This is a genomic window from Bacillus sp. JJ1532 (genome assembly GCF_036965085.1).
Lineage (GTDB): Bacteria > Bacillota > Bacilli > Bacillales > Cytobacillaceae > Cytobacillus.
Map to the genome: position 1 here is coordinate 1 of NZ_JBALOW010000071.1, position 57,671 is coordinate 57,671.

The following is a 57,671-nucleotide window of genomic DNA, read 5'->3' on the forward strand; positions in this document are numbered from 1 at the left end:
GTCCCGTCCGGACCGCCATTTACATGCTTAAACAAGAACGAAACTAGGTTTCGTCTTTTTTTATTTTGCACAGCATATTTTGCTAGCAGATTTAAAATCATGTACACTATATATGAAAGATACCCTTAGGATGCATCCTAAGGTTTTTTTGATAATAATCAGTTGAGTTAGTTATTCCAATTTAAGAAAAATAATGGTGATCAATTATTATGAGTATATATGAGTTTATTTCGAAACATCCTGATGATACGATGGAATTTTCAAAACGTCTGGCCACCCTTCTGCAGCCCGGAGATGTCATCGCTCTTGAAGGCGATCTTGGCGCAGGGAAAACCACGTTTACGAAAGGATTGGCCATTGGGTTAGAAATTAATAGAAATGTTAACAGTCCTACATTTACCATTATTAAGGAATATCAAGGCAGGCTTCCGTTATATCATATGGATGTTTACCGAGTAGAAGATTCCTTTGAAGATCTAGGATTTGATGAATACTTTGAAGGGGATGGGGTGACAGTTGTTGAATGGGCTCATTTAATAGAAAGTCAGTTGCCTGCTGAATTGTTGACCATCTCTCTTTTTCTAGGTGAGAATGGTTCCAGAAGATTTGTATTAGAACCAAAGGGTAAAAGATACGAGGAGTTATGTAAGGAGATATTAGGATGAAAGTGCTTTCTATTGATACATCTAATTATACGTTAGGTGTTGCGATATTGGATGGGGATCAAGTAAAAGGCGAATATATCACAAATCTAAAAAAGAATCACTCCATACGAGTCATGCCAGCTATTGAAGCTTTAATGCATGATTGTGATATAAAGCCAGCTGACCTTTCAAAAATTGTTGTAGCCAAAGGGCCAGGCTCTTACACAGGTGTTAGAATTGGCGTTACCATTGCGAAAACATTAGCTTGGACACTTAACATCCCATTAGTGGGAATTTCAAGCCTAGAAGTTTCTGCTGCATCAGCTGGACGTTATTTCGAGGGTGCTATATCTCCACTATTCGATGCAAGAAGAGGACAAATCTATACAGGTCTCTACCAATTTGTTGACGGAAACATACATACCTTACAAAAAGATCAGCTTTTATTATCAACAGAATGGGCAGCAAAGCTTAAGGAACAGGAACGGAGAATTCTATTTATTGGAAATGATTTGCCGTTGCATCAGCCTATTTTGAAGGATCTTCTTGGAGGCCAGGCTGTTTTTGCAGAAATCACGGAGCAAAATCCCCGGCCGTCAGAGCTTGCTTTGCTAGGAAGAGATAAAAAAGGGGAGGATATACATTCCTTCGTTCCTAACTATATCCGTTTGGCAGAAGCGGAAACGAATTGGCTAAATGCTAACAAAGAGAAAAAGTAATGATGAGGAAGAACATAATGACGAATTCTTTCACTTTTCGTTTTTTAAGTGAAAAAGATGTTAATGAGGTGTTGAAAATTGAACATGCCTCATTTACATTGCCGTGGACGGAAGAAGCTTTTAAAAACGAATTTAAACAAAACAAATTTGCCGTATATATCGGATTAGAAGATGAAGGAAGATTAATTGGCTACTGCGGGGTTTGGGTAATCGTTGATGAGGCGCATATTACAAATGTAGCCGTCTTGCCTGAATACCGAGGGCTGAAGCTTGGAGAAGCATTAATGAAGAAGATCATGGAGATATCCTCAGAAATGGGCGCTCGAACGATGACACTTGAAGTCCGTGTGACCAATTCTATTGCCCAGTCTTTGTACCGAAAGCTAGGCTTTCAGGATGGAGGCATTCGAAAAAGTTATTATACTGATAATCGAGAAGATGCATTAGTAATGTGGGTGAATTTATAATGAATAAAGATCAATATATTATGGGTATTGAAACAAGCTGTGATGAAACATCGGTAGCGATTGTCAAAAACGGCAGGGAAATTGCCTCAAATATTGTGGCATCACAGATAGAAAGTCATAAAAGGTTCGGAGGCGTTGTACCTGAAATTGCTTCGAGGCACCATGTGGAACAGATAACCATTGTTCTTGAGGAAGCATTAAAACAGGCAGAACTAAGCTTCGATGATTTGGATGCAATTGCAGTCACAGAAGGTCCAGGCCTTGTCGGTGCATTGTTAGTGGGCGTAAACGCTGCAAAAGCGCTTGCCTTTGCTCATAATATCCCATTAGTGGGTGTGCATCATATTGCAGGCCATATTTATGCGAACCGCCTTGTTACAGAGCTAGAATTTCCGTTACTCTCCCTTGTTGTTTCTGGCGGACATACAGAGCTGGTTTTTATGAAAGCAAATGGACACTTTGAGGTCATTGGTGAAACAAGGGATGATGCTGCTGGAGAGGCGTATGATAAAGTAGCTAGAACCTTGAATCTTCCTTATCCGGGTGGACCTCATATTGACCGGTTAGCACATGTTGGGGAAGCCACCATTAACTTACCGAGAGCGTGGCTGGAGGAAGGGTCTTATGATTTTAGTTTTAGCGGATTAAAATCTGCAGTTATCAACACTGTCCACAATGCTGAACAGCGTGGGGAAAAGATTTCCCCAGAAGATCTGGCGGCAAGCTTTCAGGCAAGTGTGATTGATGTCCTTGTTACTAAAACGCTAAAAGCTGTAGAAGAATATAAGGTAAAACAAGTATTATTAGCAGGTGGGGTTGCGGCCAATAAGGGTTTGCGCTCAGTGTTACAGAAGGAATTTGACAAGCTGCCTGGGATTGAATTGGTCATCCCGCCACTACATTTATGTACGGATAATGCAGCAATGATCGCAGCTGCCGGGAGTATCCTATTTGAAAAAGGTGTGCGATCAACTATGGCATTAAATGCGAACCCAGGTCTTGAAATTACTATCCACAACTAATTCGAATATAAGAAAAACGTCCCAGTTACTACTTGGACGTTTTTTGTGGATAAAATGGCAATTGTTTAAATTTTATGTGTATAATGTGGATAAAAAGCCAATTAAATGTGGATAATGTGGAAAAGTCTGTGGAATCCCATTACTTCAGTTGTTTTTATGTGAATAATTTTGTGGATAAAAAAATACCAGGAGTGAATAAACTCCTGGGTCAAATTTCAGCAAAAAAAATTATTCTGTTATTCTGCTAGTACAGTCCACTCTTCAACTAATTCTTCTAATTTGGTCTTTGCCTCGTTATTTTCTTTCGTTATTTCCAAGACCCTTTCATGATCTTGATATATTTCGGGCTCACACAGAAGCTGTTCGAATTCAGCAATTTGCGCCTCCAATCCCCCGATAAGCTTTTCAACTTCTTCTAATCTTCTCTGTTTTTGTCTTTCTAACTTTTTTGCTTCCTTATCCATCTGATAGCTGCTTTTATCTTGATTTACGTGAGTAGGGAAGGAGGACTTTTCTGCAAGGTCCAAAGCTTTTAACTCTTCCTGTTCTTGCTTCTTCTCAACATAATAATCGTAATCGCCAAGAAACTCAGTTGCTCCATTTTCGTTAAGCTCAAGAACCTTTGTAGTAATTCGATTAATAAAATAGCGATCATGAGAAACAAACAGAATTGTTCCAGGATAATCGATTAAAGCATTTTCTAATATCTCTTTACTATCTAAGTCGAGATGGTTTGTTGGCTCATCCAGTATTAAGAAATTGGCTTTTTGCATCATTAATTTTGCCAATGCTAGACGAGCCTTCTCTCCTCCGCTTAATGTCGAGACGGTTTTTAGTACATCATCACCCGAAAAGAGGAAGTTTCCTAACACAGTTCGGATTTCCTTTTCTGGTGTAAGTGGATATTCATCCCAAAGTTCATTAAGTACACGTTTGTTCGAGGTGAGCTCAGCCTGTTCCTGATCATAATAGCCAATGGCTACGTTGGATCCGTAGTGTATACTTCCTGCAAGTGAAGGAAGCTTCTCAATGATCGTTTTTAAAAGCGTGGATTTGCCAATTCCATTTGGTCCTACAAGGGCTATACTTTCTCCACGAGTAATTCGAAAGGAGATATTTTTCGAAATCAATTCATCATTGTATCCTACCGCAACAGATTCCACCTTTAGCACTTCATTGCCTGTTTGCCTTTCAATTTGAAAACCGAAATTAGCAGACTTCTCATCCCCTAAAGGACGGTCCATTAATTCCATTCTCTCCAGTTGTTTTCTGCGGCTCTGTGCCCTTTTGGTTGTGGAGGCCCGAGCCAGATTGCGCTGAATAAAGTCTTGCAGTTTAGCTACTTCTTCCTGCTGCTTTTCAAATTGCTTCAAGTCACGTTCATAGTTTGCCGCTTTTTTGTCAAGATAAGAGCTGTAGTTACCGATATATTTTTTGATTTGATTTCTTGATAATTCATAGACTTGGGAGACGACTTTATCTAAAAAATATCGATCATGGGAAACGATTAAAATGGCCCCGTCATACGTTAGCAAATATTGCTCTAGCCAAGATAAAGTATCAATGTCTAGATGGTTGGTAGGCTCGTCCAAAATTAAAATATCAGGCTTCTTTAACAGCAGTTTTCCTAGAGCAAGCCTCGTTTTTTGTCCCCCGCTCAAAGTGGATATTTTCGTATCATAGCTAAAGGATTGAAAGTTCAGTCCATGAAGAACGGAGCGAATGTCTGATTCGTACTGATAACCGCCTTGTTCTTTAAATTGAACTTGCCGATCATCGTATTCTTTTAAGATGCGTTCATATTTTTCGGGATTAGCCATTGCTTGCGGATCAGACATTTCACCCTCGAGCTTCCGCAATTCCTTTTCAAGCGTTTGCAGATGCTCGAATACAGTTAACATTTCATCCCAAATGGATCTTTCTGACTCGAGTCCGGTATTTTGGGCAAGGTAGCCGATTTCCACTTCCTTAGGCTTAATAATGTCACCGGAATCATAGGACATTTGGCCAGCTATCATTTTTAAAAGCGTGGACTTGCCAGCCCCGTTACGCCCCACAAGGGCAATTCTATCTCTAGTTTGTACTTCAAGCTTTATATTCGATAATATAACTTCAGCACCAAAGTTCTTTATTAATTGATTGACTTGTAATAAAATCATTTTTGTTCACCTCAAGCTTTATAGAATAAGTGTAACTCATTCATATTTGTTGGGCAATGTGTGTGAGGACGGACTTGAATTATTGTAAAGTGTTTTACACATTTGGCTAAAAATAGTGTATGATTTTGTTGTGAGGTGTTATTAATGTCTGATTTTACCCATTTTAATCAAGAGGGCAGAGCAAAGATGGTCGATATTAGTGAGAAATCTGTGACGGTCCGAACTGCGATTGCTCACTCAAGTATTACAGTTAATAAAGAAATATATGAAAAAATCACTTCGAATACAATGAAAAAAGGAGATGTCCTCGCCGTAGCACAAGTTGCGGGTGTGATGGCATGCAAGAAAACATGGGAAATTATTCCGATGTGTCATCCTATTCCTTTAACGGGAGTAGATATTTCCTACTCATGGAGTGTCGATCAAGAAGAATATACACTGCTCATTGCAGCTACGGTCAAAACAAAGGGTCATACTGGAGTTGAAATGGAAGCGTTAACAGCCGCATCTGTATGTGCCTTAACAGTTTATGATATGTGTAAGGCTGTTGATAAAGGGATGGTCATTGGCAAAACTTATTTAGTAGAAAAAACTGGCGGAAAAAATGGGGATTTTAAAAGGGATTCCTTGTTATAATGTATTGTGTATATAAAGAAGTAAAGCTGCTAACTGATAAAGCATTTGTCATTTGAACAAACGTAAAGGTTTCTACGAGAGGAGATAAGATAATGGCGAATGAGTCATTAAAAATTCCACAAGCAACGGCCAAACGGCTTCCTTTATATTATCGATTCTTAAAAAATTTGCATGCTTCTGGGAAACAAAGAGTCTCTTCTGCAGAATTAAGTGATGCGGTAAAAGTTGATTCTGCTACAATTCGGCGGGATTTTTCCTACTTTGGCGCTTTAGGGAAAAAAGGGTATGGCTATAATGTAAATTATTTGCTTACTTTTTTTCGGAAAACGTTAGATCAGGATGAATTAACGAAGGTAGCTCTTATTGGGGTTGGTAATTTAGGCACTGCCTTTTTAAACTATAATTTCCTCAAAAACAATAATACGAAAATTGAAGTAGCCTTTGATGTAGACGAAGGAAAAGTTGGCACATACATTGGGGATGTACCGATATTCCATATGAGTGATCTAGAAAAAGTAATCGAGGACGAACAAATTCAGGTTGTGATTTTAACAGTTCCTGCTCTTGCAGCCCAACCGATTGCTGACCGAATTGTTCAAGGCAGTGTAAAAGGAATTTTGAATTTTACTCCTGCACGTTTATCTGTGCCGTCCTCCATCAGAATTCATCATATCGATTTAGCTGTGGAGCTGCAGTCGCTTATCTACTTTCTTAAGCATTATCCACAAGAGGAAGAATAAGCTAAACAAAGAAAATGAGCATTTGTATAGTGCTCATTTTCTTTGTTTGTTATTGACGATTTTGAAATGAAAGGCAACCATCCGCAGGCCAGTACCTAAGTCAAGGGTTGCAATAATAATAAGAAAGTAAGTAAATATTCCCCAGCCATCGTTTCTTTGAATGCTTTGGATCGCGATATAGGTAAAGAGGATCCCAAGAATAATATAAATGATGCCTGATAACAATGGTGTCCTTCTCATAAAAACCCTCCAATAAAGCTTTGCATTTTTTCCACTTCTTTTATCCAGTTTTCAATATTTTCTCTGTTAAATTGGATAATGACGACAAGTGTATTCATGGCCACATGCGCAAAAATCGGCACTAGAATTCGCTTTGTTTTGACATATAGGAAAGCAAAAGTAAAGCCCATCGCTGAGTACAACAGAATATGTTCAAACTCAAAGTGAGCTAGAGCAAAAATAACAGAACTTATTAAGGCAGAAAGAAAAAAGTTTAGCCGCTTATGAAGCGTTCCGAAAATAACCTTTCGGAAGACAATTTCCTCTAGGATTGGCCCAATAATTGAGCTGATCACAACGACTATGGGTGAAGCTTGAATAAGCCTAATAATTTGCTGTGTGTTTTCCGATCCCATTTCAATTCCGATTAAATTTTCTATATTGGCGGCAATAGATTGCGCAAATAATGCAAGGAATACTCCGCCAATGGCCCAGGCTATGGAAGTACCTGCAGAAGTTGAATTTCTCATAGAAAGGCTTTCCTTCATTTCTTTTCGAAGGATTGCCAACGAAATAATTAATGTGATCGTAAAGCTAATGACAATCCAGGATGTGACAGCGGTTGTTTGCATGTCGGCCATGCTTTTGCCGGATAGTGTTCCCCAAAACGCAATGAACGGGACCCCGATTAAGCTCGATAATTGCATCCCTGTATAAGCAATAAGAATATACCAATACTCTTTTTTCAATATTTTATCTCCTTATCCATTGTGTATATCAATCCTCATTTTACCCGTAAAAAGGTCCAAGTTTCAAATTGTAGACATAAAAAGATGGTTTGCTGCTTGGATATTAAGGATAAACTAGCATTTGGCAATGACTGTAAAAATAATGTAGCCCATATTAAATATTTTTTACAAAAAAATTGAGCTTCACTCTTGCAAATATGCAATAGATTCATTAATATAATAATTGTGTTAGCACTCAGCAGATGAGAGTGCTAATAAATAAAATTTACATATTTATTGAGGAGGTTGTTTCACTTGTTAAAGCCACTAGGTGATCGAATTATTATCGAGCTTGTTGAAACTGAAGAAAAAACTGCAAGCGGCATCGTTTTGCCGGACACTGCAAAAGAAAAGCCTCAAGAAGGCAATGTAGTTGCTGTTGGAACTGGACGCGTTCTTGAGAACGGTGAGCGTGTAGCTCTTGAAGTTGCTCAAGGCGACCGTATTATCTTCTCAAAATATGCTGGTACTGAAGTGAAGTACGAAGGCAAAGAATATTTAATTTTACGCGAAAACGACATTCTTGCTGTTATTGGCTAATCTAGCCATACAGCTTTACAATTTTATTTGATTTGAACTGCCTATTTAACTATTTCGAGGAGGTTATTTATTATGGCAAAAGAGATTAAATTTAGTGAAGATGCACGCCGCGCAATGCTACGCGGAGTAGATGCTCTTGCAGATGCAGTAAAAGTAACTCTTGGACCAAAAGGACGTAATGTGGTTCTTGAGAAAAAATTCGGTTCTCCGTTAATTACAAATGACGGTGTAACAATCGCGAAAGAAATCGAATTAGAAGATGCTTTCGAAAACATGGGTGCAAAGCTTGTTGCTGAAGTTGCAAGTAAAACAAATGATGTAGCTGGTGACGGTACGACAACTGCAACGGTTCTTGCTCAAGCAATGATCCGCGAAGGTCTTAAAAACGTAACAGCTGGTGCAAACCCAATGGGTATCCGTAAAGGAATCGAAAAAGCGGTTGCGACTGCTGTAGAAGAATTACAAGCAATCGCTAAGCCAATCGAAGGCAAAGAGTCTATTGCACAAGTTGCTGCTATTTCTTCTGATGATAAAGAGGTTGGTGCTCTTATCGCTGAAGCTATGGAGCGCGTTGGCAACGATGGAGTTATCACAATCGAAGAATCAAAAGGCTTCACAACTGAGCTTGATGTCGTAGAAGGTATGCAATTCGACCGTGGATACGCTTCTCCATACATGGTAACAGACTCAGACAAAATGGAAGCAATTCTTGATAATCCATATATCTTAATCACTGATAAAAAAATCACTAGCATTCAAGAAATCCTTCCAGTTCTTGAGCAAGTGGTTCAACAAGGCAAGCCATTATTGCTTGTTGCTGAAGATGTTGAAGGGGAAGCACTTGCTACATTAGTAGTGAACAAGCTTCGTGGAACATTCAATGCAGTAGCGGTTAAAGCTCCTGGCTTTGGTGATCGCCGTAAAGCAATGCTTGAAGACATCGCGATTCTAACTGGTGGTGAAGTCATCACTGAAGAATTAGGCCGAGACTTGAAATCTGCAACAATCGAATCTTTAGGACGCGCTTCTAAAGTAGTTGTAACGAAAGAAAACACAACGATCGTTGAAGGTGCAGGAGAAAGCGCACAAATCGCTTCTCGTGTAAACCAAATCCGTGTTCAATTAGAAGAAACTACTTCTGAATTCGATAAAGAAAAATTACAAGAGCGCTTAGCTAAATTAGCAGGTGGTGTGGCAGTTGTTAAAGTAGGTGCTGCTACAGAAACTGAATTGAAAGAGCGCAAGCTTCGCATTGAAGATGCTCTAAACGCAACTCGTGCAGCTGTTGAAGAAGGCATCGTATCTGGTGGTGGAGTAGCTCTACTTAATGTTTACAACAAAGTAGCTGCTCTACAAGAAGAAGGCGATATCCAAACTGGTATCAACATCGTATTACGTGCGATGGAAGAGCCTGTACGCACTATCGCTCAAAACGCTGGCCTAGAAGGTTCAGTTATCGTTGACCGCTTAAAGCGCGAAGAAGTGGGAATCGGCTTCAATGCTGCGACTGGCGAGTGGGTTAACATGATCGAAGCTGGTATCGTAGATCCTAAGAAAGTAACTCGTTCTGCTCTTCAAAACGCTGGTTCCGTAGCAGCTATGCTTCTAACTACTGAAGCTGTTATCGCTGACAAACCAGAACCTAACGCACCTGCAATGCCTGATATGGGCGGCATGGGCGGTATGGGTGGAATGATGTAATAAGTGCCTCCAACCCTTTATATATAGGGATTTGTTACCCTAATAACTACCGAAAGGTAACATTGGGAACAAAAGGTTAACAAATAGAGGTTTTCCATTAAGTTCTTAAACTTTCTGGAAGCCTCTTTTTTCATGTCTTTAGTTACGTGCAAGTAAACGCTTTTCGTCGTGTCCTCATCTCGGATCCAAACCAACATCAATGATGTAAGACCATTTTGCTAAGACCAATTGAGGACAGGTTCATTAAAACTAGAAAAGCAGTCAAAAGGAGTTTGTACTCTGGCATATTCCAGAAAACAAACTCCTTTTCTTCATAAAAGTTTTTTTAGATGCTATGTGAACTATTTTTATACTTTTTCACTTGTCTCAATAGAATCTAAAAGGAAACGAGCGTATCTAATGGGTGTTGCATACGTTTCCTTCCATACATCATGCATACCAGCATCTTTGAAGGAATATCTTTGATCTCGACCGTTGCACTCAATAAACATCGGAAATCCTTCATTGGTAATGCCAATATCCAATCCAACATCAGCAAGGTTAACGTAATAGCTGCTTAAATCTTTCACTACTTTAAGAGATAGTTGCTCGATACTTTTAAATACTTCTTTTGCCTCAAGATAAGGAAAATTGTCTAATATTTCCGCGAAATCTTTACATTCTCCACCTTTTGCAACATTCGTGACATATCCTCCGGATTTTGCCACTTTCGCAACTATTCCAGTTACTTTCCACTGTCCACATTCGTTTCGTTGTACGGAAACCCTTAAATCAAAAGGATTTCCCTTGTAGGTAGCCAATCGGATTCTTTGTTGAATGATATATCCACGGGACAGTTTTTTTGTAATAATATCCGGTAATTCATTAGAAAATACGATTTCCTTCAATCCTTTTCCTATCTGCTGATCATATTGAACCTTCCAAGTTTGCTTTTCGCCTTTGCTAATGCTTATTATTCCACTTCCAAGCCCCCCGCTGTTGGGTTTAATGATAATTTCTTTATACTTTTTTATCATTCTGTCAAAGTTTTCTCGATTAGCAGGGACAGTTTCAGGTAGATGTGAAAACAAGTCATCATTTTTCATCAGTAATAAATAGACTTGCCATTTTCTAATCTTACTAAATTCATTAAAAATCCAGTAACCCATTTGTGTAAGGTCTTTAATTTTTTTCTTTGCAGATATGGTAGAAGTTACCGCCCTGTTATGAATAACCTTCGGAATTTGTATTTCTTTTTTAACTAAAAACCCTTTCTTATTTCTAACTTGTGCAATCGTTTTTCGGGATTCAACATTAACATCATCCAAACGAAAAAAACATATGCTCATTTCTAATGAATTGGCCGCTTCTTCATAAAAAGAAAACTTCTCATAGAGTTCTTTTCCTGCTATTAACTTATTATACATGAAATTATCTATTAGAATACCAACTCTAGGATCATCCACATGATTACCTCCCAGTTTGTAAAAAGATTAATTTTCCATGTAAGCATTCGATTTTTTAATTTCTTTCCATCTTGGTTTTAATCGGATTCCATCACTCTACAAAGTTGTCACTTTCTTAAATACTTGTAAGTATTGACCCGCTGTTCGTTCCCAAGAGAATTCTTTTGCCCTTTCAAATCCATTTTTGGATAACCTTTCACTTAATGAATTTGATTCAAGCAATGAGAGAATAGAATGAAATAGCTCCTCCTTAGGATTATCAAGGGAGATGATGATTCCAGTTTCTGCGTGCTCTACTACCTCTGGAATACCTCCATTATTTGTAGTGACTACAGGTTTCATGGAAGCCATTGCCTCTAAATTAACCAATAAAAAGGGTTCATTCCAAATAGAGGGGGTAATTACAATATCCGCAAGTTGATAAATGTAAGGCATTTCGATCGGTTTCACAAAATCTGTGAACACAACATGATTATTTATTTGTTCTGCCATTGTTCTAATCTTTTTCATATATGACGTATCTTTGTTATTCCCATATTTGGGACTTCCTGCGATTAGCAACTTGAGACGAGGGATTTTTTCAATCAGTGCTGGCATTACTTCCAGAATCAAATGAACGCCTTTTTTTTCCATTACTCTTCCAGCAAACAGTAAAGTAGGATCTTCACTCGATAACCGATATTTCTCTCTCAATCGGCGAATATTTTCTAAATCCATTCTTGCTGTTTCATATGGAGTCGTGTCAATCCCTAAATGAATCCCGTACGATTTCCCTTTAAAAGCTGGATACTTTTCCGTAAAATAATTTTCCAATGCTTTACTATTAGTTATCAGGGCATCAACATTCCGGGAAACTTCAGTCATCTCCTCTTTGCGAATGTTAGGGGGCAAAGAAAAAACATCTGAATGCATATTTAATACAATTGGGATCTTTGGACATGCATGTTTTATTTGCATAACATAAGAAGGACGATTTTCGATGATAATCACACTTGGTTTTTCTTCTTGAATATGTTTGATTACTTGCTGCAAATAAACACCCGGGCTGTAAAAGTGGAACCGTTTGTAGAGGAGATTTCCCTCTAATGTAGATTCCGGAAATTGACGGCATTTTTTTGTATATACAATGACCTGATTATTCCTTTCCAGTTGTTCTGCTACCTGGTGAATGACATGTTCTACTGATGTCCCAATAACAGGAGGAACAGAATACAATCCCGGACTGATGACAGCAATCTTCATAATAACAATCCCTCCTTTTCTTAATCAGGCTTCACTTATCCAACATCTGGTCTAATCATTATTTAAGCTGCTCAGTTCTCTTAAATGTATCTAAACTTTACTCCTTAATAACAATATGCTTAATTCAAAAAATAGTACTAGGGGTTGTCCCTATTTTTATTCAAAAAAAAGGTACATGCTAAGTACTTTCAATTTTGTACGTAACGAACATTCTTTTTTTGAAAGGATGGGAAGGCAGATCTTGATAAGGAGTGGAGTTTTTTACCAAAAAAGAAAGATATAAAATAAGTAACGATTACTTGTCTTTTGAATACTTTACATATAAAAGGTCAAGAAAGGTGGAACTTAATTTGGTAAGAAAGGCCATTATCCCAGCAGCAGGATACGGTACTCGGAGTCTGCCTATTACGAAAGTAATCCCAAAAGAGATGCTTCCGATTGGATTAAAACCAGCTATACATTATATCGTTGAGGAGGCAGTAAATTCTGGAATTGAGCAATTATTAATTATTACATCAAAGTCAAAAGATATGATCATAGACTATTTTGATAACTCCTTAGAATTAGAGACTATATTAATAAAAAGCAATAAGTCGCATCTCTTAAAACATTTGGAATTGCCGAAAATAGAAATTTTATATAAAAGACAGCCTGATATAAATGGACTTGGGGCTGCTATTCGATTAGGAAAGGATTTTGTTGGAGATGAACCGTTTGCTGTTCTTTTACCAGACGATTTAGTTTTTTCGGGACAAGCTCCTGCCTTAAAAGAATTAATAGATATTCATAAGGAAACAAACTGCAGTGTTTTAGGGCTAAAAAAAGTAAATCAAAATCAATTAAAAGATTACGGAGTTATACAAGGTATTGCTGACACGAAAGTGGTCGAAATTCAAAACATAGTAGAAAAACCAAAAACAAGTTTATCTTCAGACATGGCTGTGATAGGCAGATATGTTTTCACCCCGGAAATCTTCCAGTTTTTATTGAAAATAAACAAGGGGGTAAATGGCGAAATACAGCTTACAGATGCTATTAAAGAATTGTTAACTATTCAATCTGTCTATGGGACCATCATATCCGGTGACCGCTATGATATTGGAAAATTGGAAGAATATGTAGAATTAATGAATGTTGTATTTAAGGAAAATTATTAATTGTAGAATCCTTAAGCTTTTTTCAAGTTCTTCGAGTGTTACTGAAAATGTTTTTTAGTATGTTTCTGTTATTTTTATGAATGTCCTGGGAATGGATTACGGTTATTCATTAAAGAATGCAATCATTTTGTTGAAAAACTATCTTAAACAACGAAACAAATCTTAACCAAATGAATAGTTTAAAAGGGTGGACAAGCTTTTGATTATTTTTGTCTAAAAGGGGGCGAAAGAATGAAGGAAACGAATAAAGACCATGGAATTTCAATTGTTGCTTGTACAAATAAGATAAGATATATGGACAATATTTTCTCTAATTACGAAAATCAAATATTACAGGAAAAAGAGTTAATTATTGTTCTCAACAATGATTCCCTAGATATAAATGAATGGAAGAAAAAGGCGGAAGGATATGATCATGTCCGGGTGTACCAACTTCCAGAAGAAACAACCCTGGGAAGTTGTTTGAACTTCGGCAGAAATCAAGCGAAATTAAAATATGTGGCAAAGTGGGACGATGATGATTATTATGGGAGTGCTTACCTATATGAAGCCTTAAAGTCATTTGAGCATACAAAGGCTGATATTGTTGGGAAAAGGACCGGTTTCATGTATTTCCCAAAAGCTAAGGAATTACGATTACGATTCCCGGGCCACGAATCAAAACGGGTTAGAATAGTATTCGGGGGAACCATTATTGCCAAAAAAATAGTAATGGAGGAAGTCCCTTTTTTAGATGTATCATTGGGGGAAGATGCGACTTTTCTGAAAAATGCAAGGGCTAAGGGATATCGTATCTTTTCGACCAGTCGATATAATTATACTTACTTCAGATGGGGTTCCAGTGAGCATACGTGGAAGCCTACAAGCAAGTATTTAAAAAGTACTTCACGACACATTAGATTTATTGATGATTTTAGGAGTATCGTCGATAAAGAAATTCTTGAATAAGTAAGCCACTAGAGGACAGGTTCATTAAAACTTGAAAAGCAGTCAAAAGGAGTTTGTACTCTGGTATATTGTAGAAAACAAACTCCTTTTTTCTTCATAAACAATTGGTTCAGTAAGTCATATACCATTACCTATTATTCTGCTTACATTTACAGAAAAATTACCTATTAATCCTTTTTCTATAATGGATTGTCTTAGATCCTTGCTAATAATGAAAGGGAGGGTGGAAGGAAATGAAGGTACCATTAGTTGCTTCAACAGAAGAAACAATAGAGAAAATTAATAAAGATAAATGTTCTGTTAGCAGATATGGAGATGGTGAATTTTTATAATGAATGGTAAAAGTATTGGATTCCAATCTTACAGTGACCAACTAAGTAATAGATTAAAGGATATAATAATAAGTCAACAAAAAGATCATATAGTGTGTATACCTAACGTATTTAATGAACCAAGTTGGTTTAATGAAAGAGCCAAAACTTTTTGGGCTAATTATATAAGAATCTATATATATGAAAGAACGTAAAAAATATGGTCTTAAAGGCGCTGGTCGTGCACCACAGTTCTCAAAGCGCTAATTATCAACGTTTCAAAGGCTCTCAACTGATTTGGTTGGGGGTCTTTTTTATACTAAAAATAAGGTTTGGCTAAATTATTCCTCAGTTAGATGATCTTGGGGTGAAACGTCTAATTTGTATATATCCGCTTCGACTAAAATCCAATCTAAAAAATAACAATACCATATGAGATCATTCGATAAAAAGAAAAAATTCTTGAAAAGAAGGTAAAAAAACTAAGTGACGTCGAAATAGAGAGTACAGGGCAAAAGCGGCTAGTAAAAAGGGCGGCATACGTAAAACAACATTCATTACTTATGAACGTGATTTGTGACAAATAAGAGATAGAAAAGCCAGAAAGGATGAGTTCATTGAATAAGAATATCATTCGCTCGATAACAATCATATCAGTATTTTTTTGCCTCCTATGGCTGATTGGGCTTGGCTGGGTGGCATATGAATATTATGCAGGAAAACCAGAAAAGGGTCCCCAGTCGACTACCGTATCTCAGAAAGCAGAAATCAAAAAAGGTTTAACTATTATAGCTTTAGGTGATTCATTAACAAGGGGATCCGGAGATGAATCTGGAAAAGGCTATGTCGGTGTTTTAATTGACGAAATCAAGGAAAAAACAAATGGACCAGTTCAGCTTACAAACCTAGGCATCAGTGGTCAACGCTCGGATCAGCTTAGACAGCAGGTACAGCAAACTGAAATAAGAAGGCAAATCCAAAAAGCCGATATGGTGCTCGTGACCATTGGCGGAAATGATTTGTTCCGAGGTGGTCAAGGTTTAATGGATTTTCAGGCTGGAGACATTTCGGCCATCGAGAAAAAATATCTTGAAAACTTAAAAGTTATTTTTCAGGAGATTCGTCAGTCGAACAGTGACGCCAATGTGTTTTTTATTGGACTGTATAATCCGTTCATTGATTTAGACCAAGGTAAAGATATGTCAAAGATTGTCCGCCATTGGAATTATGAAAGTGCAGAAGTGAGTGCTGCTTTTCCAAAAATCGTGTTCGTTCCAACATTTGATTTATTTGAATTAAAGGTTAATGATTATTTGTATTCAGACAAGTTTCACCCAAATACAAAAGGGTACCGTTTAATTGCTGAACGAGTAGCCTCACTGCTCAGCTGGTAAGGAGTGGGATTGATGGAGAAAATTACGTTATCGGTAGATCGTTTGAAAAAAGTGATTGGGAAAAGAGAAATCATCAAAGGTATAACGTTTGAGTTGAAAGAAGGGGAAGTTTTTGGGTTTTTAGGGCCAAATGGTGCTGGCAAAACAACAACCATTCGGATGCTGGTGGGGTTAATCAAACCAACATCTGGTTCGATTAGAATTTGCGGATTTAATATCGAGGACCAATTCACGGAAGCACTAAAAAATCTGGGTTGTATTGTAGAAAACCCTGAATTATATCCTTATTTATCGGGCTACGACAACTTGATTCATTTTTCCCGGATGCTTGAAGGGATCAGGGAGGAACGGATCAAAGAAGTGACTGAACTTGTGGGTTTATCTGAAAGAATTCATGATAAGGTTAAAACGTATTCTCTGGGCATGAGGCAGCGGCTCGGTATTGCACAGGCACTTTTAGGAAAACCAAAAGTGCTGATTCTCGATGAACCAACGAATGGGCTTGATCCCGCAGGAATCCGTGAAATGCGGAAATTTATCCGCTTTCTGGCTGTAGAAGAGGGGATTAGTGTTCTTGTCTCTAGCCATTTATTAAGTGAAATTCAATTATTATGTGATAGGGTGGCCATTATTTCAAAAGGAACGATCATTCGGATTGATACTGTTCATAATCTTTTATCGAATCGGGAGAGGATGGTCTGGAAATTTCATCCGCTTGAAAAAGGCAAGGAAATATTACGTGCGTTAACCACGATCGAGGAAAATGATGATGGTACCATATTGACTGAGTTTAATGAAAACAAAACATCTGAGTGGAATAAACAGCTAGTTGAAGCGGGTGTCTATATAACAGAAATGAGCAGGAAATTACCTGTCCTGGAAGATTTGTTCCTCGAACTAACAGGGGGTGACACGATTGAATAAATTGGTACAAAATGAAATGATGAAGCTGATTGCCAAAAAGCGGCTCGTCGTAATTGCGGTCATTATTGGCGTTCTTGTTGTTTTATTTACATTTGCACAATATAAACAAGCGCAAACCCAAATAGAAAAAATAGGAACAAGTGATTGGAGAACGATCTTACAACAGCAAATCATTGATACGCAGAACCGCTTAAGCAGCAGCAGAATGACACCAGAATGGAAGAAACAGCTGCAAATATCGCTTCAGCAGCAACAATATTATCTAGACAATGATATTAACCCCTCTGAGCCTGGTGCTCCAACATTTATAAGGATATTTTTAGAAAACTCAATTGATTTATTTATTCCATTAATGGTCATGGTGATTGCAAGTGACTTAGTATCCTCTGAGCACAGTATAGGCTCTATCAAGCTTTTGTTGACGAGACCGGTTAAGCGATGGAAAGTGCTCCTGAGTAAATATATCACTCTTTGTTTGGCCATTTCACTAATCATTGCGATAGCTGGAATACTTTCCTATTTGATTTCGGGGCTGATTTTTGGCTACAAAGGCTGGGGAGCACCAATCTTGACTGGCTTTAATGTGACCGAATCGGGACTAAACACTTCTGAAGTAAAGGTTCTCGATTTATGGCAGTTTTTGTTAATGGATTTTGGACTCGTGTGGTTTGTTTCCATTGTAGTTGGGACCTTATCCTTTATGCTTTCAGTATTAATTCGAAGCACCGCTGCTGGTATGGGAATCATGCTTGCCGCTCTCATTTCAGGGGCAATCTTAAGTAATATGGTCTCATCGTGGGAGTCGGCTAAATACTTTTTCATGGTGAATTTGCGGTTAACCGATTATATGAAAGGATTGGCACCGCCGATAGATGGAATGAACCTATCTTTTTCAATGATGGTTCTTATAGTCTGGTGGGCATTTGCCTTATTGGTTTCCTTTTTTGTTTTTACTAAAAAAGATGTTTATTAATGGAGCTTTCGCTAAAGAAAGAAACAGGTTGAAATTTGAGATAACAGTATTTGTCTCCATTGGAAAGTGAAAAAACAATGGTGGCAGGATGGTGTAAAAAACATACTGCCACCAAATATAAAATAGGCTAGATCGAACATGGTTTATAGGTCTGAAACGTTTATTTCCAGTACAGTCAGCACCAGACAAGGCGTTCTGTGTGGCAGCCGTTATGAATCCAGCTATCATTAGTTCGAGTCCCCTCTTTAATAGAGGTGGCTTTTGATTAAAGTGTTTGTCCTCCTGTTTGTCCTCCTGACATTTTATTTTTATTAGAAAATATTAAAAGTAAAATGAGAAAACAGTGATAAAATGCGGCTTTTTTAAAAGTATTTCTTCTTATTAAATTACGAAATGAATGGGCGGAATGATGTAATAACGCCTCACCAGAAAAAAAGAAGCTTCTCATAAGTCATTAGACTTTTGAGAGGCCTTTTTTATTGGAAAATTTCCTTTTGACATGTATGTCTCTATGTCTGTTGAATATGACTGTAAGATAAGATTACTCAGAAAGTCCCGAGCACCCGTCTTAATGGAAAATTAAAGCTTAGTTATTATGCTAATAAAGTATTTTGGGAAAATTGGGACACGTTCTATTGCCCCACTATATTAATAAGGCTGCGGAGAATAGACTCTCACGCGGCTTTTTGTTTTTTTATTATATTTCCTGATCGATTGCAACAAGGATTGTGGTTATCAATACTTTTTATTTTTAGCTAATAATTCGCACTACTCACTCAATTTCCGAACATTAATGATTTATTTTAAAAAAGTATTCGTGTTTTTATTGACTGTTGGAATTTCAGGTGTTACTATGATTTAGTATAAATTTAATGCTATTCTCGTATAATATTGGGGATGTGGCCCAAAAGTTTCTACCAAGCTACCATGAATAGCTTGACTACGAGGTTGTGTATATAAATATGGAGATAAACTCCATTATCTACCTTCCTAAAGTCAAGCACCGGTGTAACTCGGTGCTTTTTATTTTTACACAAACGGCAATTCAATATGATTAACTTAGGAGGATTATTTCAATGACAAAAAGCACAAAGAAAATTGTAATGATATTATTTATAGCTTTAATGACTGCAGTAATGGCAGCATGCGGAAATGACTCAGCTAATGACAATGAAGCTAAGTCTGGAAAAGGTGAAGAAGGGTTAAAAATTGCCATTGTAACAAGCCCATCAGGCGTTGATGATGCCAGCTTTAATGAAGATAACTATAAAGGTATTTTGAGCTTTATTGAAAAGCATCCAACAGCAACAGTAAAGGCTGTTAGAGAAGAAAGTGGCGATCCTGCAGCGTCTATACAAGCTGTTGCTGATATTGTGGCAGATTATGATGTTATTATCACACCTGGGTTTCAATTTGCTGGAGTTTCTAGTATTGCTGTAGAAAATCCTGATAAAATTTTTATTTTAAATGACTCAGAGCCTGCACCTGTAGGGGATCAAAAAGAATTCGATAATGTATATGCGATGAATTTCGCTGAACAAGAAAGTGGCTTTTTTGCAGGAATGGCTGCAGCACTTGAAACAAAATCGAATAAAGTAGCGGTTGTAAATGGGATAGCTTATCCTTCAAATGTAAATTATCAATTTGGCTTTGAATCTGGTGTAAATTATGTAAATACAGTATATGGAAAAAATGTTGAAATGGTTGAATTATCAGGTTATGCTGGGACGGATGTAACTGGTGCTGATGTGGGTGGTAACTACGCAGGATCTTTTGCAGATGAAGCAACTGGTAAAGTTATTGGAAATGCGTTAATGAAACAAGGTGCAGATATCATCTTTGTTGCTGCAGGTGGTACTGGTAATGGGGTATTCACAGCAGTTAAGGAAGCTAAAGGCGATGTTAAAGTAGTTGGTGTGGATGTTGACCAATTTGATGAAGGTGTAAACGGTTCTGAAAATATCGTATTAACATCTGCGGTAAAGTTCATGGCTATGAATATTGAAAAGGTATTAAATTCTGTTGCTGACGGAAGCTTTAAAGGTGGAAATGTCGTTCTTTATGCAGATACAGATTCAACTGGTTTTATAAAAGAAGAAGGCCGTCATCAATTATCAGAGGATGCACTTAGTAAAATGAATGAAGCTTACAAGTTAGTTCAAGAAGGTAAAATTGTACCTGCATCTAATTTTAATGGCCATACTCCAGAAAAGTTTCCAGGGTTATAACATTAAAATAGAAAAAAGTAATGAAATGAACCATTAGAAGTTTATCATTTCCTAATTTAAGTAAAACTAGGGAATGATGAACTTCTTTTAAATTATTTTTCCTGATAAAGGAGACGAAAGATGTCTGATTATATTGTAGAAATGAAACATATAACCAAACGATTTCCTGGAATAGTAGCGAATGATGATGTATCCATTGGTATTAAAAAAGGAGAAATTTTTGCCTTGCTTGGAGAAAATGGTGCAGGTAAATCAACTCTGATGAGTATTTTGAGTGGAATGTATGAACCGGATGAAGGAGAAATTTATATTCGGGGAGATAAAGTACAAATTAGTTCACCGAACCATGCGGCAAAGCTTAACATTGGAATGGTCCATCAGCATTTTAAGTTAGTCCCTGATTATACGATTACAGAGAATATCATATTAGGTGTAGAGCCTATGAAAAAATTCGCAGGTCTCTTTCCATACGTAGATATTCGAAATGCCAATCGTAAAATTGAAGAACTGTCTAAAAAATTTGGTTTAGAAGTGGACCCTACGAAAAGGATAGCTGATCTTACTGTTTCGATGCAGCAACGGGTAGAAATTTTGAAGGTGCTTTATCGTGAAGCAGAAATCCTTATTTTTGATGAACCGACTGCAGTCTTAACGCCACAAGAAATTGATTACTTGCTCGGTATAATCGAAGGCCTGCGAAACGGTGGAAAAACAATCATATTAATTACACATAAGCTAGAAGAAATTAAGAAAGTGGCCGATCGATGTGCTGTATTGAACAAAGGTAAATTAATTGATGTGTTGGATGTAAAGACAACATCGGTTAATCTTATGGCTCAATTAATGGTAGGTAGAGAGGTTAGTTTTGAATCTGAAAAAGTACCAGCTCAGTTTAAAGAGGAAGTATTGAAGGTAGAACATCTAACTGTTAAAAATGAAGATGGATTTGAAGTAGTGAAAGATGTATCCTTTACCATCCGCAGCGGCGAAATATTTGCAATTGCTGGAGTCGCAGATAATGGTCAAGTTGAAATAGCGGATGCCATTGCTGGATTAACAAAGGTTAGCGGTGGGAAAATACTCCTCGAGGGTAAGGACATTACGAGTGAAAGTATAAGAAACAGAACAGAAACGGGAATATCTTATATACCTGAAGATAGACAAAGCTTTGGACTATTTTTGGATTTTGATTTATCAACTAATTTAGCATTAAAGCAGTACTATAGGGAGCCCTTTTCTAGTAAGGGAATCTTAAATAAAGAGGAATTTGAGCAATTTGGCAGTCATTTGATTGATAAATATGATATTAGAAGTGGACAAGGTATTAAGACGCAAGTTCGTTCGATGAGTGGCGGTAATCAGCAAAAAGCCATTATTGCTCGCGAAATCGAGTTACAATCGCCGCTTATGATTTTCGTTCAGCCAACACGGGGAGTAGATATTGGGGCGATTGAAAATATTCATAAAATGATGATTCAAGAACGAGATAAAGGAAAAGCGATCTTACTTATTTCATTAGAATTAGATGAAATTATGAATGTAGCGGATACCATTGGAGTTATATATAATGGCCAACTTCAAAAAAATGCTAGCAGTGAATCCTTAACAACGAATGAAGTCGGCGAATATATGATGGGGGCAAAGCATGAGTAAAGATAAAAGGAAAAAAAACTTAAGTGATAGTCTTATTCGACCAATAAGAAATGAGAAATGGCAGCCTATCACCATTCCATTAATATCCATAATCATAAGTTTTATAGCTGCGGCTGTTGTTATCCTATTAATTGGCAAAAATCCCTTACAGGCATTTTATAACTTATTCCAAGGGGCAGGAATCTTGCCTAAGCCTTCTTATGCTGGCTATAAGAGCATGTTAACTGACTTTTTGATTTTGCTAAATGCCATGACCCCACTTGTGTTTGCAAGCTTGGCAGTTGCTGTTGCTTTTAAAGCGGGTCTATTTAATATTGGGGTTTCCGGTCAAATGCTCGTCTCTGGTTTTATAGCGACGATTATAGTTGGTTATAGTGGTTTAGATGCCATAATCGCAAAGCCGCTTGTTTTGATAATCGGATTTGTCGCTGGAGGATTAATAGGAGGATTAGTAGGGTGGTTAAAATATAAATTTAACATTAATGAAGTCGTATCTACGATTATGTTAAATTATACTGCCCAATATGTCATCAGCTTTTTTATTCAGATGTACTATATAGATCCTGTTTCAAGACAATCTAAATATATTTCAGAAGCAGCAAGATTAACTTTAGTAAATGTAGAAATAGCCAACTTGAAAATGGATATTCCATTGGGCTTTATATTAGCCATCATTACCGCTATTTTAGTAAAGTTTGTCATGGACAAAACAGTAGTTGGTTTTGAACTTAAAGCGGTAGGTTCCAACCGTAATGCAGCAAAATACTCAGGAATTAATGTTGGAAGAAATACAGTCTTAGCCATGGTTATATCAGGAGGCTTGGCTGGTCTTGCAGGTGTCACTTATTATTTAGGTTATTTTTCTTCCATACAGCCAAAAGTATTATCAAGTATCGGTTTTGATTCAATTGCTGTATCACTATTAGGAAACTCCCATCCAATTGGTGTTATTTTTTCATCATTTTTAGTATCAATTATCGATCAAGGAAGCACGTATATGAGTTCACAGTCTGGAATTAGACAAGAAATTTCTTCTGTTATCATTGGGTTAATCCTATTGATTAGTGCATGTGGTGAATACATGAAATATAAAGTCAGACGCCTGAAGGAAAAAGAAGTGGATCGAAAGGAGCGTGAATCCTAATGGATACAATAATTATTGATGGATTATCCTTTGCTCTGCCTCTTTTTATTTTGGCAATAGGCGGAATATATAGTGAAAAGAGCGGTATTATCAATTTAGCACTTGAGGGCTTTCAAGGTTTTGGAGCATTCATCGGAGCGCTGTCAGCTATTTTAATCGCAAATGCTACCGGTACAGATATTCAAGGTCTATTTTATGTGGCGTTACTATTTGCGATGATTGGCGGGATGACTTTTTCCATTATTCATGCTGTGCTATGTATTAAGTTTAAAGCCAATCAAGTGATCAGTGGTGTCGTGATAAATATTTTAGCGTTAGCATTAACGACTTTCTTAACGACACAAATAAATGCACTTGTATTTGGAGCGGCTTCGGACAAGTTTCGATTAGGTGTATCGGAGCGGTTTACGATTGAAGGTTTAGGCAATATCCCAGTGATTGGTGCGGTCTTTACGAATATGTATCCGTTCGAAGTGATTATCGTAGTGATTGCTATTTTTGCTTGGTATCTTTTATATAAAACTAAATTTGGCATGCGCCTAAGAGCGAGCGGGGAAAATCCTCAATCAGTTGATGCAGCAGGTGTAAATGTATCGAAAATTAGGTTTTCTGCGGTTCTAATATCGGGTCTATTATCAGGTCTAGGCGGCATTTGTTTTGCCTATTCCATTTCAGCTAACTTTTCTTCAAATATTTATATGGGATATGGATTCTTAGCCATTGCTGCATTAATTTTTGGTAATTGGAGGATTCTCCCTACTTTAGCTGCTTGTCTATTATTTGGTTTTGCAAAATCTGGTGGAGCATATATTGCTCAGTCAATGGCATTACCAAGTAGTTTCACCGATTTATTCATGATTTTACCGTATGTATTAACGTTATTGTTATTAATCTTTTTCTCTAAATCAAATCGCGCTCCGAGAGCATTAGGTGAAATTTATGATAAAGGAAAGAGATAGATAAATTTTCTAAGCATTTCAGAGAAGGTCTTTCAGAAGTTTACTGAACTGGTGGGAGGCCTTTTTCTTATATATTGGCAGTCAAATGTGCATAAATGTTCATTGTTTTGTTGTACTAATGTCCGTATGCCCTACATGTTGAATCTCTTTGGTATGAACAGATCTGTTGTAAAACAAGGATCGTTTTCTCTTCAGGAAAGAAGAAATGGCAGCAAGTTAAGTATTTATTAAACAAATAAAAGAAAAAGTATTATCTGAGGCTTTTCATAAGTTGCACAACTGTTCAAAATAGAAATTACTACTTTCTAAAATAGAGGAGGTAGTCTTTTCTATTGGTTGAAATTTGCTTATTAAGTTTTATTAACTGATGGATGTTATTAAAAAATGGAAACCTATCAAAAAAAGTTAGATAGGTTTCCATAAAAAATGATATTAATAGAAAGTTAATTATTATCTTTTATATCTTTTCCGTTATTGCCTAGAGAAGGCAGACCAGAAATATAACCTACATTACCTGGATTTTGAGAACCTGCCATTAAATAAGTAAAACCATTTAAGTTATCAATTGCTTGGATACCTGTTACTTCTCCGCCATCAGGAGCGGAAAGAATACGTGACAATTTCTTAGTATCAACATCATATGCCCAGCCAAAGTTGTTGACATGATTGCCGCTATCTTCAGCAATAAATAAAGTTCTCATTTTTTCAGAGTATACAATGTTATCAGGGTTAGCAATTTTATCAACGTTTGCTTTGTTGCCATCGGCATCTTTTACAAGAAGGTCTTCTCCCATTATCAGACCAGCCATTTCATTTGCTACATATTTACTGTTAATTTTATTTCCATCTCGGTCTTTTTGATTTTCAGCTAAATTCATTTCATAGATTCCACCAGCGTTGATTTTAGGGACTTGGATATCATCAGTAGGATCATTAGGGTTAGCTAACATTCCACCGCTTATTGTAGACATGGTCATATATATTTTATTATCTGCCTTATTCATTTCGACTGTTTCCATTTTGTTGAATTCAGCGGTTGCTCCTTGGATGGCCCCATAACGGCGGGATTCTAGGAAGGCTGCTGCTTTTTCCATTCCAGATTTAACCTTTAACCACTCATCTCTGCCACCTGCTTTTGTTCTTGTGAATCCATTTGCTTTTGCGTATTCCGCATCTGTAGTCGTCTCAAACATATCGCTGAATTTAGTGCTTTGTGCTAATTCTTTAATTTCTTGATCAGTAGCCTGTCCTAATTTAATCCATTCTAACTTCGCAGACCCGCCATTTTCTTCACCTGTTTGAATCCATTTAGCCGCATATAAAGTGCCTGCCGATAAATCTTTTGCTTTATCAGCAATATACATAAATGCCATCGTGTAGCTGCCATCATCCCCAAAATAAACAGTACGATTATCTGGTGCTACCTTTACATTTTCAATGGAAAGCCGTCCCATGCTATAGTGTTTTACCGCAGTTGCTTTTCCTTTATTATCAATTGAGATTTCCGGAACATAGCCATAAAGATAAGGATTACCGATGGCTGTTGGATCCTGATAGTAATTACGTGCAAACTGAGTAACGGAAGATTTTTCAGGATTTGCCTCATGTGCTCTTGCGTCAGGCTCATATTCTTCACTTCCTAAATGTGTATTCCAAGGAGATAAAGAACCTGCACAAGGAGTCCAAATTCCGCCATCAGAAGAAAAATCAATTGGAATCATATCAGTTACTGTTAATTCTCCTGTTTCCTTATTTTGTTCGATTGTATTTAACATCATTGTTTCCGGCATGTTTCCCACTTGATTCGAAGGGATACTTTCATAATGATTCACCATATATATTTTTCCATTTACCTTTAAAAGTGTGTTGCTATCTGGAGATGAAGAAATATAAGGTGTTCCATCAGCCTTTGTTATCATATTTCCATTTACATCATATGTTGCACCTGCGATTTTTCCGTTAATTTCATCGCCAGGTGTAAACAAGGATTTGTACTCTAGCGGCAGGGTTTCTTGAGTACCATTTTTGTATGTAACCTTAACAGATGCCTCACTGTACATTTTGGAACGTTCTTCATTCGTGTCAGGTGCAGCCATTCCAATAAACTCTACTTTTTCAACTGGGATGTTTTTATTAGAATCTGCTAATACATTCGCAGCTGTAGGAAATAAAACTGCTAAACTTAATAATGGAGCGACATATTTTGCTTTTTTCATTTTCAATCCTCCGATTTTTGTTTAATCTCTTAATTTCTCTTAAAGTATAAGTAGGGTGTGTAAATTGAAGGTTATGAAAATGTAAATGTTCTAGATATCTAAAAAAAATGAGTAATTGGCTCTAAATATTGTATGAATAATTGGTATGTTTTTAATGGTTTTTATAAGAAGCAAAGTGAAATTAGGACTAATGCAATAGGGGATGGCAAGACTTTTGAAAAAACACAATGAATTTTATGTTAATTTATTGTAAAGTGAAACGGATATGAGTTCTTAAAAGGGAGCAATCCGCGTATCGTTGCGCTATCCGACATCGGATTGCTAATATCGTTACCCGATACGGACAAGTTCCTAGACGCTAAAAATAAAGGCCTTGTGAATTTTGACAGAAATGGATCTCATGATCATTAAAGAAAATCGTAAAATTCATCCTATTAAAAAGGCTGCGGAGAATATTTTCTCACGCAGCTTTTGATATTGCTTTTATTATTTTTCTCCACCGATTTCAACAAGGATTTTGGCTTGTGACAGGTCACTAGACAAAGTATGGAATCCTTCTTCGACGATATCAACTAGCTTAATTTTCTTCGTCATGATTGGCTTAACATTGTTATTGTCATCACCTAAAATTTCAATTGATTTTTTAAATGTTTCATGTTCATAGCCAAGTGAAGAAGATAATTTTACCCCGGATGTCATTAATGTGATGGGGTTAAATTCAAAATCACGCGCATGGATGGCTACAACAACAACATTTCCTTTAGGTTTTGTAGATTTGATTGCTGAATCAAATGTCGGTTTCACACCTGCAACCTCAAGTGATGCATCTACACCATTTGGATATCTTTCTTTAATAAAGGCAACAGCATCATTTTCTTTCGTATTTAATACTTCAGTAGCTCCAACCTCTTTTGCCTTTGCTAAACGCTCATCAGACAAATCAAATGCTAAAATATCCTTGGCACCTGCTGCTTTGGCTGCAACGATTGTGAATAAACCGATTGGACCAGCACCAAATACAGCTACTGAGTCACCTTCTTTCACTTCTGCTTCCTTCACCGCTTGAGCAGCTACAGAAAGTGGTTCTACTAATGCAGCTTTTTCCAAGGATAAGCTATCTGGAATTGGAACTACATTTTCTTCATTTGCTACAAAAAATTCAGCGAAGGAACCATCAGTATGAAGTCCCGCAGAATAAAACTGATAGTATCTATCTATTTCTGGTGAATGGTTGCCTGAAGTAACGACAGGATTCACAACAACACGATCACCTTTTTTGAACTTTTCTACGCTTTTACCTACTTCTTCAACAACACCTGAAAATTCATGCCCTAATACGAGTGGTGCCTTTTCTCCTGTTAGAGGATTTGGCTTGTCAACCTGAACAAGTATAGGTCCAATTTCATATTCATGTAAATCTGTTCCACAAATACCAGACCAGCTGACTTTGATTTTTACATCATTGTCTCTAACTGGCTTGACATCTCTTTCCTCTACACGAACATCTTTATTTCCATACCAAACGGCTGCTTTCATTTTTTCTGCCAATTTAAATCCCTCCTAGTATCAGTAAGCCCTTTCACAAAATCATAAAAAAGGCTTGTCTCTCATATTTACTGTATCATTTAGAGGAGAAAAGCCGATAAACACAAATCATTTCAATGATGTTTAAACAACAGTTATAATAGAATTGTTGATTATTTGTAAGGAGGATGTTCATGAAGCGGGATAGAAGAGTGCAGCGGACAAGGACAGCCTTGCAAAATGCTTACCTCCAACTGATGAAAAATTATGAAGAACATGAAATTACCGTATCCATGATTACAGATGAGGCTGACATTAATCGGGCGACATTTTATACACATTTTTCAAATAAGGAGGATTTTCTAGAGGAAATGCTTTTCGAGCTCTTAGCTGGCTTTGAAAATGCGATATTGCGTGCTTTTAGTCATCAAAACAAAATTAACGTTGACAAGCTCACCCCAACTACAGAAGTGATTTTTCAATATTTTGAAGACCATAAGCAAGCATTCTACGCTTTATCTATGAGTCACAGGGACTTTGAGAAGCGGCTAGAAAAATTATTCCATCAAATATTTACAGAAAAAATCTATATAGAGACGAAATCACCGCAAGACAATCTAAATTATGATATTTTTATCCATTATCAAACAAAGGCAACACTTAGCCTATTCCACTATTGGATAAAATCAAATTTCAGCTACAGCAAGGAATACATGATGGACCAGCTAACACTGCTATCTAATACACAAATAACAAGCTTAGAATTAAGAAGATGAGTTCGGATTCTTCAAAAAGGGTGTAGATCAGCTCTTTTTGCTTCGTATCGCTGGGCGATATAACTTGCAAATAAATCTAAAAACCTTCATATTTAATAGGAAAGGAGGTCCGATATGCGACGTGATATACAACCGAATGAACGAGCTTTCTCAACTAAGGAAGTGGCAGAAGAAGTTGGGATAGCAACACCCACTGTTCGAAAGTATGGCCAAATCTTAGAGCGGAATGGATATGAGTTTTTGAAAGATGGCGATCGACGTATATTTGTTCAATCTGACATTGGAGTGCTTATAGCGCTACGCGATACGGACAAGCCGCTAGACGATACAGCTAAAAACCTTGTGAATCAACAAAAAGAAAGATTAGAAGGATCGCATGAAACAGAGATTGCGATAACCGATACATATGAAAATTTACCTCATGACCCCAATCAATTAAAAGAGGTCTTAACGTTTTTAGTCAATGAACTCGCAGCTACACGTGAAATGAATATTCAACTGACGAACGATATGTCAGATCTTAAAACAAAGGTTTCCCGACTTCAGCAAGATCATCATGTTATTAGTTCTAGCATTGGAAATTCAGCTCAAAAAACTAATTCTAAAATTGAAAAATTAACCGAACAACAAAATATCCATTACGAAACATTGCTGCAACAAGAAAAACAAAAAAGTGAACTCTTGCAAAAAGAAATACAAAATATGCGGGATGAACAGAAAAAAGAATGGAGTTCACAAAATGACTTTAATAAACGTTTAGAAGAAGCGATACAAAAGCCTAAAGAAAAATGGGGAGGGCTTTTCTCCATATTCCGAAAATAAGGTGACTGTTTAAGATTTTTAAGCGTAATTGTGTAATGAAGTGGGAATGAAACACCCATAGTTCAAAAGTAGTTGCCACATTTTAGAGTGAAATGGTTATGAGTTCTAAAAAGAGAGCAATCCGCGTTTCTTTGTTCAATCCGACATCGGAGTACTTATAGCGTTACCCGATATGGACAAGTCCCTAGACGATACAGCTAAAGTCCTTATGAATCAACAAAAAGAATGATTAGAATGAACCAATGAACTCTCAGCCACTTGTGAATTGATATCCAGCTGATAAACGATATGTGTAAGTTTAAAACAAAGGTTTCCCGGCTCCAACAGTTCAGCATGTCCTTAATATTGTTCCTCAAGAAAAGAGTTGGTCAGTTCTTTTTTTGATTCGTATCGCTGGGCGATATGCTCTTTTAATAAAACCCCAGAACCATCATCTTAAAGAAAAGGGAATCTCATATGTGTCATAATATACAACGAATGAACGAGCATTTTCTTCCATGGAAGGGATTGCAACACCCACTATTCAAAAGTATGGCCACATTTTAGAGTGGAAAGGATATAAGTTCTTAAAAGAGAGCAAACCGCGTATTTTTGTTCAATCAGAAAAAGGATAGTAATTTAATGATTCATGCACTTGCTTCATACACAAACATTGATTCCGTGCTAGCGAAATGCAAAAAGACGTTTGTGGTTCAGTGAAGACCACAAACATCTTTTAAAAGCTTATATTCCTATTTCCAACATTTTCGCTGTTACCTTCTCGACCCTGCCATCTATATCCAAACCATCAAATTTTGGCAGTTTCATTTCGCTTACGATATTTCCGTCACGCATAAACATAATACGTTCCGTCCTTGCTGCAACCTTTGCATCATGGGTCACAAGCATAACTGCAGTACCATCTGAGTTAATCTCGGATAAAATATCCATAATCTCCTGAGCAGACTTCGAGTTGAGCGCCCCTGTAGGCTCATCTCCAAAGATGATTTTCGGATTGTTCATAAGTGCTCGACATATTCCCGCACGCTGAAGCTGTCCTCCCGAAACCTGGGTAATATCACGCTTTTCAAGCTCTGAAATACCTACTCTTTCCATAAGGTTTCTTGCCTTTTTCAAAATTTTTACGGTGTTCTTTCTATTGCCCTTTATTGACGGAAGGATGATATTGTCAAGAATGTTTAGGTTTTTTAGCATAGTCGGCTGCTGAAAAATAAATCCCATTTCTGTTCGGCGCATATCTGAAAGCTGCTTCTCCCCGATTGCCGATAAATCTTTGTTGTCAAAAACAACTTTTCCGCTATTAATACCATCCATCCCACTGAGTGCAAACATTAGTGTCGATTTTCCAGAGCCAGAAGGTCCCATAACCGAAACGAACTCGCCCTCGTTTATTTCTACAGACACTCCGTCGAGAACATTTCGCTGCTCAATTCCCTCTCCGAAGGATTTAACTATATAATCACCAATAATAATCTTATTCATATCCTTACTCCTTTATATTTTCGGATATTTTTATTTGCCCTGCTCGTGTTGTGCCAATCACTGTTGCAATAAGCACCACGCATATCATCATCAATGGACTTATCAGATACGCAGATAGCGGATTGACTGCAAAGTTAAACGTTGATGCTCCAAACGAGGAGATTACTGCACCCGCAAGCATTTCTCCGACTGTATTTGCCAGAAGTGTGCCAAGAACAATTCCGACAATCAAAACGAAAACCGAACGGGAAACATATTGCACCTTAATATCAGAGTTTGTAAAACCGAACGCCTTCATAACGGCAATGGAATATCTATCCTTGGCAACAAGCATTTTCATGAACAACAATGTAACCAGTACCGCTATGACCAGTGCAACCGCAATTGCTGCGTAGGAAGCCGTTTTGACGGAACTTATTGTCGAGCCGAGGGTCTGCAAAACAAATTCATCGATATCTGAAGTCTTTGCAAAATCAAATTCTTCCGAGTATCCTACAACCTTACTGTCAACGAGGGATTTATCTGAAAGTTCAACACAGACAATGGTCCACATGACATTCGCCGAATTGTCGGTGAATATTGCCTTTGCGGTTTTGCCACCATTGGTAACATCGGAATAAATTCCACTTACCGTGAAATCTCGCTCCTTTCCTTCCATTACCAGCGTAATGACATCACCGACCTTTTTGCTCATCTCATCAGCATTTATAGTCGATAGTGAGATTTCGTTTTCTGTAGTAGGCGCTCTGCCCTCAGAATACTCTATAGGAAATGCCGAATGGTCACCGTGTTCAACTTTTATGTTTTCCTCTGACCCATTACTCGTTTTTACTTTAAAAATCTTTGTTGTCAGAACAGCATATTTTGAAACGTCCCTGTCGTTTTCAATCGTCTTTACAATTTCACCGGTTTTATCAAGGTTATTGGTCTGAATGCGCAGATCGTAGTTCCCAATCCCCATATATTGAATGAAGCTTTTTGAGGAAATCGTGTTGTATAGGTTCTGTGGAACAATAATAATAAAGGCTGAAATCACCAGTACCACAAGCATTGTGGCGTAAAGTCTTTTTCTTGCGAGAACATCCTTAATTCCGAGAAAAATATTCGTGCTAAACAGTCTGTTTCTAATTAAGGTAAAACGCTTAGCATCAGCTTTCTTTTCCTGTGAAGTACCAAAACGTATAGCCTCCGCAGCGGAAATTTTTCGAAAGCGTTTCAAAACTAAGTTTACATAAGTAACAATTGCAAGAAATACAAGCAATATGCCAATGATTCCTAAAACTAAGGCAAAAGAAGAATTTTCGCTTTCGCCCATATAAAGACGTATATTTTCAAGAAGCATACCTTGGATCATAAGCGAAAGAATAAACCCAAGAATACTACCTGCCGCTGCAATAGCTGCATATTTCGCAAGATAAATCTTCTTTATGTCGGAAAGACGAAGCCCTATTGCTTTCATAACACCAATTTCACGGTAGTCGTCTTCAATTTTCGCAAGGAGGGTAAAGCGTATGCTCATAAATGCAATTGCAACGACAAGTGCGCTTACAAGAAAAATAACTGCAATCATCATCCCGTCTGAAATGGCGTTCATCGTTTTGAAAAGCATAAAGGTAACCGTTGGTCCGTTTGCTTCAAGACCTGCGGAAGCGTAAGCTGTTTCAAATTCGCCGAGGCCTGAGTAATCCTTTAATCTAAACTCAATCAAATACTCAATACTTCCAAGGTCTTTTATTTCCGCGAAATCCTTGCTGCTTACAAGAAATCGCTTCGATGCGGAGAGTGATGAATTCATGGTCGAATCACGGAGAAATCCCGTAACAGTAAATTCCTTCCCACTTATTACGGCCTTGTCACCGACCTTTGTAGTATTGTCCTTCATATAGGCCACTGGAACATAAATCTCGCCGTCAGATACGTTGATGATGTTGCCATTAAGATCAAGAAGATAATCGAATTTTTCGTTCTGTATGCTGAAGCCGTTATCCTGAACACTATTCGTAAGCGAATTATCGCCTAAAATAATCTGCGAGCCGTCAATGCCTAGAAACTCAACTACCTGGTATTCTTTGACGTTGTTATTTTGCTCAGCAAAGGATGTAAGCCGATTCAAATCGATTTCACCCGAATGCATCTGCATAAAATGTGGCGTTTCAGCCTTTTTCATAAGTGTATCCAGCGCTCCCGTCAGATTGATAACGAGAATCGCTGCGAGTGAAACAAGCATAGCTGCTGCAGCGACAAATATCATGGTAGTCAGTGTTATTGCTTTGCTCTTTAACATGTCGTTGCGAATTATTCTGTTATACATAAGTCACCTCTGTTTTATGCTTTTTTCCTATTATCAATAATGGAATTCTGAGGCCTATTCTTCGCCGTCAAACATCTGGATAACTTCCATTAAACTTCCATTTTCAGTTCCGAGAAGTCTTTCTGAATTGAAAATAAACGCATGAATCCGTGAAGCACGCTCCTCGGCAGTCATTTCAACCATATCATCATCAAAAACGGTATTCATATAGGTCACAACCATTTCCATACACTCGTATGGGTACGGTGTTTGGAACATCCCCTGTTCAATGCCATCTTGGATTATTTCCGTCATAATTGGCGTAATACCGTTAATAATGACCTTTTGTATTTTCTGATGCATAAGAGCATTCTGTGGCTTATGAATGTGCTCCATTATTTCCTTATTGCTTCCACCCCTTAGGTTCATGGACAATACAACGAGAACGATACGCTCGATTATAGGGATTCGTTTGTCCTTGGAAATTTCCTTTGCTACGCCTAAAAGATGGTTATTATAGCGTTCAATCAACGCATCCATAAGATCCTCTTTCGACTTAAAATGATAGTAAAGCGTTCCACGCGCAATTCCAACCTTATCGAGAATATCCTTTGTCGTTGTCCCGTCAAATCCTTTTTGACCGAAAAGCTCATCTGCAGCATCCAGTATTTCGTTCCTGCGCTCCTCAGCCTTTTTGACAACTCTCATTTTCACACCCCTCGTTATCGACCGACTGCCTGTCGATACTAGAATAGCATTCTATTTAAAATAGTAGTGTAAAAAAATTGTAAAATTATATCAATTTTGGAGAAACCAAGAGATGCAGATACCATACATTCCTAATATAAAGAGTTTTTAAATAATTGTACTTAAACGCCCTCAGTATAATAACGACATTCTCCCGAATACTCGCTTATCCGCAGGATTTCATACAACTTAATAATTAGTAGTGAACTAAATGAAGGGGAGGACTGATACGATATATGCAAGTGAAGGCATAATGAAATAAGGGAGTATAATAAAACTCCATGATTTACTTTATGATATACATTCTCCACGACACCTCTGGAGGCTTTCCCTCATATGTCTTAATGGGGCTACTTGCCCTTTCATTCCTTCGTCATGCCTATCCAAGAGGTGGAGGCCAGTTTTGCTATCGGGGGCTTTAACACAATACGGAATAAAAATAAAGAGCCTAAATTATGCAAGTTTTTTTACACTACTTGCGTAATTTGACTCTTTTTATATTCATAAAAACTACTGTCATTTATAGCTTTTTATTGCCTAATACATTACGACTATGTGAACGGATAGGAAAGAACATCCTAAAGGTTGGCATGATGTAATAACGCCTTACCAAAAAAGAAGCTTCTCATAAGTCATTAGACTTTTAAGAAGGTTTGTTTCGTATCGCTGGGCGATATAACTTGCAAGTAAATCTAAAAACCTTCATATTTAATAGAAAAGGAGGTCCGATATGCGACGTGATATACAACCTAATGAACGAGCGTTCTCTTCAAAGGAAGTGGAAGAAGAAGTTGGGATTGCTGCTCCCGCTGTTCGAAAGTATTGCCAAATCTTATAGCGAAATGGATATGAGTTTTTGAAAGATGGCGATTGACGTATCTTTGTTCAATCTGACATTGGAGTGCTTATAGCGCTACGCGATACGGACAAGTTCCTAGACGATACAGCTAAAGTCCTTATGAATCAACAAAAAATGATTAGAATGAACCAATAAACTCTCAGTCACTTGTGAAGTGATATCCAGCTGATTAGCGATATGTGTAAGTTTAAAATAAAGGTTTCCCAGCTCCAACAGTTCATCATGTCCTTAATAGTGTTCCTCAAGAAAGGAACTGGTCAGTTCTTTTTTTGATTCGTATCGCTGGGCGATATACTCTTTCGAAAAAATCCTCAGAACCTTCATCTTGTAGAAAAGGGAATTTCATATGTGACATAATATACATCGAATGAACGAGCATTTTATTCCATGACACCCACTATTCAAAAGTATGGCCACATTTTTGAGTGGAAAGGATATAAGTTCTTAAAAGAGAGCAAACCGCGTATCTTTGTTCGATCAGACAACGGATCGCTTATAGCGTTACCCGATTCGAACAAGTCCCTAAGACGATACAACCAAAGACTTCGTGAATCAACAAAAAGAAAGATTAGAAGCAACCAATGAAATAGAGATTGCGATATCTCATACTTTTGAAAATTTCCCCCTCGACCTAATCAATTAAAAGAAATCAATATATTTCAAATTTCAACAAATTTCCGGGGAAATATCGACAATTTATGAGTTTAAATAGGCAGACTGACAAAAAAGTCGATATGCTGATAGGATAAACGAGTAGAAAGGATGTTTCATAGGATGAGATTAAGTATATTGGATCAAGCCCCCATTACAAGCGGGAATACGGCTACCGATGCTTTGAAAAAGGCGGAAGAATTGGCTGTTTTAGGAGATGGATTAGGCTATTATCGAATGTGGATGGCAGAACATCATGCGACCACAACTTTTGCAAGTTCAGCTCCTGAAGTGTCGGCAGCACATTTGGCTGCAAAAACCAAAAATATTCGTATCGGAACCGGGGGAGTGATGTTGATGCATTATTCCCCATTGAAACTAGCTGAGGTGTTTAAAACGTTAAGTGCATTTTCACCTGGCCGCATTGATTTTGGTATTGGTCGAGCTCCTGGAGGGGATAACTATTCCATTTATGCTTTATCTGAAGGGCGCCAACCAATGGTAAATAATATGTATGAAAAATTTGATACAGCACTGCAGTTGATTAACGATGAAGTACCCGAAGATGACTTATATAATAAAACAATCGCAACACCTTCCCAAGTTATTTTGCCAGAAGCTTGGCTGTTGGGGTCGACTGGCAATAGCGCTGTTCAAGCTGGACGTAGAGGTGTAGGCTATTCCTTTGCACAGTTTTTCAATGGCGAAATGACGAAAGAGATTTTAGATACATACAAAAGGAATTTTCAACCTTCAGCTTTTATGGAGAAACCGCAAATCAATGTTTCTTATATGGTGACAACAGCTGAAACAAAAGAAGAAGCTGAATTTGAAGCAAAGCCTCAAGATATTTGGCGATTACAGTTTATGAGGGGCAGGATCGGGTCAGTTTTAACACCAGAAGAAGCCCGTGATTATCCATTGACGGAAATGGATCACATGATCATTAAAGAAAATCGTAAAATTCATTTAGTGGGCGCAGTAAATGAAATCGCAACATTGTTACAAGAAGAGCAATCTCACTATGGATTTGATGAAGCGATGATTTGTAGCATTCCTCATTCACAAGAGAAGCGTCTAGATGTTTATCGATTATTGGCACGGGAGTTGTTTTAAAAATTCTCTCGTCCACAAGGAACGTGAAGGGTGATTGAAAAAGTTCTGACCCCAAATACGGTATTGCTATATGGGGTCAGGCACCCATTTCCATTTTACCAAGAGAATCTATTACTTTTTCTCAACCAGCTAATGACTCCATAAATAATTAGCAGTAACACCCCTATCTCGATAGCATGGTCGGCCAAATTAAGAATTCCACCAGAGCGAATGATAAAATCTGTCACCTGCCCGAATAAAAATCTATCAATGCCATTTCCAATGGCTCCTCCGACTAGGAATCCAAAACTACTATCGATGAGAGCACCATTAAATTCTCCAGTTCTGCGAAAATATAAAACACCTATCACGAACAACACAGCGACAACTCCGAAGAGCCGTGCATAGCCTTGAAATAAACCTCCTGCCATCCCACTATTTTCGATATGTGTGAATTGTATTCCCCACAATGTAAATCTTTCATTAATGTCAATGTAAATACGAATTAGATATTTAGAAAGCTGGTCCATCACAATAACGAGGATTGCAATTACATAAAATAGCATATATTGTCCTACTTTCCTGCAGAATTATTTGCATTCTAGTCATCATTATAATTGAAAGCTTTTTTCTATCCTATTAAGACGCTCTTATTCGTATGTTCAATAGTCTCTATCAAATCGATGGGTATAAAAAGCAATAGAGGATAAAGCATTGTGTATAAGCTTCTTTTTCAATTCTTGTGTTACAATGGTGATATCATTCATATTAGGGGATTTATGAAAGTGAAGGGATCGGAAAAAAATGTCCACTGTTCTTACATATTTTGTTACCCTTATTGCCATTGTGATTTCAATATTTGTTACACTTTATATCAAGTCTGAACTAGAGCGGATGTTCGGGGAAGAAAAAGATGTGTTCGCTTTTCATATATGTAATGTGATTATTATCTTAATGGCTGCTTTTGTAGTAAATGCTGTAATGACTATTTATTTCAGTGGGAATGGATTCAATTGGATGCTGCAGATAGTCATTCTCCTATTCATGATCTTACCCATTTATATTTTGGGGCACCTTGCATTTGAAAAATATAAATTTGTATATCGAAAATACAATACTGCTGAAAACGGAAAAGTGATTGTACTTAATGAAAAGTACATAAAAAAGAAAAAACCATTTTCAAAACTGAAAAATTATAATGCCATTTCAAAAGAAAATAATTCAAAGGAACATAAAAACAAGAGGTTTTCCAGGAGTTGAGTAAACTTACGGGAAGCCTTTTCTTTATTTCTGAAGAATAATAATGATAGAGGAGGAATTTTAGAAGGGTTAAAGAAATAATCGTGATAAAAAGTCAATCCAGAGATTAGCAGTATGGTTATGTCTTATACCGAAATGCTATACGAATTGTAAAATATTTTAAAGCCGCCTCTTTAATTTCAGTGCTTTTCAAAAAAAACACCTCGAATTTTTTAAGAACCTTCCTCAGTTGTATTAGCAAATTAAGTAAGTCTAATCAAGCGAAAAATTTCATAAATTTTAACTTATAAAAGTAGGTAATCTTATCGACCAGATTCTATGTTGAAATGGAGGATTAATATGATTGTTGATTGCCATTTTCATGTGGATGAAACAATGCTGACTTTAGAAAAAATGATAGAGGGTATGGATAAAAATGATGTAACTAAAACAGCACTAATTGCTCCCATGAACGAAACAATGTTCGAATTGGATAGCACTTTTCAACGAATTTTACAACGCTTAGTCCGGTATCTAATATTAAATGCGCCTCAAATTGGGCTCGAAATTTATGATGGTCTAGTAAAAGGTGGCTATTTGAAACTTTACGGCAAGTCATACAAGATTTTTACCAAGCCGAGCAATGATATTGTTGCTGCTGCAATTGATAGATTTCCAGACCGGTTTCTAGGCTGGGTAGCAGTGAATCCAATGATTCCTGAATCAATGGAAGAAGTAGAATTATATCTTAATAAACCTAGTTTTATTGGAGTGAAAGCACATCCGTTCATGCATGAATATAGTATTAAGGCACTTGATCCAGTTGCGGCTATGTGTGAATCAAAAGGCATACCTATGATTATTCATCTATCTTCAGAACCAGAATCCTATAAATATTTACCTGAAAATTACCCTAAACTTAAATTAATTTATGCCCACGCCGGTCTTCCATTTTGGAAAAAACTATGGAAATACATTAAGGATCAACCGAATGTATTTGTTGACACATCAAGTGATTATCTTAATCCATCTATTGTAAAGAAGGCAGTGGAATCTTTAGGATATCGTAAAGTTCTTTTTGGTTGCGATGGACCATATGGAATGGAAAAGTTTAATAAATATGACTATTCGGCAAAGAAAAGTTGGATTGATTTGCTTCAAATTCCTGATAACCAAAAGGAATATATACTTGGCAATAACTTTTTAGGATTGATTGACTAAATCAAAACTCTATCAACCAATTCAATAAAAAATTATTTAAAGAATAATATAAATTTACCATTATGATGTAATGTGCTTATTACCTTGAACAAAAAGCCGTCCAAATGGGCGGCTTTTTTTCCCTTATTGGATTATCGAAGGACGAAAGTATGTGGAATGGAGTTAAAAGAAGTGCTATCTGCTGGTGCTCACTTGGTTTATATTGGAATTAGATTAAGGTCCTAATGATGATTCGGATAAGACAAAGGCAAACGCAAAGGGGGGCTAATTAGTTGTGAAACGCATTATGGTGATTGGTGTTTCTTCCGGGGTAGGTAAATCAACCTTTGCACGTAGGTTAGGGGAAGTACTGGATATTAATGTTTATCATTTAGATGCCTTCTTTTGGAAACCTAATTGGGTACAAGCTTCGATAGAGGAATTTTCGGAGGCTCAGCAGGAAATCGTCAATCAAGATCAGTGGATAATAGAAGGAAACTACACGCCGACCTTTGGCGTTCGTACGGAACGAGCAGATACAATCATTTACTTAGAACTTCCACTGCATATCTGTTTGTACCGTGTTTTGAAAAGATGGATAAAGAACATAGGAAGGACCCGTCCGGATATGGGAAAGGAATGCAAGGAAAAAATAGATTGGGATTTTATCAAATTTATATTGACCACTTATAGTCCACGAAAGAAAAAAATGGTTGAGCGAATTCAGGAATTTCAAGCCAGAGATTCTAAAACGGTTATTATGTTGAAAAATAAACAGGAAATCAAATCATTTTTCGAGAACTTTAGTAGATAAATGGGTTAAAATCAATAATATAAAAAATGAATAAGAAAAGTGATCATCTATCATTCGTAGAAAACTCTTGTACATAATATGAATATTCTAAAGAAAGGGTGGATTAAATGAAAATTACATTAGCACAGGCGATTAATTTACTTTCTAGTCTGCATAGAAAGGTCAATGAATTGCAAGGTGAGTTTTTCACTGTTCACGTAATTGAGGTTCCAAAAGGAGAGACTTACACTCCATTTGAACGATCAGTGGAAGATGTTTTGAAAGAATTATCTGAGGTTCAGTCCGATTTACTGGAATTGAAAGAAATCGTCCAACAAGCTAATTTAAGTAATTTGGTTGAATGGGATGGCTGTTCCATTTCAATGATTCGTGCGATTGAAACTGCAAAGCAGCTGCGGGAACGTCTTAATCTTTTCAAAACCCTTGCGACAACTAAAAAGCGCGAATACACCGTTCATCGCCATTCAGGTGCCATAATGGAACAAATTGCTTTATTTGATCCAGCTGAATTCAAAAAACAATCTGATAAACTATCACGCCAAGTGGAATTGCTGTCTAGCAAAATTGATAGAGTTAATTATACTATTGAAATCGATGTTCCACTTGCAAGTAAATATTTAGAGGCGTAAGTAGCTTTGAGGGTATTGTGCCAATACCTTCATGGGTGCTTATGCACCAAATGAGTTGGGAAGTGTTAGCGACCCATTACTTTGTGGGTAACAAAGTATTTAAACATTTTACAACTGGTGAAGCGAACGGAACCGACTTACGCTTTACGTTCTAACGCCTAACGATTCACGAACGGATCATCTCATTAGTAACAATAGACTGCTGCGTTCCCAATCTCATTTATCCTATACAATCTTGGGAATATTAATCGTTTCTAAGGAAGTGTAAGTCTTGTCAAATTTATTAAAGAATGACAAAAGCTTAAAAGCAGACTGTGAAAATTGCTTTGCATTATGCTGTGTGGCTTTGCCTTATGCAAAGTGTGCAGATTTTGCAAATAATAAAGATGGGGGTACTCCTTGTCCCAATCTACAATCAGATTATCGTTGTAGCATTCATAGCAATCTAAGAGAAAATGGGTTTCGAGGCTGCACTGTTTATGAATGTTTTGGTGCTGGGCAAAAGGTTTCTCAGGTGACATATGGCGGAAATGAATGGCGGGGCAAGCCGGCTCTAGCTAAAGAAATGTTTGACGTATTTCCGATCATGCAGCAGCTTCATGAAATGCTTTATTACTTATATGAAGCAATTCGTTTAGAAGAAACAAGATCCATCTACGATGAATTACAAACAGCCATTGAAAAAACCGAAAACCTTACCTATCTAAATTCGAAGTCTATTTTAGACATAGATGTAACAGCTCATCGAGCACTTATTAATGAGCTGCTTCTGCGTACAAGTGAACTAGTTCGTGCAAAAGCTTCAAAAAATCCAAAGCCAAATAAATGGATCAGAGGAAAAGATCTTATTGGTGCAAAGCTAAAAGGTGCCAATCTGAGAGGATCTAATTTACGGGGGGCTTTGCTCATAGCCGCTGACCTCCGACAAGCAGATTTGAGATGGACCGATTTTATCGGCGCCGACTTAAGAGATGCTGATTTAAGCGGTGCTAATGTGACAGGAAGCCTATTTCTCACTCAAGCACAGGTGAATTCGGCTAATGGTGATAGGCACACAAAATTACCTCCTTCCTTAAAGTTTCCCGATCATTGGCTAAAATAACCTAAACTAACATCTTTGTTTAAACAGAGGTGTTTTTTATTACTCTATTTTTTATCCCTTTAAAGCCCAAAAGATTTTTTCAATTTTCTGTTGTTTATAAGTAGAAAGACATGGTATTATCGAAATATTAACAATTATTAATACTTGAAATCGGTGTTTAATAAGATCAAGTAGAGTAGAGGAGAGGAATGGCATGAAAAAAATTTGGATGACCCTAGTATGCTGTACGTTGCTCGTGCTTGCGGCTTGTGGGTCTAACAGCAGTGGGGGCAGCAGTAGCAACAGTAACAGCGATAGTAGCAGCTCGGATGGCGGCGGCAGTAAAGAAGCAGAGAAAACAGTTAAAGTTGGAATTATTCAGCTAGTAGAACATCCGTCACTAGATGCAGCTCGAGAAGGTTTTGTAGCGGCAATTAAGGATGCTGGGTATGAGGAAGGAAAAAATCTGAAGCTTGATTATCAGAATGCCCAAGGTGATATGAATAATAATATGTCTATCGCACAAAACCTTGTGGCTGATCAAAACGATGTCATTCTAGCAATTGCAACTGCTAGTGCACAAGCAGTTGTCCAATCTACTAACGAGATCCCAATTCTCTTTACAGCGATTACAGATCCTGTTGGCGCGAAACTAGTTGAAAGCTTTGAAAATCCAGGCGGAAATGTATCGGGTACATCCGATACACATCCAGACGCCATCAAAAATACAATCAATGCTATTAAAAAATTCATCCCTGATGCTAAAAAAGTTGGGATTATCTACAACTCAGGTGAACCAAACTCAGTCGTTAACGTAGAAAACGCAAAGAAGGTTATTGCAGAAATAGGACTAGAAGCTGTGGAAACATCTGTATCTACAAGCTCAGAAGTTAAGCAGGCTGCTGAATCTTTAGTCGGAAGAGCGGACGTATTCTATATTCCAAAGGACAACACAGTTGTATCAGCTCTTGAATCTGTTATCACAGTAGCAAATGAGAAGAAAATTCCAATGTTTGTTGGAGAAGGCGATTCCGTAAAGCGTGGAGCATTTGCTTCATACGGGCTAGACTATCATGACCTTGGCTATTCTACTGGAAAAATGGCATTAGACATTTTAAACGGTAAAAAGCCAAGTGAGATCCCAGTTGGCTTCCCTGAAAACTTAGAGCTAGTCATTAATAAAAAGGCAGCTGAGCTTCAAGGAATTACATTAACTGAAGAAATATTGAAGGATGCAAAAATAGTAGGGGAATAAGATAAAATCACACTGCAAAGTATAAAGCAGTGTGATTTTTTATTTTAAGATAAACATCTATTTAGTAATAACCATCTTATAAAGATAAGAAAACCCCGGGCTGTCTCCTTTTTCCAAGAAAGAAGTTTCTTTAGCAAAGCTAAGGATTATTGCATTTTTATATATCATTTTATGATAATTTTGCAGTAAATCTCAAATATTAAATGTGAACCAAAAAATTCAGCTTATGCTAGAGCCACTTTATGATCCTAATATTAGGAGGAAAAACTATGGAAGCAACTAGTTATAAAGGTACAAATAAAATGATTATCGGTATTGTATTTGGGGTTATTGCGTTTTGGCTATTTGCACAGTCGATGGTCAATGTAGTTCCGGCTGTTCAAAAAGATTTAGGCATTTCACTTGGCACATTAAACATTGCCATAAGTTTAAGTGCATTATTCTCTGGATTATTCATCGTTGCTGCTGGAGGGCTAGGAGACAAAATTGGTCGAAAAAAAATGACCTATATCGGGTTAATCCTAAGTGTTATCGGCTCCCTGTGCCTTGTATTAACACAAGGAGCTGTTTTACTGATCATTGGTCGTGTACTTCAAGGATTATCAGCAGCATGTATTATGCCTGCCACAATCGCTCTCATGAAAGCTTATTTTGAAGGTGCAGAACGTCAGCGTGCTTTAAGTTACTGGTCCATCGGATCTTGGGGCGGCTCAGGAGCAGCTTCCTTCGCAGGGGGGGCCATCGCAACGTATATGGGCTGGAAATGGATTTTCATCTTTTCTATTATATTCTCTTTACTTGGTATGTGGCTCATTAAAGATACGCCAGAAAGTAAAGGTGAATCAACAGGTGCTTTTAAATTCGATTACTCTGGGTTAATCGTTTTTATTATTACTATGGTTGCATTGAACATATTTATTACTTATGGATCTGCTTTAGGCTGGACAAGCTTCATTACAATCGTTCTGGCAGTTGTAACAATTATTGGAATTATGGTTTTCATCAAAATTGAAAAAGGTAAAGATATTGCTCTTATTGACTTTTCAATTTTTAAAAACAAACCATATTCTGGTGCAACAATTTCCAATTTCCTGTTAAACGCAATTGCTGGAACACTTGTCGTGGCAAATACTTATGTTCAAGTAGGCAGAGGCTTCAGTGCTCTTCAATCAGGCATGCTTTCCCTTGGTTATTTAGTTGTTGTATTAGCGATGATTCGCGTTGGAGAGAAAATTTTACAAAGAATTGGCGCAAAAAAGCCAATGGTTTGGGGAGCCCTCATCACGACTGTTGGTGTAGCATTAATGGGTCTCACTTTCTTACCTGATTTCCCATATACAATAGCCGTTTTCATTGGTTTTGTTCTATTCGGACTTGGACTTGGATTGTATGCGACTCCATCAACGGATACTTCAGTCTCTAATGCACCTTCAGATAAAGTTGGAGCAGCTGCCGGGGTTTACAAAATGGCAAGTTCTCTTGGCGGAGCGTTCGGCGTTTCGATATCAGCAACTGTTTATGGGGCCATTTCCGCAGCCGGAAGTTTGGAAATGGCCGCATCAGCCGGGATTATCGTAAACGTTATTTTCGGAGTTCTTTCTATTCTTTCCATTATATTTTTGGTACCAGGGGATGCTGGAAAAACAGGAAATGAAAAAACGCCAAGAAAACTAAAAATACCAACTCCTGGTCAACCGGAACCAGAGCCTAGTCACTAAATAAAAGGAGAATAGACTGATGTTACTGAACGAAATAATGAAAAAGTTAGATGATAAAAATGAACGGATTATTGATATTCGCCGCTATCTTCATGAACATCCGGAACTTTCTTTCCAAGAAGAACAAACAGCTAAATATATAGCAGATTTTTATAAAGAAGTACCAGTGGATTCAGTAGAGACTAATTTCGGAGGACAGCGTGGAATCGTTGTAACCATTAAAGGTTCCAAGCCGGGAAAAACGATTGCCATTCGTGCTGATTTTGACGCCTTGCCAATCAAGGAAGAAACGGGACTTCCTTTTGCATCGAAAAACGAAGGAGTCATGCATGCTTGTGGCCATGATGGTCATACAGCCTATATGTTGGTATTAACCGAGACATTAGCTGAGTTTAAAGATCAATTAAAAGGGACGATAAGAGTCATTCATCAACCAGCAGAGGAAGCTCCTCCAGGTGGAGCAATCGGTATGATTAAAGCGGGTGTTCTTGATGGCGTAGATGCAATCATTGGGATCCATGTCATGTCTACAATGAAAACAGGTCATATTTATTATAGAAGCGGGAATACACAAACAGGCCGATCTTATTTCAAATTAGTTGTTCAAGGTAAAGGTGGACATGGATCGTCCCCTCACTTGGCAAATGATGCAATTGTGGCAGCAAGTTCATTCGTCATGAATGTACAAACAATCGTTAGCCGCCGCATCAACCCATTTGATACAGCTTCGGTTACCATTGGTAATTTCGATGGAAAAGGGACATTCAATGTCATTAAAGATGCCGTGACCATTGAAGGCGATGTCCGGTCCATGTCTTCTGAGACGCGAGATATCATCGAAACAGGTGTGCGTGCTTTTGCGGAAGGATTAGAAGCTTCTTTTGGAGTAAAGTCTATTCTTGAATATAAGAATGACTACCCCGTTCTATATAATGACCCTGAAGTAACCGAACATGTACATCAAGCTCTAGAACAGGCATCTATTCCAGAAGTTGAAGCTGTTTTGGAAACACCGCCACAGCCACCTTCCGAAGACTTTGCTTATTATCTTGAAAAAGTGCCAGGATGCTTCTTCTATGTCGGTGCGGCCCCTGAGTCAGGTGAAGCCTATCCACATCATCATCCTAAATTCGATATTGATGAGAAAAGTCTTATCATTAGTGCGAAAGCTATGGCAGCCGTTGTCACATCTTACTGTGATAGAAGCAAAGAAGATAGTAAATAACGATAAACAAAAATGCAAAAAACTGTTGTCATCTCTGACAACGGTTTTTTTGCATTTTTCGGGTAATACTCTTTAGGTCAGTTTTACTAGTTTTCCTTAAACCGCTTTCATTATTCGACAATGTTAATTTTTGGATAAAAATCAAAAATTAATAAAAAAGTCCTATAAATTGTAATTTTTGACATGTAAGTATTCTGGAAATTTTACTTATATTTTTATAACTCTATTAAAAAATGACAAATGGACTACTTACTCCTAATTCATTATTCCTAAAAAACATGCTTATTTCAAGATATTTACAGGAGTAATATAACAGACAATATTCGACAAAAAATATGGGAGTATTTGACCAAATTGTGAACAGATGTTACTAAATATATAGGTACTATTAATTTGAATAAAATGGTTATTTCATAAATACTCAACAAGATTGGAACGTCAGGTAAATATTTTGACCTGACATTTGTTTTTAACAGGGGGAGGAAAATTGAAGTTGAAACATATAGCACTGATTTTTCTAAGTCTTTTCTTTGTTGTAGCTGGCTGTTCTAGTGTCGAGACAAATGATAAAGAAAAAGATCCGAAACCATCTGCAGACGAAAAACAAAAGGAAGAAGAAAAACAGGCTGTAAAGATTGAATACCCAGCGGCTGCAACGGAAGCTGTGGAAATTGTCCACCAGCCGATTGGCGTGAAGCTGGAAGGTATGTATTCATACGATAGACCGAATAAGGAAGACGTGGATATAGATAATCTAATGTCCGAATTTGGGGTAGAAGAACTTGGGAATGAAGAAATCTATAATGGCTTGGTGCATTGGTTTGGTTTGGACTATACAGAAGTAAATGATGCTCTAGCCAATTATGAGCCGGATTTTGGAGAACTAGACATAACAAAGGAAAAGAAAAAAATCAAAAACATTGCTGTCCATATTGACTCAAGCGGAAGCATGGCAGCAGCGGTTCCTGGCGGGGAAAAAATGGCATTGGCAAAAGGAGCAATAAATAGATTTGCTTCAAGCCTACCTTCGGATTCAATAATTTCCCTGCGTGCCTACGGACATAAAGGAACAGGAAAAAACGAGGATAAGAAAATGTCCTGCTCAAGTACAGAAGTAATGTACGAAGCAAATACTTTTAATGAAACTGAATTCAATGAGGCACTTAACAAATTTAAGCCAAGCGGCTGGACACCTTTGGCTTCATCGATCAAGGCTAGCTATGAAGATTTAAAGGTAAAAGCGGGAGAAGATACTGAAAACATCTTATTTATAGTCAGTGACGGGATTGAAACATGTGATGGCAACCCAATCGAGGAAGCTAAGAAACTAGCAGAGTCAGACCTGAAAGTAAAGGTTTATATCATTGGCTTCAATGTAGATGATGCTGGTCAAAAGCAGCTTAAGGACACGGCAGCTGCAAGCAATGGAGAATATTACACGGTGAATTCAAAGGTGGAACTAGAGAATACGTTCAAGAAGCTAATGGAAGAAGCCGTTAACACCATTGCCAAAAACAATCAGAAAGCCGTAAATGGAATCAATGTCAATTTCCGAACAGCGGATTTAAGAGAACAATTACGTGGAATAGAATCATCATTTATGAAGGTAGTCAGTCTAGAAAGTGAGGTTATTAGGGAAGCTCTCTCAAAGCTTGAAGCAGAGGAGAAAATTGAAAGCACTGATGTTGACGAAATTCAAGAAAAGCTAAAGGCCCGGTATGATGTACTAGACGTCTATGCTGAAAGCCTTGTTGATCAAGGGATGGAGAAGATTAATAACAAAAGAGAAGAATTATTCAGCATTATTAATGGAAGTTGATTTTGTAATTGATGTTCTTAGAATAGTTAACGTTGAAGAGGGAAGAGAGGATTCAAAGTGCATATCATTATAGATGAATCTTTAGGATTGCCCGAGAGTGTAACAGAACTTGCCATTGTTCGAAGCCCCAAATTGAAAAAGGACTTTCCTTTAAAGGATTATTTAAATGGCAGTAAAAAAACTTTAAGTCAAAAACTGCCATTAATCAATAGGGGACTCCAAGACGAATTAGAGGATGTAGACAAATGGTTAAAGGAATACAAGGAAGTTCTCTATGTATATGATTCTTTCATCACTAACAAAGAGAGCATTAATAGACTAAAAAACTGGTATTTTCCCAGTCATAAACTAATCACGTTGGATGGTGCAGTCAATAAATCAGCTGCTATTTACATACTTCAGAGAATTCAAGAGCAAGTAAGGGAGAATATACTCCCTTCCTTTATTCCTCTACAAAGATTTACCATTACAAATCATTCGAAATTTCATACAGCTCCCAACTACTTGAAGTTAAAAAGAAAGAAACGAAAGAAGAATAATAAATATTATCTAATCGACAGCTTTTCTAAAGAATTACTCTTAACAGGTCCAAAAGAAGAATTACTCAGGAAGGTTCAAGAAATGAGTCAAACAAAATCGATTTTTATTGCTTCAAGAGAGAATCTTGACATTGATTTAGCATCTGTATCATTTTTTCAGCTTGAAGAAAATAGTTTACCTCTTAGTTTTGACAATATTGATATTTTCATTGCTTAAGAGACAGATAGATAAAGAAAATATTGGAGTGACAATGGATGATCGATGCTAAAAGGAAAGCCATTATATTTTTAACGATTTCTTTTTTGCTGGCAATCGTTGCAGCCGGTGTAATTCTTGTTCAGATCAATCAGGCTCAGCAAAAATTAGGGAAAACCGTTGCAGTAGCTACAGCAGCAAAAGATATTAAATCCTATCACGAAATTAAAGAGTCAGATATAGAGTGGATACAGATGCCGCAATCTAGTGCTTATTCTTCCTTAATTAGAAGTGAAAACGATTTTAAGGATGCAATTTCAGTAGCGGAAGTTAAAGAGGGGGAGCTGCTGACGAAAGCACTTGTCCGTAAGAAATTAGATATTCCTATCAATGATCGTGTCGTATGGCTAAATGCAACAAAAATTGTCTTAATTGATCAAGATGTTGCTGAAGGAGATCTTGTCGATATTATCGTTTCGGAAGAAGTGAATGGCAGTCTGCAAACGAAAAGGCAATTCCAAAATGTAAGTGTTGTTCAAGTGGAAAAGCAAAATGAAGGTCCTTCAAGGATAAAAATTTCTTTGAACGTTGAAAATGCGGAAAGAATTATTCACTACCAAAATTCTGCTGTGCAAATAAGGGTTCTACTAGTGAATCAAGCTTCTTCAAGTGAAAAAAATGAGCAGGATGCAGTTGAACAGAAAGCTCCGCAAAAAGAGAAAGAAAAGGCAAGCGACAAGCCACCTGCTGCAGAAACGACTGAAGATCAGAAAGCAGATGCAAGCAACGATGCTAAATCTGCAGAACAGGCAAAAAACGCTGCAGAACAAAAAGAAAAACCAGTGGAACAAAATCAACAACAGCAATCTTCTAATGAACTAAAGTCTGAAGATAAAAAGTAAAATACGAAAATGAAGTTTTGGAAGGGTGCAATACATGAGTGCATATAAAGGGTTGCTGATCACGAAAGATTTAAGATGGAGTGAACTCATTCAACAGCTAATTGAAAATGAAAATATCGATATTACAGTTATGCCTGAATGGAAACGAACTTTTCAAGAACAGCATAGCTATCATTATATTTTTGCTGATATTGACTCAATTGAAAATCCTGAGCAGCTAAAAAACAACTCTAAAAGCAGCCTAATTGCCCTTACAAGGAGCCATGACTTTCTCCTTGCAAGAACGTGGCTGGTTTCTGGGGCAAAGGATGTTATTGTTTTCCCGGATGAAAAGGAACGATTAATTGAATTAGTTCGATATACAAGAGATCAGTTCCGGCTGCAAAAGGAAACAAACGCAGGATATGGTACAGGGCAAGTCCATGCTTTTTATAGCGCAAAGGGCGGCAGCGGTAAAACGCTTTTATCGGTATTAGCAGCTCAGTCTCTCAGCATTCATCACAATTTAAAAGTTTTATTAATTGATATGAATGCACAGTTTGGAACAGCCGATTCTCTATTTGGCATACAGCCAATTAGGTCCTATTATGACTTAATTCCAGTTTTGGAAGAATTGGATATTAGACATATTCAGAATGTGTCCAATGTTCATGAGGAAACGAGGGTAAGCATTTTAAATGGCCCAGCAAATCCAGCAGCTGCGCAGACTATTCCAGATGAACTCATGAACAGAATAATAAGAGTGGCAAGCAATCATTATGATTATATTATTCTAGATTTGCCAACGAATATCGATAACCTAACCTTTACTGGCCTTAGCCTTGCTCAGCATATTCATTACATAATGACTCCTGATAGTTTAGGGATGCGGGCTTATAAGTATGCGGAGGATCTTTTTGAACGTTTTCAAATTGGAAGAGGGGAACATTTTTCATTGATTGTCAACCGTAATCATTCTAAGTCCGAATTAACAGTCAAGGACATCGTAAAGATTATCGGAAAAGAAATACAAGGAACCATTAGTGCAGATTATTTTGCTATTCAGCCATATCTCAATATGGGAGAAAGCTTCTTTAAGAAAAAGAAGGATAAAGGAGCAAGTAAAGTAACAAGAGATATGAAGAAATATGTGGAGGAATTACTAAAGCGTTAAGTAAAGGAGTGAAAAAATGTCCTGGGTTGAAAAGGCTTCTGTACTAGGATCGAAGCAATCAGCGCTGCAGCATGACTGGAATATTTCAGAAACACAAGTTGATCAGTTAGTAAAGCATTATAAGTCCCGTTTAATAAAGGAAGCGAATCTGGAAAACATTACGACATTAACTCCAATCGATCGAAAACGAACGATTGAACGCTTAGTAAAACAAATGATTGATGAAGAAAAAGTGATCATCACATCTGATCAAATGGAACAAATCATTCAACAAATCATTAATGAATCAGTGGGCTATGGGCCGCTTGAAAGCTTGCTGAGGGATGAATCCATAACGGAAATCATGGTTAATGGTGCATACGAAGTTTTCATTGAGCGTCAAGGGAAGTTAGAGAAAAGCAATGTACGCTTCAAAGATAATGAACATGTCCGGCATATTATTGATCGTATCATCGCCCCTCTTGGGAGAAGAATTGATGAAAGCTCTCCAATGGTAGATGCCCGTTTAATGGATGGAAGCCGTGTGAATGCTGTTATTCCGCCTATAAGCGTAGATGGGCCCTCTATTTCGATAAGGAAGTTTAAAAAGGACCCTTATTCTTTAGAGGACCTGATGAAATTTGGAAGCTTTTCAGAGGATATGGCTGAATTTCTAAAGGCTGCAGTTAAGGCAAAAGCAAATATTTTAGTTTCTGGTGGTACTGGAAGCGGAAAAACTACTTTGCTAAATGTCCTCTCAGATTCCATTCCAAAGGGAGAAAGAATCGTTACCATTGAGGATATGGCTGAGCTGAGATTAACATACGATAACCTTGTCCGGCTTGAAGGGCGCCCTTCAAATATGGAGGGAAAAGGTGAAGTAACAATTAGGCATCTCGTTAAAAACGCTCTCAGGATGCGTCCGGATCGTATTATAGTCGGGGAGGTCCGCGGCTCGGAGGCAATCGATATGCTGCAGGCAATGAATACTGGTCACGAAGGTTCATTAACAACGATTCACGCAAACAGTCCAAAGGATGCTTTAGGAAGGCTTGAATCCATGGTGATTATGTCTGGCCTGCCATTAACCGTTGAGGTTATTAGGGGGTATTTTGTCGGAGCATTAGATCTGATTGTTCAAACGTCCCGTTTTTCTGATGGAAGAAGAAGAATTGTCAATATTGCAGAGCTTGTAGAAGAAAATGGAGTAATATTCGCAAAAGATATATTCAGATTTAATAGAAAGGCAACACTTCCGGACGGAACAATCCTTGGAGAATTTGAAGGCACAGGTTATGTCCCAAATATATATCAGCGTTTTATCTCATATGGGATTGAATTTTCGAAACATATCTTAGAAGCTGGTGCCCTCAAATGAGCTTGGCGTGGGGACTTTTAACTGGAAGCATATTTAGTTTTTTGGCAGGAGTATTTTTCATCCTATCAAGCCGGAAAACGCGGAACTCGTATAAGCGGATGGATAACTGGTTTGATAGGGAAAAAGAATTTGAGCGCAAAAGCTTTGTTCTGCTGATTGGAGATAAATATGATTCATCAGAACTTGCATCAGAGCTGAAAAAAAAGCTTATTCAAGGAAATATTACGCTAAAGCCTTCTGAGTATATGGGAATCTATATTTTGCTATTAGCCTTATTTACCTTTATGAATCATTTTCTGTTCGGTTTGTTTCTATTAATGTCTGTACTCGTAAGCTATTTAATAGTATCCATCGGATCAAGATTTTATTTGAATTCTAGGAGAAATAAACGGACAGAAAGCTTTAATAAACAGCTTCCGGAAATATGCAGAATGATGTCAAACGGAATCAAAGCGGGGCAAACTATTCCACAAGCCATTGAAATGGTAGGAAGAGATATGAAAGATCCAAGCCAATCAGAGTTTAGAAAAATGAACTATCAATTCAAATTAGGCGATAGTTTAGAGATGGTTTTGAACCAGTTCAGGGAAAGAGTCTCAAGCAATGATATCAATATTTTTGTCAGTACTATTCTCATCCAGCAAAAGGTGGGGGGGAATTTAGCGGAGGTCCTGTCTTCGATGGCAGAAACGCTAGAGGAAAGAAGCCGAGTTCACAAAGAAATTCAAACTGTAACAGCAGAAAGCCGATCTATAGCTTATATTTTGGTTGCCATGCCCTTTTTAATGGTTTTAATGATGAATTTATTTATTAAAGGGTTTCTAAATGTCCTGTTTACGCCATTTGGATTATTAATTTTTGCTGGTTTTTCTATGATTGTTTTCTTTGCATTCTTCATCATAAAAAGACTTTCGGATATAAGGGTGTAGTCAATATGAAACTATTAGGCTTTTTTTCACTCGTCATGTTTGTATTGATATTAATTCTGCTATTTATTGGCTTTGTTTATATCTATTTATATATTGCTAAGAAAGAAAAACTTTTAAAAAACCAGGGTTATCAATATCGAAAAGATAAAAAGAAAAAATCGTTAAGGGAAAGAATTATACAGCCATTGGTTCGCTGGGGGAAAAAAGCTGGTCCAGTAGGAATCAAATATCCATTCTTTGCTGATAAAACAAAGCACGAAAGAATGCTGAAGGAAGCAGGAAATCCACTTGGCTTTCATTTACAGGATTTTTATGGCTTTCGTTTTGTTTTGGGGTTAATAGGGTTAGGGTTTGGCAGTTTTTATAGCTTCCTAGGCATGCCTTGGGGATTACAAATCCTGTTAATTTCGATTCTAGGAGGTTTTTTGGGACCTAGTGCATGGTTGTACTTTAAAGCTAAAAACAGGCAGGAGCTCATTACCATCATGATGCCTGACTTCTTAGATACAGTAAGTGTCACTCTTCAGGCCGGGGTGAGCTTAGATAATGCTTTACAGCAAGTGACCCAGCAGTTTGAAGGACCGTTGAGTGAAGAAATTGACAGGTTTAATAGAGAAATAGATTTAGGTGTTCCAAGAATTACTGCTTATCAAAGCTTAATGGATCGAAATTCATCGAAAGAGCTGCACTCACTTGTAAATGGTTTAATTCAAGGATCCACTCTAGGAGTGCCTGTGTCGAGAACCTTTAAACTACAAGCCGATGACCTCAGAGCAACAAGGGGTTTTGTAGCTAAGGAGAAGGCTGCAAAAGCAAGCCCACAAATTACATTAGTCACCACATTTTTTGTGGCACCAGCAGTATTTGGTCTCATTATAGGCCTGCTTGTATTAAACATTATGTACAATCCGGCTGCATTTGGGTTGGACTCCTTCTTTAAATAGGAGGATTAAATATAAGAGAATCTGAGGAGGAATAAGTATGCTATTAAAAACTTGGACTAAGGTGAATGGGGTTTATTCTCGTTATGTGAAAAATGAAAGAGGAGCTCAGGCGCTAGAATGGGTTGCTCTAGGTCTTGTTGTATTGGCTGTTATGGGTGCTATTGCTGCAGGTATTGGTGATAACACAAGTATAGGAAAGACAATTATATCCAAGTTGGAGGAATTGATCGGTAATATCGGTACTGGCGGTGGTGGTGGCAGCTAATAATAAGTAGCTGGAGTGAGTAAATTGAGAAATTTTTTAAAACGATATGTAAAAAATGAAAAAGGCTCACAGGCCATTGAGTTTGTTGCGATGTTTCCTCTTGTTATATTAGCATTCCTTATTATTTGGCAAGTTGCTTTAATCGCTTTTTCACTTGTTGTTGCAGAGTCAGCTGCTCGGGACGGGGCCAGGGCAGCTGCTATTCGCGATCCTGATTGGAAAAAGGTTGCGGAGAGATCAGCTTCAGGCTTTAATCCAGTGGTTCATGGTGGTCCTGGTGAGAAAGAAGCAAGGGTAGAGGTATATATAAAAGCACCTGTGATTGCACTTCCATTTATAGCTGATATGGAATTCGAATTTACTGCGGATGCCGTTATGCCGATGGAGGAAGATCCTGATGAGACAGATTAAAAGAGTCAAGAAGCTTATTAATAATGAACGTGGCAGCGGGATGTTAATCGTCATGGTTGGCATGCTCATGGCTGCTATTTTTATAGCTTTGCTGTTTTTTGACTTCTCAAATGTGTTTATTCATAAGCGCGTTACACAAACGGGAGCAGATGCAGCAGCTTTGGCAGCAGCGAAGAGCTCTAGGGAGTATATGGAGGATGAGCTTCAAAAGGAAACGCAAAAAGAATTAGAGGCTCTCGGAGCTAGATGGGAAGCTTTTCTTGCAGCTGCCTTGGCGGCAGTTAAAGAGGATGAGGAACCGCCATCTGAAGAGGATATATTAGCTGATTTTATTCGTAAGGAAGAAGCAAGTCATGGCGGAAGATCAATGCCAGGAGATGTAGTTAGCTGGTTAAGAAGTCCGTCAGTCGAAGTTGAAGCGAATCCCGCCATGCGATTTTTCTTTGGGGATGATGGTGTGAGTGATCTAGCCTGCGAAGCAGTAAGAGATAACTTTGATAATGCTAGAAAAGAAGCTGAAAAGTTCGCAAAGGAAAACCAAAATGATAAAGTTAAAACTTTAAACTTTATCGGCGAGGATTTTCGTGTCTACGTGGTGACAGAGCGGAAGGCAAAGTTTACTACAGTATCTGATGAAAGTATTTCTGCCATAACATCTGAGGCATCGGTTAAAATTGGTGAACCGAAGACCTTTACCATTAAGTGTGATTAGCTTTTTTATAAGGCTCTTTTCGTAAAGATTTTTGTTATATAAAAAATTTGCGAAAAGAGCTTTATTCATAACATTATTAATGAAATGTTATTCGATGTTTATGATTCTATTTTTTGAAGGGTGCGGTATATTTTGAGTTTCACAAATTCAAAATTTAAATGGTTCATCAGCCTCCTTTTATTGTTCCTTTTGCTAACGTCTGAGTGGCATACTGCAATCGCAGACGTGACTGAAGTGGAAACTGAGCAAATCACCATAAATAAGACTGAAGTGACTGATGGAAAATCTGGTGATCCTATGGGAGAGGAAGGAGAACTCCCGTGGTGGAAAAAGGCATTAAACAAGATTGGTGAAATAAAGGATAGTACGATTGATGGGCTTAAGGATTTCGGGAACTGGGTGGCAGATGGATTTAATGATTTTACTAATTGGGCCAGTGACAAATGGAATGGATTTACTGACTGGGCTGGAGACAAATGGGGTAAGTTTACTGATTGGGTAGGAGATACATGGAATGCAGCTGCTGATTGGCTTGCAAATAATAAATGGGCGCAATCCATCATTGCAGGTATTATTGCAGCCGTGGTCATTATCGGTGGAATTGCTGCACTAGCAGCATTAGGAGTAGTAGGAGCTATAACAATTGGGGTAGTTCTGGTTGTTGCTGCTGGTGCTTTGATCGGGGCATTTGTCTATCAGTGGATTGCCGGAGATAGCTACAGCTTTTGGGGCGCCCTCGGCTCAGCAGGTCTTGGCGGAATATTAGGTTACGCAGGACTAACTACTGGTGCCTTTGCATCAGCGATTGGCTGGCTTAGAAATACAGCGGGACCAGCGACTTGGAACTGGATGAGAAATACAGCATGGCCATGGATTTTGGGGAAGGGCCGTGCAGCATGGACATGGATGAGAACAGTAGCGTGGCCTTGGCTTAGAGGGAAAGGTGTTGCAGCTTGGCGCTGGTTTAAAGGACTTCCGTTATGGGGGCAAATAAAGGGTTATTATACTACAGGGAATGTGTTGGGGAATATCCTTAGGGGAGCTGGTATTGGGGCATCCGCAGGTGTTTTTTCTAACATAGCCTCGTATGTTTTAACTGCCTGGTATACAGGAAGTGAATTTTCATTCAAAGACTTATTAATAGATAGCATTATTGGCGGATTTACCGGTGGTTTGTTAGGTCCTATCTTATTACCAGGTCTTGCAATAGGAGGCTCATTAGTTGTTGGTCTAGGAGTCTACGGAGGTTTTGAAAATTGGCTTTCCGGGGGAATTAAAGGTGGCGAGTGGTCTAGTTGGGAGAATTTTATTATTGGGGGGGCAGTTGCTATTGTTTCTTTAAAGGTGTTTTCTCCTCTTATCAGTCATTTAGTTAATAGCGGGCCGATTACAGAAGATACTGTTGGTAAAACAGTAGAAGAATTAATAAAGAACGGTTTAAAAGGTGATTACAATAGCCCTGATAATTCGGATAGTAATCCTGGAAGTAATACTGGCACCGAACCTAATAAAGAGCTGGATAGTAACTCTAATATTAAAGAAGAGAATGTTCCTGATAGTAATCAAGAAAATAATCCTAAGGACACACCAGAAAATTCATCTGAAAGTAATATTGAAAATAATGAAGTCAATCATCAAAATAATAACAAGCAAGAGAAAACTGGAAGCATTGGAAATTCCGGAATACCTGCAACTCCGTTAGTGGAGTAATTTTTGCTGTTTTAAAAATAGAGGTGATTATTTGAAAAAGAAAACTTTTACTATTATAACCTACACATATTTATTATCCGTCATTATAGCCTTTGTGATATATGCATTTAATGTTGCTGATGAAAATTGGACAGTCGATTTTCAAGAACAAAAATATAATTTACTAACATTTTGTATTTTATTTTTCATTGCATTGTTATTAACTTCTATTGATGGGGCAGGGGTAAGAGATAAAGGTAGAAAAATTAAGAAAACTACTATTTACGCCGGGTTGTCCATTGCTGGATTTTTCTTAGTTTGGAGGATTATTATAGCGATTTTCTAATGTCTTTTATAGTGGACTTTCCCTTATAAAATTAATGAATGCGGAAGATTATTGAATACCAAGATTAACTAAGAGTTTTAAATTTTAATATGAATAGTCAAAGGTCAATTTCTTCACCATGATGTTTTTTCAAAAATGACGGACTCTTTCATGAAAAAAACATGTGAGGGGAGAAGGCATGAATAATTTTCTTAAGGTAAAAGGAAGTGCACTTACACTCATATTCCTAATTGGGCTCCTTTTTTCATTTATTCACCCAGCGGTAGCAAATGTCGGTGAGGTAGAGTCAGATAGCAATGGAATCAGGAAGACGGAAGTGCATGATGCTAAAAGCGGCGTGCCAATGACTGGTGATGCTTCATGGTTTGATAAGTTATTTGATAACTTAAAAAAAATGAAAGATGCGTTTATTGATAAGCTCCAAAATGCAAAAGCATGGGTTAAGGATGGATGGGAAGAATTTAAAGATTGGTTCGGTCCTAAGTGGGATGGCTTTACCGACTGGCTTGGGGATGTATGGGAGGGAGTTAAAGATTTCTTCTCACAAGAATGGGTTCAAACTCTCTTAAAAGTAATCGGAGCTATTTTAGTCGTTGTGGGTGTAATTTTACTAGGTGTTTGGGCTTTAGCCACCATCGGAATTGCCCTTTCTGTAGGTACAATAGTAGCCGCTGTCGGCTTCGGGATTGCTGGAGTGGTGTTTACTTTTGCTTCAGGAGAAAGGAGCTTTTGGGGGATGGTGGCAGGCGGCCTTGCCTCAGGAATTTCTTTCT

General features: G+C 37.6%; 53 protein-coding genes, 1 pseudogene and 1 riboswitch (1 of these 55 running past the window's edge). Of the genes and pseudogenes, 43 read left to right on the top strand and 11 right to left on the bottom strand.

What is annotated here, in order from left to right; genetic code table 11:
* The first annotated feature begins 209 nt into the window (after positions 1–209).
* The 4 genes from tsaE to tsaD are packed head-to-tail and all read left to right on the top strand — an operon-like array spanning position 210 to position 2,852.
* On the top strand, positions 210–665 hold the full coding sequence (gene tsaE / locus V7122_RS20370; protein ID WP_335483120.1) for a tRNA (adenosine(37)-N6)-threonylcarbamoyltransferase complex ATPase subunit type 1 TsaE: 456 nt from the start codon (positions 210–212) through the stop codon (positions 663–665).
* Positions 662–1,363 carry a tRNA (adenosine(37)-N6)-threonylcarbamoyltransferase complex dimerization subunit type 1 TsaB gene (gene tsaB / locus V7122_RS20375; RefSeq protein WP_335483118.1) on the top strand — a complete coding sequence of 234 codons (702 nt, stop codon included), beginning with the start codon at positions 662–664 and terminating at the stop codon, positions 1,361–1,363. The genes tsaE and tsaB overlap by 4 nt, the downstream gene beginning before the upstream one ends.
* 17 nt (positions 1,364–1,380) lie before the next feature.
* Positions 1,381–1,830 (top strand): ribosomal protein S18-alanine N-acetyltransferase, encoded by a 450-nt coding sequence (gene rimI / locus V7122_RS20380; protein ID WP_335346181.1) that lies wholly within the window; start codon positions 1,381–1,383, stop codon positions 1,828–1,830.
* A complete protein-coding gene (tsaD, locus tag V7122_RS20385; protein WP_335528677.1) occupies positions 1,830–2,852 on the top strand; it encodes a tRNA (adenosine(37)-N6)-threonylcarbamoyltransferase complex transferase subunit TsaD in 1,023 nt (340 codons plus the stop codon). The genes rimI and tsaD overlap by 1 nt, the downstream gene beginning before the upstream one ends.
* A 236-nt stretch (positions 2,853–3,088) precedes the next feature.
* On the opposite strand, the gene V7122_RS20390 is transcribed toward tsaD, so the two are convergent.
* Entirely contained in the window at positions 3,089–5,011 is a 1,923-nt protein-coding gene (locus tag V7122_RS20390; protein ID WP_335528680.1) for an ABC-F family ATP-binding cassette domain-containing protein, read from the bottom strand.
* Between the two features lie 144 nt (positions 5,012–5,155).
* Here V7122_RS20390 and moaC point away from each other — a divergent pair, with 144 nt between their 5' ends.
* Both moaC and V7122_RS20400 read left to right on the top strand, forming a co-directional pair.
* Positions 5,156–5,647 carry a cyclic pyranopterin monophosphate synthase MoaC gene (gene moaC, locus V7122_RS20395; RefSeq protein ID WP_335483113.1) on the top strand — a complete coding sequence of 164 codons (492 nt, stop codon included), beginning with the start codon at positions 5,156–5,158 and terminating at the stop codon, positions 5,645–5,647.
* 92 nt (positions 5,648–5,739) lie between these two features.
* Positions 5,740–6,387 carry a redox-sensing transcriptional repressor Rex gene (locus V7122_RS20400; protein ID WP_335483112.1) on the top strand — a complete coding sequence of 216 codons (648 nt, stop codon included), beginning with the start codon at positions 5,740–5,742 and terminating at the stop codon, positions 6,385–6,387.
* A gap of 33 nt (positions 6,388–6,420) precedes the next feature.
* Here V7122_RS20400 and V7122_RS20405 read toward each other — a convergent pair whose 3' ends face one another.
* Positions 6,421–6,627 (bottom strand): YdiK family protein, encoded by a 207-nt coding sequence (locus tag V7122_RS20405; RefSeq protein ID WP_335346186.1) that lies wholly within the window; start codon positions 6,625–6,627, stop codon positions 6,421–6,423.
* Positions 6,624–7,355, bottom strand: a complete 732-nt coding sequence (locus V7122_RS20410; RefSeq protein ID WP_335483110.1) for a CPBP family intramembrane glutamic endopeptidase — start codon at positions 7,353–7,355, stop codon at positions 6,624–6,626. The genes V7122_RS20405 and V7122_RS20410 overlap by 4 nt, the downstream gene beginning before the upstream one ends.
* A 294-nt stretch (positions 7,356–7,649) precedes the next feature.
* Between V7122_RS20410 and groES the strand changes: the two genes are divergently transcribed.
* Together groES and groL are read left to right on the top strand one after the other, a co-directional pair.
* Positions 7,650–7,934 carry a co-chaperone GroES gene (gene groES, locus V7122_RS20415; RefSeq protein WP_315667217.1) on the top strand — a complete coding sequence of 95 codons (285 nt, stop codon included), beginning with the start codon at positions 7,650–7,652 and terminating at the stop codon, positions 7,932–7,934.
* 72 nt (positions 7,935–8,006) lie between these two features.
* A complete protein-coding gene (gene groL / locus V7122_RS20420; RefSeq protein WP_335483108.1) occupies positions 8,007–9,635 on the top strand; it encodes a chaperonin GroEL in 1,629 nt (542 codons plus the stop codon).
* Positions 9,636–9,982: 347 nt separating this feature from the next.
* On the opposite strand, the gene V7122_RS20425 is transcribed toward groL, so the two are convergent.
* Positions 9,983–11,080 carry a YheC/YheD family endospore coat-associated protein gene (locus V7122_RS20425; RefSeq protein ID WP_335528683.1) on the bottom strand — a complete coding sequence of 366 codons (1,098 nt, stop codon included), beginning with the start codon at positions 11,078–11,080 and terminating at the stop codon, positions 9,983–9,985.
* 96 nt (positions 11,081–11,176) lie between these two features.
* The gene (locus V7122_RS20430; protein ID WP_335528686.1) at positions 11,177–12,322 is read right to left on the bottom strand and encodes a glycosyltransferase family 4 protein; all 1,146 of its coding nucleotides are present in this window, start codon (positions 12,320–12,322) and stop codon (positions 11,177–11,179) included.
* A 350-nt stretch (positions 12,323–12,672) separates the two neighbouring features.
* On the opposite strand from V7122_RS20430, the gene V7122_RS20435 reads away from it, so the two are divergent.
* The 11 genes and pseudogenes from V7122_RS20435 (at position 12,673) to V7122_RS20480 (ending at position 24,013) form a co-directional block, all read left to right on the top strand.
* Positions 12,673–13,479 (top strand): UTP--glucose-1-phosphate uridylyltransferase, encoded by an 807-nt coding sequence (locus tag V7122_RS20435; RefSeq protein ID WP_335528689.1) that lies wholly within the window; start codon positions 12,673–12,675, stop codon positions 13,477–13,479.
* A gap of 231 nt (positions 13,480–13,710) precedes the next feature.
* Complete coding sequence (locus V7122_RS20440) at positions 13,711–14,427, top strand: glycosyltransferase family 2 protein (RefSeq protein ID WP_335528692.1); 717 nt, start codon at positions 13,711–13,713, stop codon at positions 14,425–14,427.
* Positions 14,428–14,758: 331 nt separating this feature from the next.
* Positions 14,759–14,953 (top strand): GT-D fold domain-containing glycosyltransferase, encoded by a 195-nt coding sequence (locus V7122_RS25820; RefSeq protein WP_438824798.1) that lies wholly within the window; start codon positions 14,759–14,761, stop codon positions 14,951–14,953.
* A pseudogene (rpsI, locus tag V7122_RS20445) lies at positions 14,940–15,005 on the top strand (30S ribosomal protein S9); the annotation flags it as partial. The gene V7122_RS25820 and the pseudogene rpsI, both read left to right, overlap by 14 nt.
* Positions 15,006–15,355: 350 nt before the next feature.
* Positions 15,356–16,132: an SGNH/GDSL hydrolase family protein gene (locus V7122_RS20450; protein ID WP_438824799.1), complete on the top strand. Its 777-nt coding sequence runs from the start codon at positions 15,356–15,358 to the stop codon at positions 16,130–16,132.
* Positions 16,133–16,144: 12 nt separating this feature from the next.
* On the top strand, positions 16,145–17,056 hold the full coding sequence (locus V7122_RS20455) for an ABC transporter ATP-binding protein (protein WP_335528697.1): 912 nt from the start codon (positions 16,145–16,147) through the stop codon (positions 17,054–17,056).
* Complete coding sequence (locus V7122_RS20460) at positions 17,049–18,029, top strand: ABC transporter permease (protein ID WP_335528699.1); 981 nt, start codon at positions 17,049–17,051, stop codon at positions 18,027–18,029. Before V7122_RS20455 ends, V7122_RS20460 begins: the two co-directional genes overlap by 8 nt.
* A gap of 861 nt (positions 18,030–18,890) precedes the next feature.
* A riboswitch (purine riboswitch) is annotated at positions 18,891–18,992 on the top strand.
* A gap of 113 nt (positions 18,993–19,105) precedes the next feature.
* Positions 19,106–20,257, top strand: coding sequence for a BMP family lipoprotein (locus tag V7122_RS20465; RefSeq protein WP_335528703.1), 1,152 nt, complete (start codon positions 19,106–19,108; stop codon positions 20,255–20,257).
* 120 nt (positions 20,258–20,377) lie between these two features.
* Positions 20,378–21,910, top strand: a complete 1,533-nt coding sequence (locus V7122_RS20470; protein ID WP_335528706.1) for an ABC transporter ATP-binding protein — start codon at positions 20,378–20,380, stop codon at positions 21,908–21,910.
* Positions 21,903–23,054, top strand: a complete 1,152-nt coding sequence (locus V7122_RS20475) for an ABC transporter permease (protein ID WP_335346191.1) — start codon at positions 21,903–21,905, stop codon at positions 23,052–23,054. The genes V7122_RS20470 and V7122_RS20475 overlap by 8 nt, the downstream gene beginning before the upstream one ends.
* A complete protein-coding gene (locus V7122_RS20480) occupies positions 23,054–24,013 on the top strand; it encodes an ABC transporter permease (protein WP_335346192.1) in 960 nt (319 codons plus the stop codon). Before V7122_RS20475 ends, V7122_RS20480 begins: the two co-directional genes overlap by 1 nt.
* A 443-nt stretch (positions 24,014–24,456) precedes the next feature.
* On the opposite strand, the gene V7122_RS20485 is transcribed toward V7122_RS20480, so the two are convergent.
* Positions 24,457–26,229 (bottom strand): PhoX family protein, encoded by a 1,773-nt coding sequence (locus V7122_RS20485; protein ID WP_335528709.1) that lies wholly within the window; start codon positions 26,227–26,229, stop codon positions 24,457–24,459.
* A gap of 486 nt (positions 26,230–26,715) precedes the next feature.
* The gene (locus V7122_RS20490) at positions 26,716–27,765 is read right to left on the bottom strand and encodes a 2,3-butanediol dehydrogenase (RefSeq protein WP_335528776.1); all 1,050 of its coding nucleotides are present in this window, start codon (positions 27,763–27,765) and stop codon (positions 26,716–26,718) included.
* A 182-nt stretch (positions 27,766–27,947) separates the two neighbouring features.
* Here V7122_RS20490 and V7122_RS20495 point away from each other — a divergent pair, with 182 nt between their 5' ends.
* Both V7122_RS20495 and V7122_RS20500 read left to right on the top strand, forming a co-directional pair.
* Positions 27,948–28,529: a TetR/AcrR family transcriptional regulator gene (locus V7122_RS20495; protein ID WP_335346194.1), complete on the top strand. Its 582-nt coding sequence runs from the start codon at positions 27,948–27,950 to the stop codon at positions 28,527–28,529.
* 114 nt (positions 28,530–28,643) lie between these two features.
* Positions 28,644–29,351 carry a hypothetical protein gene (locus V7122_RS20500; protein WP_335346195.1) on the top strand — a complete coding sequence of 236 codons (708 nt, stop codon included), beginning with the start codon at positions 28,644–28,646 and terminating at the stop codon, positions 29,349–29,351.
* A gap of 723 nt (positions 29,352–30,074) precedes the next feature.
* Here V7122_RS20500 and V7122_RS20505 read toward each other — a convergent pair.
* Genes V7122_RS20505 through V7122_RS20515 form a run of 3 tightly spaced genes read right to left on the bottom strand, consistent with a single transcriptional unit; the run spans position 30,075 to position 33,831 of the window.
* On the bottom strand, positions 30,075–30,833 hold the full coding sequence (locus V7122_RS20505) for an ABC transporter ATP-binding protein (RefSeq protein ID WP_335528712.1): 759 nt from the start codon (positions 30,831–30,833) through the stop codon (positions 30,075–30,077).
* Between the two features lie 4 nt (positions 30,834–30,837).
* Entirely contained in the window at positions 30,838–33,144 is a 2,307-nt protein-coding gene (locus V7122_RS20510) for an ABC transporter permease (RefSeq protein WP_335528715.1), read from the bottom strand.
* A 54-nt stretch (positions 33,145–33,198) separates the two neighbouring features.
* Complete coding sequence (locus V7122_RS20515; RefSeq protein ID WP_335528717.1) at positions 33,199–33,831, bottom strand: TetR/AcrR family transcriptional regulator; 633 nt, start codon at positions 33,829–33,831, stop codon at positions 33,199–33,201.
* Positions 33,832–35,503: 1,672 nt separating this feature from the next.
* Here V7122_RS20515 and V7122_RS20520 point away from each other — a divergent pair.
* Entirely contained in the window at positions 35,504–36,496 is a 993-nt protein-coding gene (locus V7122_RS20520; protein ID WP_335353563.1) for an LLM class flavin-dependent oxidoreductase, read from the top strand.
* A gap of 95 nt (positions 36,497–36,591) precedes the next feature.
* Here V7122_RS20520 and lspA read toward each other — a convergent pair whose 3' ends face one another.
* Complete coding sequence (gene lspA, locus V7122_RS20525) at positions 36,592–37,041, bottom strand: signal peptidase II (RefSeq protein WP_335346200.1); 450 nt, start codon at positions 37,039–37,041, stop codon at positions 36,592–36,594.
* 388 nt (positions 37,042–37,429) lie between these two features.
* Here lspA and V7122_RS20530 point away from each other — a divergent pair, with 388 nt between their 5' ends.
* The 21 genes from V7122_RS20530 to V7122_RS20630 all read left to right on the top strand — a co-directional run.
* On the top strand, positions 37,430–37,735 hold the full coding sequence (locus V7122_RS20530) for a hypothetical protein (protein ID WP_335346201.1): 306 nt from the start codon (positions 37,430–37,432) through the stop codon (positions 37,733–37,735).
* A 339-nt stretch (positions 37,736–38,074) separates the two neighbouring features.
* Entirely contained in the window at positions 38,075–38,935 is an 861-nt protein-coding gene (locus V7122_RS20535; RefSeq protein WP_335528720.1) for an amidohydrolase family protein, read from the top strand.
* A 274-nt stretch (positions 38,936–39,209) separates the two neighbouring features.
* Positions 39,210–39,728 carry a topology modulation protein gene (locus V7122_RS20540; protein WP_335528723.1) on the top strand — a complete coding sequence of 173 codons (519 nt, stop codon included), beginning with the start codon at positions 39,210–39,212 and terminating at the stop codon, positions 39,726–39,728.
* A gap of 107 nt (positions 39,729–39,835) precedes the next feature.
* A complete protein-coding gene (locus tag V7122_RS20545; RefSeq protein WP_335528725.1) occupies positions 39,836–40,357 on the top strand; it encodes a DIP1984 family protein in 522 nt (173 codons plus the stop codon).
* Between the two features lie 271 nt (positions 40,358–40,628).
* Positions 40,629–41,459, top strand: coding sequence for a pentapeptide repeat-containing protein (locus tag V7122_RS20550; protein ID WP_335528727.1), 831 nt, complete (start codon positions 40,629–40,631; stop codon positions 41,457–41,459).
* Positions 41,460–41,652: 193 nt separating this feature from the next.
* On the top strand, positions 41,653–42,693 hold the full coding sequence (locus V7122_RS20555; protein ID WP_335353564.1) for an ABC transporter substrate-binding protein: 1,041 nt from the start codon (positions 41,653–41,655) through the stop codon (positions 42,691–42,693).
* A gap of 269 nt (positions 42,694–42,962) precedes the next feature.
* Complete coding sequence (locus tag V7122_RS20560) at positions 42,963–44,411, top strand: MFS transporter (RefSeq protein ID WP_335528729.1); 1,449 nt, start codon at positions 42,963–42,965, stop codon at positions 44,409–44,411.
* A gap of 19 nt (positions 44,412–44,430) precedes the next feature.
* Positions 44,431–45,636 carry a M20 family metallopeptidase gene (locus V7122_RS20565; protein ID WP_335528731.1) on the top strand — a complete coding sequence of 402 codons (1,206 nt, stop codon included), beginning with the start codon at positions 44,431–44,433 and terminating at the stop codon, positions 45,634–45,636.
* Positions 45,637–46,123: 487 nt separating this feature from the next.
* Positions 46,124–47,455: a vWA domain-containing protein gene (locus V7122_RS20570; RefSeq protein ID WP_335528734.1), complete on the top strand. Its 1,332-nt coding sequence runs from the start codon at positions 46,124–46,126 to the stop codon at positions 47,453–47,455.
* A gap of 57 nt (positions 47,456–47,512) precedes the next feature.
* Positions 47,513–48,211: a hypothetical protein gene (locus tag V7122_RS20575; RefSeq protein WP_335528736.1), complete on the top strand. Its 699-nt coding sequence runs from the start codon at positions 47,513–47,515 to the stop codon at positions 48,209–48,211.
* A 38-nt stretch (positions 48,212–48,249) separates the two neighbouring features.
* A complete protein-coding gene (locus V7122_RS20580) occupies positions 48,250–49,092 on the top strand; it encodes an SAF domain-containing protein (RefSeq protein ID WP_335528739.1) in 843 nt (280 codons plus the stop codon).
* 34 nt (positions 49,093–49,126) lie between these two features.
* The gene (locus V7122_RS20585) at positions 49,127–50,245 is read left to right on the top strand and encodes an AAA family ATPase (RefSeq protein WP_335528742.1); all 1,119 of its coding nucleotides are present in this window, start codon (positions 49,127–49,129) and stop codon (positions 50,243–50,245) included.
* A gap of 16 nt (positions 50,246–50,261) precedes the next feature.
* A complete protein-coding gene (locus tag V7122_RS20590; RefSeq protein ID WP_335354918.1) occupies positions 50,262–51,602 on the top strand; it encodes a CpaF family protein in 1,341 nt (446 codons plus the stop codon).
* Positions 51,599–52,531 (top strand): type II secretion system F family protein, encoded by a 933-nt coding sequence (locus V7122_RS20595; protein WP_335354917.1) that lies wholly within the window; start codon positions 51,599–51,601, stop codon positions 52,529–52,531. Before V7122_RS20590 ends, V7122_RS20595 begins: the two co-directional genes overlap by 4 nt.
* A 5-nt stretch (positions 52,532–52,536) precedes the next feature.
* On the top strand, positions 52,537–53,475 hold the full coding sequence (locus tag V7122_RS20600) for a type II secretion system F family protein (RefSeq protein WP_335528745.1): 939 nt from the start codon (positions 52,537–52,539) through the stop codon (positions 53,473–53,475).
* A gap of 37 nt (positions 53,476–53,512) precedes the next feature.
* On the top strand, positions 53,513–53,740 hold the full coding sequence (locus V7122_RS20605) for a hypothetical protein (protein ID WP_335528748.1): 228 nt from the start codon (positions 53,513–53,515) through the stop codon (positions 53,738–53,740).
* Between the two features lie 24 nt (positions 53,741–53,764).
* Entirely contained in the window at positions 53,765–54,151 is a 387-nt protein-coding gene (locus V7122_RS20610) for a TadE/TadG family type IV pilus assembly protein (RefSeq protein ID WP_335528750.1), read from the top strand.
* On the top strand, positions 54,138–54,863 hold the full coding sequence (locus tag V7122_RS20615) for a pilus assembly protein TadG-related protein (RefSeq protein ID WP_335528753.1): 726 nt from the start codon (positions 54,138–54,140) through the stop codon (positions 54,861–54,863). The genes V7122_RS20610 and V7122_RS20615 overlap by 14 nt, the downstream gene beginning before the upstream one ends.
* Positions 54,864–54,995: 132 nt before the next feature.
* Positions 54,996–56,573, top strand: coding sequence for a hypothetical protein (locus tag V7122_RS20620; protein WP_335528755.1), 1,578 nt, complete (start codon positions 54,996–54,998; stop codon positions 56,571–56,573).
* 31 nt (positions 56,574–56,604) lie between these two features.
* Entirely contained in the window at positions 56,605–56,898 is a 294-nt protein-coding gene (locus V7122_RS20625; RefSeq protein WP_335528758.1) for a hypothetical protein, read from the top strand.
* Between the two features lie 178 nt (positions 56,899–57,076).
* Positions 57,077–57,671, top strand: partial view of an HNH/ENDO VII family nuclease gene (locus tag V7122_RS20630; RefSeq protein WP_335528761.1) — the 5' portion only. Its footprint extends 1,436 nt past the window's final position; 595 of the gene's 2,031 nt are visible here — the first part of the coding sequence; it begins with the start codon at positions 57,077–57,079; the stop codon falls past the right edge of the window.

Coding starts and splice junctions, on each gene's coding strand:
- tsaE (WP_335483120.1), top strand. CDS start 210: ATGAGTATATATGAGTTTATTTCGAAACATCCTGATGATACGATGGAA.
- tsaB (WP_335483118.1), top strand. CDS start 662: ATGAAAGTGCTTTCTATTGATACATCTAATTATACGTTAGGTGTTGCG.
- rimI (WP_335346181.1), top strand. CDS start 1,381: ATGACGAATTCTTTCACTTTTCGTTTTTTAAGTGAAAAAGATGTTAAT.
- tsaD (WP_335528677.1), top strand. CDS start 1,830: ATGAATAAAGATCAATATATTATGGGTATTGAAACAAGCTGTGATGAA.
- V7122_RS20390 (WP_335528680.1), bottom strand. CDS start 5,011: ATGATTTTATTACAAGTCAATCAATTAATAAAGAACTTTGGTGCTGAA.
- moaC (WP_335483113.1), top strand. CDS start 5,156: ATGTCTGATTTTACCCATTTTAATCAAGAGGGCAGAGCAAAGATGGTC.
- V7122_RS20400 (WP_335483112.1), top strand. CDS start 5,740: ATGGCGAATGAGTCATTAAAAATTCCACAAGCAACGGCCAAACGGCTT.
- V7122_RS20405 (WP_335346186.1), bottom strand. CDS start 6,627: ATGAGAAGGACACCATTGTTATCAGGCATCATTTATATTATTCTTGGG.
- groL (WP_335483108.1), top strand. CDS start 8,007: ATGGCAAAAGAGATTAAATTTAGTGAAGATGCACGCCGCGCAATGCTA.
- V7122_RS20430 (WP_335528686.1), bottom strand. CDS start 12,322: ATGAAGATTGCTGTCATCAGTCCGGGATTGTATTCTGTTCCTCCTGTT.
- V7122_RS20440 (WP_335528692.1), top strand. CDS start 13,711: ATGAAGGAAACGAATAAAGACCATGGAATTTCAATTGTTGCTTGTACA.
- V7122_RS25820 (WP_438824798.1), top strand. CDS start 14,759: ATGAATGGTAAAAGTATTGGATTCCAATCTTACAGTGACCAACTAAGT.
- V7122_RS20455 (WP_335528697.1), top strand. CDS start 16,145: ATGGAGAAAATTACGTTATCGGTAGATCGTTTGAAAAAAGTGATTGGG.
- V7122_RS20465 (WP_335528703.1), top strand. CDS start 19,106: ATGACAAAAAGCACAAAGAAAATTGTAATGATATTATTTATAGCTTTA.
- V7122_RS20470 (WP_335528706.1), top strand. CDS start 20,378: ATGTCTGATTATATTGTAGAAATGAAACATATAACCAAACGATTTCCT.
- V7122_RS20475 (WP_335346191.1), top strand. CDS start 21,903: ATGAGTAAAGATAAAAGGAAAAAAAACTTAAGTGATAGTCTTATTCGA.
- V7122_RS20480 (WP_335346192.1), top strand. CDS start 23,054: ATGGATACAATAATTATTGATGGATTATCCTTTGCTCTGCCTCTTTTT.
- V7122_RS20485 (WP_335528709.1), bottom strand. CDS start 26,229: ATGAAAAAAGCAAAATATGTCGCTCCATTATTAAGTTTAGCAGTTTTA.
- V7122_RS20490 (WP_335528776.1), bottom strand. CDS start 27,765: ATGAAAGCAGCCGTTTGGTATGGAAATAAAGATGTTCGTGTAGAGGAA.
- V7122_RS20495 (WP_335346194.1), top strand. CDS start 27,948: ATGAAGCGGGATAGAAGAGTGCAGCGGACAAGGACAGCCTTGCAAAAT.
- V7122_RS20500 (WP_335346195.1), top strand. CDS start 28,644: ATGCGACGTGATATACAACCGAATGAACGAGCTTTCTCAACTAAGGAA.
- V7122_RS20505 (WP_335528712.1), bottom strand. CDS start 30,833: ATGAATAAGATTATTATTGGTGATTATATAGTTAAATCCTTCGGAGAG.
- V7122_RS20510 (WP_335528715.1), bottom strand. CDS start 33,144: ATGTATAACAGAATAATTCGCAACGACATGTTAAAGAGCAAAGCAATA.
- V7122_RS20515 (WP_335528717.1), bottom strand. CDS start 33,831: ATGAGAGTTGTCAAAAAGGCTGAGGAGCGCAGGAACGAAATACTGGAT.
- V7122_RS20520 (WP_335353563.1), top strand. CDS start 35,504: ATGAGATTAAGTATATTGGATCAAGCCCCCATTACAAGCGGGAATACG.
- lspA (WP_335346200.1), bottom strand. CDS start 37,041: ATGCTATTTTATGTAATTGCAATCCTCGTTATTGTGATGGACCAGCTT.
- V7122_RS20530 (WP_335346201.1), top strand. CDS start 37,430: ATGGCTGCTTTTGTAGTAAATGCTGTAATGACTATTTATTTCAGTGGG.
- V7122_RS20535 (WP_335528720.1), top strand. CDS start 38,075: ATGATTGTTGATTGCCATTTTCATGTGGATGAAACAATGCTGACTTTA.
- V7122_RS20545 (WP_335528725.1), top strand. CDS start 39,836: ATGAAAATTACATTAGCACAGGCGATTAATTTACTTTCTAGTCTGCAT.
- V7122_RS20555 (WP_335353564.1), top strand. CDS start 41,653: ATGAAAAAAATTTGGATGACCCTAGTATGCTGTACGTTGCTCGTGCTT.
- V7122_RS20560 (WP_335528729.1), top strand. CDS start 42,963: ATGGAAGCAACTAGTTATAAAGGTACAAATAAAATGATTATCGGTATT.
- V7122_RS20565 (WP_335528731.1), top strand. CDS start 44,431: ATGTTACTGAACGAAATAATGAAAAAGTTAGATGATAAAAATGAACGG.
- V7122_RS20580 (WP_335528739.1), top strand. CDS start 48,250: ATGATCGATGCTAAAAGGAAAGCCATTATATTTTTAACGATTTCTTTT.
- V7122_RS20585 (WP_335528742.1), top strand. CDS start 49,127: ATGAGTGCATATAAAGGGTTGCTGATCACGAAAGATTTAAGATGGAGT.
- V7122_RS20590 (WP_335354918.1), top strand. CDS start 50,262: ATGTCCTGGGTTGAAAAGGCTTCTGTACTAGGATCGAAGCAATCAGCG.
- V7122_RS20595 (WP_335354917.1), top strand. CDS start 51,599: ATGAGCTTGGCGTGGGGACTTTTAACTGGAAGCATATTTAGTTTTTTG.
- V7122_RS20600 (WP_335528745.1), top strand. CDS start 52,537: ATGAAACTATTAGGCTTTTTTTCACTCGTCATGTTTGTATTGATATTA.
- V7122_RS20605 (WP_335528748.1), top strand. CDS start 53,513: ATGCTATTAAAAACTTGGACTAAGGTGAATGGGGTTTATTCTCGTTAT.
- V7122_RS20615 (WP_335528753.1), top strand. CDS start 54,138: ATGAGACAGATTAAAAGAGTCAAGAAGCTTATTAATAATGAACGTGGC.